This window comes from Sneathiella sp., assembly GCF_036960985.1.
Lineage (GTDB): Bacteria > Pseudomonadota > Alphaproteobacteria > Sneathiellales > Sneathiellaceae > Sneathiella.
Window position 1 is genome coordinate 1 of record NZ_JBALWD010000022.1, and the last position, 57671, is coordinate 57671.

Annotated in this window: 52 protein-coding genes (1 of these 52 running past the window's edge); 22 read left to right on the top strand and 30 right to left on the bottom strand. The window is 48.3% G+C overall.

All coding sequences use genetic code 11. From position 1 onward, the window contains the following. The 4 genes from V7723_RS12905 to V7723_RS12920 all read left to right on the top strand — a co-directional run. Positions 1–189: hypothetical protein (locus V7723_RS12905; protein WP_335684892.1), on the top strand; the 189-nt coding region annotated here is incomplete at its 5' end. Positions 190–289: 100 nt separating this feature from the next. Beyond that, positions 290–1108 (top strand): alpha/beta fold hydrolase, encoded by an 819-nt coding sequence (locus tag V7723_RS12910; protein ID WP_335684893.1) that lies wholly within the window; start codon positions 290–292, stop codon positions 1106–1108. 137 nt (positions 1109–1245) lie between these two features. Further along, positions 1246–1710: an acyl-CoA thioesterase gene (locus V7723_RS12915; RefSeq protein ID WP_335684894.1), complete on the top strand. Its 465-nt coding sequence runs from the start codon at positions 1246–1248 to the stop codon at positions 1708–1710. A 373-nt stretch (positions 1711–2083) separates the two neighbouring features. Next, positions 2084–2521: a helix-turn-helix domain-containing protein gene (locus V7723_RS12920; protein ID WP_335684895.1), complete on the top strand. Its 438-nt coding sequence runs from the start codon at positions 2084–2086 to the stop codon at positions 2519–2521. Positions 2522–2602: 81 nt separating this feature from the next. On the opposite strand, the gene V7723_RS12925 is transcribed toward V7723_RS12920, so the two are convergent. The 8 genes from V7723_RS12925 to V7723_RS12960 form a co-directional block, all read right to left on the bottom strand. Next, positions 2603–3433: a class I SAM-dependent methyltransferase gene (locus V7723_RS12925; protein WP_335684896.1), complete on the bottom strand. Its 831-nt coding sequence runs from the start codon at positions 3431–3433 to the stop codon at positions 2603–2605. Positions 3434–3525: 92 nt separating this feature from the next. Further along, the gene (locus V7723_RS12930) at positions 3526–4290 is read right to left on the bottom strand and encodes a nuclear transport factor 2 family protein (RefSeq protein WP_335684897.1); all 765 of its coding nucleotides are present in this window, start codon (positions 4288–4290) and stop codon (positions 3526–3528) included. A 37-nt stretch (positions 4291–4327) separates the two neighbouring features. Then, entirely contained in the window at positions 4328–5257 is a 930-nt protein-coding gene (locus V7723_RS12935; RefSeq protein WP_335684898.1) for an SMP-30/gluconolactonase/LRE family protein, read from the bottom strand. A 43-nt stretch (positions 5258–5300) separates the two neighbouring features. Beyond that, the gene (locus V7723_RS12940) at positions 5301–5708 is read right to left on the bottom strand and encodes a YybH family protein (RefSeq protein ID WP_335684899.1); all 408 of its coding nucleotides are present in this window, start codon (positions 5706–5708) and stop codon (positions 5301–5303) included. 144 nt (positions 5709–5852) lie between these two features. Continuing rightward, complete coding sequence (locus tag V7723_RS12945) at positions 5853–7940, bottom strand: ABC transporter ATP-binding protein (RefSeq protein ID WP_335684900.1); 2088 nt, start codon at positions 7938–7940, stop codon at positions 5853–5855. 10 nt (positions 7941–7950) lie between these two features. After that, a complete protein-coding gene (locus V7723_RS12950) occupies positions 7951–8835 on the bottom strand; it encodes an ABC transporter permease (protein ID WP_335684901.1) in 885 nt (294 codons plus the stop codon). Between the two features lie 10 nt (positions 8836–8845). Further along, positions 8846–9778 carry an ABC transporter permease gene (locus V7723_RS12955; RefSeq protein WP_335684902.1) on the bottom strand — a complete coding sequence of 311 codons (933 nt, stop codon included), beginning with the start codon at positions 9776–9778 and terminating at the stop codon, positions 8846–8848. A gap of 81 nt (positions 9779–9859) precedes the next feature. Beyond that, the gene (locus tag V7723_RS12960; RefSeq protein WP_335684903.1) at positions 9860–11536 is read right to left on the bottom strand and encodes an ABC transporter substrate-binding protein; all 1677 of its coding nucleotides are present in this window, start codon (positions 11534–11536) and stop codon (positions 9860–9862) included. A 399-nt stretch (positions 11537–11935) separates the two neighbouring features. On the opposite strand from V7723_RS12960, the gene V7723_RS12965 reads away from it, so the two are divergent. Genes V7723_RS12965 through V7723_RS12975 form a run of 3 tightly spaced genes read left to right on the top strand, consistent with a single transcriptional unit; the run spans position 11936 to position 14427 of the window. Further along, entirely contained in the window at positions 11936–13081 is a 1146-nt protein-coding gene (locus tag V7723_RS12965) for an acyl-CoA dehydrogenase family protein (RefSeq protein WP_335684904.1), read from the top strand. A gap of 36 nt (positions 13082–13117) precedes the next feature. Beyond that, positions 13118–13810, top strand: a complete 693-nt coding sequence (locus V7723_RS12970; RefSeq protein WP_335684905.1) for an RluA family pseudouridine synthase — start codon at positions 13118–13120, stop codon at positions 13808–13810. A gap of 20 nt (positions 13811–13830) precedes the next feature. Further along, complete coding sequence (locus V7723_RS12975) at positions 13831–14427, top strand: HD domain-containing protein (RefSeq protein WP_335684906.1); 597 nt, start codon at positions 13831–13833, stop codon at positions 14425–14427. On the opposite strand, the gene V7723_RS12980 is transcribed toward V7723_RS12975, so the two are convergent. Next, entirely contained in the window at positions 14428–15906 is a 1479-nt protein-coding gene (locus V7723_RS12980; protein ID WP_335684907.1) for a M81 family metallopeptidase, read from the bottom strand. A gap of 120 nt (positions 15907–16026) precedes the next feature. On the opposite strand from V7723_RS12980, the gene V7723_RS12985 reads away from it, so the two are divergent. From V7723_RS12985 to V7723_RS12995, 3 genes are all read left to right on the top strand, one after another. Next, on the top strand, positions 16027–16407 hold the full coding sequence (locus V7723_RS12985) for a DUF427 domain-containing protein (RefSeq protein WP_335684908.1): 381 nt from the start codon (positions 16027–16029) through the stop codon (positions 16405–16407). Between the two features lie 137 nt (positions 16408–16544). After that, positions 16545–17570, top strand: a complete 1026-nt coding sequence (locus V7723_RS12990) for a TAXI family TRAP transporter solute-binding subunit (RefSeq protein WP_335684909.1) — start codon at positions 16545–16547, stop codon at positions 17568–17570. A gap of 49 nt (positions 17571–17619) precedes the next feature. Beyond that, positions 17620–19194 (top strand): alkaline phosphatase family protein, encoded by a 1575-nt coding sequence (locus V7723_RS12995; RefSeq protein WP_335684910.1) that lies wholly within the window; start codon positions 17620–17622, stop codon positions 19192–19194. 3 nt (positions 19195–19197) lie between these two features. Here V7723_RS12995 and V7723_RS13000 read toward each other — a convergent pair whose 3' ends face one another. From V7723_RS13000 to pobA, 4 genes are all read right to left on the bottom strand, one after another. Next, positions 19198–21387, bottom strand: a complete 2190-nt coding sequence (locus tag V7723_RS13000) for a reductive dehalogenase domain-containing protein (protein ID WP_335684911.1) — start codon at positions 21385–21387, stop codon at positions 19198–19200. 13 nt (positions 21388–21400) lie between these two features. Then, positions 21401–23182 (bottom strand): TRAP transporter permease, encoded by a 1782-nt coding sequence (locus V7723_RS13005; RefSeq protein WP_335684912.1) that lies wholly within the window; start codon positions 23180–23182, stop codon positions 21401–21403. A gap of 2 nt (positions 23183–23184) precedes the next feature. Further along, positions 23185–24141, bottom strand: a complete 957-nt coding sequence (locus V7723_RS13010) for a TAXI family TRAP transporter solute-binding subunit (RefSeq protein WP_335684913.1) — start codon at positions 24139–24141, stop codon at positions 23185–23187. 71 nt (positions 24142–24212) lie between these two features. After that, positions 24213–25403: a 4-hydroxybenzoate 3-monooxygenase gene (gene pobA / locus V7723_RS13015; protein WP_335684914.1), complete on the bottom strand. Its 1191-nt coding sequence runs from the start codon at positions 25401–25403 to the stop codon at positions 24213–24215. A gap of 197 nt (positions 25404–25600) precedes the next feature. Between pobA and V7723_RS13020 the strand changes: the two genes are divergently transcribed. After that, a complete protein-coding gene (locus V7723_RS13020; protein WP_335684915.1) occupies positions 25601–26512 on the top strand; it encodes a BadF/BadG/BcrA/BcrD ATPase family protein in 912 nt (303 codons plus the stop codon). Between the two features lie 2 nt (positions 26513–26514). Further along, a complete protein-coding gene (gene nagA, locus V7723_RS13025) occupies positions 26515–27648 on the top strand; it encodes an N-acetylglucosamine-6-phosphate deacetylase (RefSeq protein ID WP_335684916.1) in 1134 nt (377 codons plus the stop codon). A gap of 47 nt (positions 27649–27695) precedes the next feature. On the opposite strand, the gene V7723_RS13030 is transcribed toward nagA, so the two are convergent. Continuing rightward, positions 27696–28727, bottom strand: a complete 1032-nt coding sequence (locus V7723_RS13030; protein WP_335684917.1) for an alpha/beta fold hydrolase — start codon at positions 28725–28727, stop codon at positions 27696–27698. 176 nt (positions 28728–28903) lie between these two features. Here V7723_RS13030 and V7723_RS13035 point away from each other — a divergent pair, with 176 nt between their 5' ends. From V7723_RS13035 to V7723_RS13055, 5 genes are all read left to right on the top strand, one after another. After that, positions 28904–29167, top strand: coding sequence for a hypothetical protein (locus V7723_RS13035; RefSeq protein ID WP_335684918.1), 264 nt, complete (start codon positions 28904–28906; stop codon positions 29165–29167). A 158-nt stretch (positions 29168–29325) separates the two neighbouring features. Continuing rightward, positions 29326–30357, top strand: a complete 1032-nt coding sequence (locus V7723_RS13040; protein ID WP_335684919.1) for an ABC transporter substrate-binding protein — start codon at positions 29326–29328, stop codon at positions 30355–30357. Between the two features lie 8 nt (positions 30358–30365). Beyond that, positions 30366–31133, top strand: a complete 768-nt coding sequence (locus tag V7723_RS13045) for an ABC transporter ATP-binding protein (RefSeq protein WP_335684920.1) — start codon at positions 30366–30368, stop codon at positions 31131–31133. Then, entirely contained in the window at positions 31126–31959 is an 834-nt protein-coding gene (locus V7723_RS13050) for an ABC transporter permease (protein ID WP_335684921.1), read from the top strand. The genes V7723_RS13045 and V7723_RS13050 overlap by 8 nt, the downstream gene beginning before the upstream one ends. Positions 31960–32104: 145 nt before the next feature. Continuing rightward, on the top strand, positions 32105–32815 hold the full coding sequence (locus V7723_RS13055; protein ID WP_335684922.1) for a GntR family transcriptional regulator: 711 nt from the start codon (positions 32105–32107) through the stop codon (positions 32813–32815). Positions 32816–32832: 17 nt separating this feature from the next. On the opposite strand, the gene V7723_RS13060 is transcribed toward V7723_RS13055, so the two are convergent. From V7723_RS13060 to V7723_RS13085, 6 genes are all read right to left on the bottom strand, one after another. Further along, the gene (locus tag V7723_RS13060) at positions 32833–34566 is read right to left on the bottom strand and encodes a PAS domain-containing sensor histidine kinase (RefSeq protein ID WP_335684923.1); all 1734 of its coding nucleotides are present in this window, start codon (positions 34564–34566) and stop codon (positions 32833–32835) included. 338 nt (positions 34567–34904) lie between these two features. Continuing rightward, the gene (locus V7723_RS13065; protein ID WP_335684924.1) at positions 34905–36125 is read right to left on the bottom strand and encodes a bifunctional alpha/beta hydrolase/OsmC family protein; all 1221 of its coding nucleotides are present in this window, start codon (positions 36123–36125) and stop codon (positions 34905–34907) included. 105 nt (positions 36126–36230) lie between these two features. Further along, positions 36231–37781 (bottom strand): class I adenylate-forming enzyme family protein, encoded by a 1551-nt coding sequence (locus tag V7723_RS13070; RefSeq protein ID WP_335684925.1) that lies wholly within the window; start codon positions 37779–37781, stop codon positions 36231–36233. A 24-nt stretch (positions 37782–37805) separates the two neighbouring features. Then, on the bottom strand, positions 37806–39062 hold the full coding sequence (locus tag V7723_RS13075; RefSeq protein ID WP_335684926.1) for a thiolase family protein: 1257 nt from the start codon (positions 39060–39062) through the stop codon (positions 37806–37808). A 34-nt stretch (positions 39063–39096) separates the two neighbouring features. After that, positions 39097–40317: a cytochrome P450 gene (locus V7723_RS13080; RefSeq protein ID WP_335684927.1), complete on the bottom strand. Its 1221-nt coding sequence runs from the start codon at positions 40315–40317 to the stop codon at positions 39097–39099. Between the two features lie 141 nt (positions 40318–40458). Next, the gene (locus V7723_RS13085; protein WP_335684928.1) at positions 40459–41130 is read right to left on the bottom strand and encodes a hypothetical protein; all 672 of its coding nucleotides are present in this window, start codon (positions 41128–41130) and stop codon (positions 40459–40461) included. A gap of 517 nt (positions 41131–41647) precedes the next feature. Here V7723_RS13085 and V7723_RS13090 point away from each other — a divergent pair. After that, entirely contained in the window at positions 41648–42031 is a 384-nt protein-coding gene (locus V7723_RS13090) for an SH3 domain-containing protein (protein ID WP_335684929.1), read from the top strand. Positions 42032–42039: 8 nt separating this feature from the next. On the opposite strand, the gene V7723_RS13095 is transcribed toward V7723_RS13090, so the two are convergent. From V7723_RS13095 to V7723_RS13105, 3 genes are all read right to left on the bottom strand, one after another. Beyond that, positions 42040–42480: a YqaA family protein gene (locus V7723_RS13095; protein WP_335684930.1), complete on the bottom strand. Its 441-nt coding sequence runs from the start codon at positions 42478–42480 to the stop codon at positions 42040–42042. A 79-nt stretch (positions 42481–42559) separates the two neighbouring features. Further along, positions 42560–43258, bottom strand: coding sequence for a glutathione S-transferase C-terminal domain-containing protein (locus tag V7723_RS13100; RefSeq protein ID WP_335684931.1), 699 nt, complete (start codon positions 43256–43258; stop codon positions 42560–42562). Between the two features lie 16 nt (positions 43259–43274). Further along, positions 43275–43880, bottom strand: coding sequence for a 2-hydroxychromene-2-carboxylate isomerase (locus V7723_RS13105; RefSeq protein ID WP_335684932.1), 606 nt, complete (start codon positions 43878–43880; stop codon positions 43275–43277). A gap of 126 nt (positions 43881–44006) precedes the next feature. Here V7723_RS13105 and V7723_RS13110 point away from each other — a divergent pair, with 126 nt between their 5' ends. Next, entirely contained in the window at positions 44007–44999 is a 993-nt protein-coding gene (locus V7723_RS13110) for an aldo/keto reductase (RefSeq protein ID WP_335684933.1), read from the top strand. On the opposite strand, the gene V7723_RS13115 is transcribed toward V7723_RS13110, so the two are convergent. Then, the gene (locus tag V7723_RS13115; protein ID WP_335684934.1) at positions 44996–45985 is read right to left on the bottom strand and encodes an endonuclease/exonuclease/phosphatase family protein; all 990 of its coding nucleotides are present in this window, start codon (positions 45983–45985) and stop codon (positions 44996–44998) included. The two genes, V7723_RS13110 and V7723_RS13115, sit on opposite strands and share 4 nt — an antisense overlap. Positions 45986–46182: 197 nt before the next feature. Here V7723_RS13115 and V7723_RS13120 point away from each other — a divergent pair, with 197 nt between their 5' ends. Next, positions 46183–47904, top strand: a complete 1722-nt coding sequence (locus tag V7723_RS13120; RefSeq protein WP_335684935.1) for a chloride channel protein — start codon at positions 46183–46185, stop codon at positions 47902–47904. A gap of 6 nt (positions 47905–47910) precedes the next feature. On the opposite strand, the gene V7723_RS13125 is transcribed toward V7723_RS13120, so the two are convergent. The 3 genes from V7723_RS13125 to V7723_RS13135 are packed head-to-tail and all read right to left on the bottom strand — an operon-like array spanning position 47911 to position 52481. Beyond that, on the bottom strand, positions 47911–49488 hold the full coding sequence (locus V7723_RS13125; protein ID WP_335684936.1) for an FMN-binding glutamate synthase family protein: 1578 nt from the start codon (positions 49486–49488) through the stop codon (positions 47911–47913). A 46-nt stretch (positions 49489–49534) separates the two neighbouring features. Next, positions 49535–50782, bottom strand: coding sequence for a hypothetical protein (locus tag V7723_RS13130; RefSeq protein ID WP_335684937.1), 1248 nt, complete (start codon positions 50780–50782; stop codon positions 49535–49537). A gap of 37 nt (positions 50783–50819) precedes the next feature. After that, positions 50820–52481 carry an NAD-dependent malic enzyme gene (locus tag V7723_RS13135; RefSeq protein WP_335684951.1) on the bottom strand — a complete coding sequence of 554 codons (1662 nt, stop codon included), beginning with the start codon at positions 52479–52481 and terminating at the stop codon, positions 50820–50822. 193 nt (positions 52482–52674) lie between these two features. On the opposite strand from V7723_RS13135, the gene V7723_RS13140 reads away from it, so the two are divergent. Both V7723_RS13140 and V7723_RS13145 read left to right on the top strand, forming a co-directional pair. Further along, positions 52675–53493 (top strand): class II glutamine amidotransferase, encoded by an 819-nt coding sequence (locus V7723_RS13140; RefSeq protein WP_335684938.1) that lies wholly within the window; start codon positions 52675–52677, stop codon positions 53491–53493. Between the two features lie 13 nt (positions 53494–53506). After that, complete coding sequence (locus tag V7723_RS13145) at positions 53507–55108, top strand: APC family permease (RefSeq protein ID WP_335684939.1); 1602 nt, start codon at positions 53507–53509, stop codon at positions 55106–55108. A 16-nt stretch (positions 55109–55124) separates the two neighbouring features. Here the strand turns inward: V7723_RS13145 and V7723_RS13150 are convergent, their stop codons facing one another. From V7723_RS13150 to V7723_RS13160, 3 genes are all read right to left on the bottom strand, one after another. After that, entirely contained in the window at positions 55125–55889 is a 765-nt protein-coding gene (locus tag V7723_RS13150; RefSeq protein ID WP_335684940.1) for a VOC family protein, read from the bottom strand. A gap of 13 nt (positions 55890–55902) precedes the next feature. After that, a complete protein-coding gene (locus V7723_RS13155; protein WP_335684941.1) occupies positions 55903–56619 on the bottom strand; it encodes a 4'-phosphopantetheinyl transferase family protein in 717 nt (238 codons plus the stop codon). A 162-nt stretch (positions 56620–56781) separates the two neighbouring features. Next, positions 56782–57671 carry the 3' portion of a DMT family transporter gene (locus V7723_RS13160; RefSeq protein ID WP_335684942.1) on the bottom strand. The gene runs 31 nt beyond the window's last position, so 890 of the gene's 921 nt are visible here — the last part of the coding sequence; its start codon lies off the right edge, out of view; its stop codon occupies positions 56782–56784.

Below are 57671 nucleotides of genomic sequence, written 5' to 3' on the forward strand. Positions count from 1 at the left end.
CCAACATTGTTCAGTTCGAAAGGGCTCGGGGTGCCGTATTTTGAGGGCCCTGCAAAAAGCCTCCCTAGAGTAGATGAAGTGTTCTTCGAGGTAATGTATGAAACTGATTTTGAAGCAGCTGGCTCCAGCAAAGAATTTATCGAGGAAGTTGTAAGGAAAATGTTCTTAAAGCTTAACGATAAAGCATAAAAAAATTGTTTTTCACGGAGGGTTTCCCTGATGGTTGATGCAACCGTCTTGATCCCCCGCCGGTTTCGGGGCATCTTGGGTAAAACCGGAGGATGTCGCCATGAAAAGCCTTTACTTGCAAGAATGGGATGCGTTTATTCGATATTTCGAGACGCAGAAGGACGGCCGGGCCGACGGTCCGACGATCGTTTATCTTCCGGCCATAAGCTTTTCTGTCTCGGCGTCTTTTTTCGGGGTGGTCACCCATCCGGACATGCCCCCTCACCGCGCGATCCTTGTTGATTATCTGGGCTCCGGTTTCAGCGATCATCCGCGGGATTTCGATTATTCCATTGCCAACCATGCCCGCTGTGTCGCGGCTATTTTGGACGAGGCCAAGTGCCGCGATGCCACCGTTGTCGGACATAGCATGGGGGGAACGGTCGCCCTCGAACTCGCGCTGACCCGCCCGGATCTGGTCGGTAATTTGATTATTGGCGAGGGCAATGTCACCTCCGGCGGGGGTGGATTGGTGAGCCAGATCGTCGCCTCTGACGAGAACGAATTTATCAGCCGGGAGTACCCGAAAATGCAAGCTGATCTGTTCGAGAAGGCGAAGAATGGTGAGATGATTGGGTTGCGCCGTAACACGGTGTGGAAGCATGCAAGCCCCACCGGGCTCTATCGAAACGCCCGCGCCCTTGCCGCGGTGGAAGATAGCTTGCTGGAGCGGTTTTTCGCGCTGTCTATCCCGCGCACTTTTATCTATGGCGAGCGAAGCGTGCCCTCATCCGCCGATGAGGTCGGCGCGGATACACCACTCCCCGCGGATCTTCAGGCCCATGGGGTCAACACAGAAATTGTCGCGAAGGCCGGGCATGGCCAGATGTTCGATAATCCGGGCGGGTTCGTCGAGATCCTTGCGAAAGTCGCGTTCTGATGCGGGATGATTGGTCTTTTTCTATTGGTTAAAGCGCGTAAAACCCGCTATATTGAGGGCGATGACCCCGGCGTTTTCCAGGGTTTGTCCGCCCGCGGCCCTTCTAGTAAACAAGTTTATTTTCAATAGGTTATATGATGAGTGATGAAGTTGATTTAACGAACAAGGCCAGTTTCCGGCACTGGACACCCGTCACGGTTCGTTTCTCCGATCAAGACCCGTTACAGCATGTCAATAATGTCGCCTATGCGGCGTATGTTGAGGCGGCGCGCACCATGTTTCTGGGCGGATTGTTAAACCCCGATGAGAAAGCCGGGATGGATTTTATTCTTGCCCGTGTGGTGATTGATTTCGTCAAGGAAACCTATTATCCCAATATCGTTGATGTTGGGACACGGGTCAGCAAACTGGGCACGAAATCCATAACTACGGGATATGGATGTTTTGTCGGGGAGGACTGCGTGGCGACATCTGAAAGCGTCAATGTGTTCTTTTCAACGATCGAACGTAAAACGGTGGCCATTCCCGCATCCGTGCGCGCAAGTCTGGAAGCAGACCCCATGCAGGAACATAACAAAAGCGGCTATGCCCGAAACCATTAGCACCGCTTTCCCGGCACTCTCGGCACGTTGAGGAATTTGTCTGCTACCCGTGAAGGTCGAGACCTTTGATGTTGTGCACACGGGCCTTAAATCCGCCCATTACGGTTATTTGTGGTTTTTGTATTTCTAATTCCCGGTCAGGGAAATATGAAATGCGGACCGGTGTATGTCCTGCTATTGCGCGGGCATAATCTAGTCACATACATCAACGCTTAACCCTCTAAAGATTGACAGGGAAAGATTAGAGATATAAAAACTAACCCTCATCAGTTAACTACAATCAATATGCAGGCCAATTCAACGCGTCCCGGTGATGTAAATTCCCTGGCGCCGGATGTCGGCTTTTATGTGCCGGAATTCTGGAGAATTTGCTTTGCCTAATCTTGACGTTATAAAAAAGACGACCCCAATCCACACACCTGAGAATAACATTTCAGACCCGACCATGGGCGGACGGATTACTATGGCCCGCACGGCGCGAGGGTTTTCGCAGGCGCAGTTGGCAACCCGTCTGGGTGTCATGGCCAAAACCCTCAAAAACTGGGAAACCGACCGTTCCGAACCCCGCGGAAACAAGTTTGTCACCATTGCCGGATTGCTGGGGGTTCCCGTCATGTGGCTGATGACTGGAGAGGATTCCGCGTCGGACTCCATTGCCGGAAACCCTGTTGAAACCCTTAACCTGGCGACCAAAATGGACAAATTATTGTCGTTGCATCAGCAAAGCTCCGCTTTGATACTGGAGCTGCAAGGGGAAGTCAGTCGCTTGCAGGATGACATCGATATGGGCGAAATGGAACAGGCCATATAAACCACATCCCTGACCTTCAGGAAGCTCTCCAAGCCGCCTACGAGAAATACACCACTTAGGTCACAGGATTACCCATTATACCTACCCCAATGATTTTCGGGCCAAGAAGGTGGTGCCTTGAAAGGACAAGGTTGCGGGCGGGGGGCCGAATTCTTCTGCGAGGGCGATTTCGGCGGCGGCAATAAGCTCATCAATGCCAATGGTCGCCCGTTGCTCGACTTCAACAAGGGTCGGGTTTCCAGTAATAAAGCCGCGGGCCGGGGCGCTATAATCGGTCATCTCAGAGGCGTCATATATCTTTGTGATATCGATTGAGGTATAGCCCGCCTCGATGAACAGCTGTCGTCCCTGCTCCGCCGTGACAGACCCGAACGGCGCTTCGAGAAAGTGCGGCGGATCGGTCTTGAAAAACTGCTTGATTACGCCGTCAACAACACCAACAGCCTTGTTATGGGCAAAGCCGTCCCAGACATTGAGAAACAACACGCCGCCGGGCTTCAGGACGCGGGTCATTTCGCGCATGCTTTGCGCCTTGTCGGGAAAGAACATGATACCGAACGGGCAGACGGCGGCCGCGAAACTGGCATCGTCAAACGGCAGGTCGAGGGCGTCGGCCTGTGAATAGGTGACGCCCGGAAGGTCCCCATTAACCCGCGCCGCATGATCGAGCATGGCCGTATTCAGATCGGTGGCAATGAGTTCGGATCCGGGATCGAGCGCATTTGCCAGATGCCGGGTCGAGATGCCGGTACCGCAGGCCACCTCCAGTACTTTTGCCGGACCATCAAGGGCGGCGCTGACCTGACGCGCCATATCGGCCCCTGAAAATTCAAACAACAAAGGCCCAAGATACGTATCGTAATTTTCTGGAATGGAGCCGGTAAAGGCCGCGTTTACTGTTGTCTCCGTCATCATGTTCCCCGATACGCGCTACATATTTTTCTATATTAGCAAAATAGGCGAAACAGTCCAAGCTTCGTACTATATTTTTGCGGCGCTACGGTTCAGAATTTGCCATTGTCGTTTTTCCACTCATTGACCGGCGCGATCTTTTCGGTCGTATCCCAATGCTCGACAAGTTTGCCGTTCGCCAGACGAAACAGATCATAAAACGCCGACGGACGGCCAGCGTTGCGCCCTTCACTGACACAGAGCACAAAATTCCCCTCCGCCAGCACCCGATGAATTCGGTGATAATCAAGGCGCCGGCCCCCGTCATGCTCGGCCTGCAGGGCGGATCGCAAAAGCGCTGCGCCATCGCCTTGCCGCGGGTTATGATCGGTAAAGCTGTCATCGGTCATAAAGTCGGTCAAACGATTGATCTGCCCGTCGATAAGCACCGTTTCAACGAAATCTAGAACCAAGGCGCGATTGACTTCCGTCAGATCGAGATCGGTGGCCTCCGTCGGTCCGTCGACCATGCTATGGCCAAAGGGATTGGGGCCCAGACGCTCCTGTATATTATCCCAATGCTCAACTGCTCGGCTGCCGTCAAAGCGGAAGATTTCAAAGCCGATTTTTCGGCTGGCAAAATCATATTCCGTATGGGCGAAGACGAAATCACCATCCTCGAACGCCCGCACTATATTCACCCGCGGCGAGGTTTTCGAGAGCCGCCTGAACAACGCAACCAGTCCTTCACTGCCCTCCTGTGTTTGCGGATTGTGCTGGATATATCTCGCCTCATCGACCACGGCGATGGGTTCGGGATCGCCGGTTTCGATGCTTTTCAGCAAGGCCCGGATTTGATCTTTCTTCGATGGTGTCATGGTGTCCCTTTTCGCAAACTACGCTAGTCCAGTCTTGTTATGCCCGGGTTCCGGCAAACGGTATTGCCCCCGACGACGCCAGAAGCACCGTATAAACACTGGTGGAGGCGGTGATAAACATCCGGTTGCCCTTGGCCCCGCCAAAGCAGAGATTGGAAACTTCCTCGGGCACAAATATCTTACCGATCAGGGTGCCGTCCGGATGATAACAATGAATGCCATCGCGGGCACTGGTCCAGATGCGGCCCTGATTATCCAGCCGGAAGCCGTCAAAGAACCCGTTTTCACATTCAGCAAAAACCGCTCCGCCCGACAGGGTTCTGCCGGCGCCAACATCGAAGACGCGGATATGATGTTCACCGCTGGGATAGCGCCCCCCGCCGGAATCAGCGATATATAGTTGGCTCTCATCAAGGGAGAAGGCCAGTCCGTTGGGACAGACGAAGTCATCGGCAACACGAATACAGCGGCCATCCACTTCGAGGCGATAGACATGCTCGCCGTCCTGCTCCGCATCTGCTTCAAAGCCTTCATAATCGGTTTCGATGCCATAGGCCGGGTCGGTGAACCAAATGCTGCCATCTGACTTGACCACAACATCATTGGGGCTGTTAAAGCGCTTGCCCTGATACTCGCTGATCAGGGTGGTAACGGATCCGTCATGTTCGCGCCGGGTGACAGTCCGGCTGCCTTGTTCGCACGCGACGATCCGCCCTTCCAGATCCAGCGTGGTGCCATTGACATACCGCCCGAGGCCGCTTTGAAATTCACCCACGGCGCCGGTGACCTCATCCCACCGCAGACGGCGATCATTGGGAATATCGCTCCAGAGCAAACACCGATAAGCGGCGGAATAAACCGGCCCTTCCGTCCAGCGACCGCCGGTCCAGAGCTGTTCGATCGGTTCATCAAGCTTGATGCTGCGCGCAAACCGCTCATCGCGAATTTCATATCTGTCTGTGATCATGTGGGCGTCCTGTTATCGAAAAGAGTGTTACACAGACCGGGTTTTAAGTTCCCAGATACGGCAGAAGGTCCGTATGCAGACTAATCAGTTTCCAGCCATCCGTTTGTTTCCGGAATATTTTCGTCGCCCGGATGGAGACTTCAACCTTTTCACCGTTGAGGACGTTCTCGCCGATTTCAACGCTATGGGTGAAAGCGTGACCATTGCCCACTGTGATCCGTGAATGAGTGGTGCGTAATGTCCCGCCCAGCATCAAATCGGCTTGTGCACGCCAGTCCGCCAGTACCTGATCCCAGCCTTCCAGATATTTGCCGTCGGGACTCATGTAGATCACATCGTCGTCATGGGACCAGACTTGCTTCATCAGAGTCAAATCCCCTTTGAACATGTCATTGGTCGCCTCATAGAAATTGTCGTTGGCGGTTTGAACAGCTTGATCATCATTGCTCATGGCTCTAGTCCCTTTAGCTTCACGGCGCGTGCGAAAATGCTTTGTTCCGTCAAGATTAGGCCGTAATGCGCGAATAACCAATTGCTTAATTGTAAAAAAAACGGCGCCCCGAAGAGCGCCGTTTTCTGTCGAAATCAAAACCGTCTAGCTGGCTTTTTCGTCCTTGTCATGAATGACGATGACCGGTTCCATGGCCGCGAACACATCGGCGTCCAGATGACAGCCAATCATATGGCCATTGCCCATATCAATGATCGGCGGTTCTTCGGTCTCACAGATGCTGCCAATCTTGCGCGGGCAGCGGGTCTGGAACGGACAGCCAGGTGGCGGGTTGACCGCCGACGGGATGTCGCCTTTCAGAATTATCTGCTTTTGCTCGACCGAGGTATCAGCGATGGGAACCGCGGACAGCAACGCTTCGGTATAGGGATGATACGGCGGCGAGAAGACCTCGTCCGTCGTGCCCTGCTCGACGATATGCCCCAGATACATGACCACCACCCGATCAGACAGGTAGCGCACAACACTGAGGTCATGGCTGATAAACAGCAAGGTGGAGCGCAGATCATTCTGGATTTCCGTGAGCAGCCCGGTCACCGCGGCCTGCACCGACACATCAAGCGCCGAGACCGGTTCATCGGCGACCACCACGGCCGGATTTCCGGCGAAGGCGCGGGCAATCCCGATCCGTTGTTTCTGGCCACCAGACAGCTGACGCGGTCGGCGATGGGCAAAATCACGCGGAAGCTTGACCAGATCGAGCAGGTCATTGACTTTCTCGCGTACTTTCTCCGGATCCTTTTCCACATCAAACTTACGGATTACGCGGGCAATCTGGCTGCCGACGGAATGCGACGGGTTCAAGGTGTCAAACGGATTCTGGAAAACCATTTGCAGATGCCCGACGGTGCGGGCCTTACGTTTTTGCACCGGCAGGTTCGCAAGATCCTCACCATTGAGGACCACCGAGCCTTCCGTTGCCTCTTCCAGTCCCATCAAAACCTTGGCGAAGGTCGACTTGCCGCAACCGCTTTCGCCAACGATCGCAACGGTCTCCGCCTCTCGGGCGTTGAAGTTGATATTCTCGTTGGCTTTCACGGTTTTTGGCGGTGTCCGCTTGATCATCGACATGATTGAATTATCAGCAATCTCGTAATACTTCTTCATGTTCTTGACTTCGAGGACCACTTTGCCCGACTTCACGGTTTTCACCGTGACGGCTTCATGATCGCCTTCAGCCCAGTCGATATCCTCGAAACGGGCGCAACGAACTGTATGCCCGTCCTCGCCCTCCACTTGGCGCATGGAGACTTTTTCTCCATTGCAGGGGCCATCTCGGAAAAACGCACAACGGGGACCGAAGAAACAACCCTGCGGACGTTGATGCGGGAGTGGTAACTGTCCCGGGATCGGCACCAGTGGGCGCTCATTCTTATCCGCACCCGGCAACGGGATCGACGCAAACAAGCCCGTCGTATAGGGATGCTGCATTTTGTCGAACACTTCCTTGACCGTGCCATCTTCCACAGCTTCACCAGAATACATCACCGTCACCCGATCACAGGTGTCGAGGATCAGTCCCAGGTTATGGGAGATATAGATCATGGACGTGCCAAACTCGGCGGAGATTTCCTTCACTAGTTCGACAATGCCCCGTTCCACTGTCACATCGAGGGCGGTCGTTGGCTCATCCAGCAACAAAAGATCCGGTTTCGAGAGCAAGGCCATGGCAATGACCACGCGCTGTTGCTGACCACCAGAGATCTGATGCGGATAACTTTCCATGATCCGCGGTGGATCAGGAAGTTTAACCGCTTCGAGCAGATCCTGCGCCCGTTTCAGCGCCTCCTTCCGGCTCACGTCTTCGTGGAACAGTGGCACTTCCGCCAACTGATCACCGATTTTCATGGACGGATTGAGCGAGGCCATAGGCTCCTGATAGATCATGGCGATCTTGGAGCCCCGTAGGCTGCGGAGCTCTTCTTCCGACATGGTCCGCATATCACGGCCATGGTAGAAGATTTCGCCGCTCTTGATATAGCCGTTGGAGCCGAGATATTGCATGATGGCGAGAGCCACTGTGGATTTACCACAGCCGCTTTCGCCCACAATACCGACGCCTTGGCCGGGCATAACCTTCAAGTTAAAATCAATTACCGCCGGGATTTCACCACCCCGCGTATCGTAAGAGATACAGAGGTTGCGGCATTCCAGAATGGGTGTCTGTTCCATCACTACTCTCCTAATCTCTCATTGATATTTCACGCAGGCCGTCGGCCAGCAGGTTAAAGCCCAGCACCAGCGACGAAATTGCTATCGCCGGAACAAGTGCCATATGACCGGCGAAACTGCCCAGCGGCTGGGTTTCCGCAATCATCTTACCCCAATCGGGATCCGGTGGCGGCAATCCAAGGCCAAGATAGCCGAGCATGGCGATGGTGATGGTCGTGTAGCCAAGTCGCAGGCAGGCATCCACAATCAACGGCCCCCTGGCATTGGGCAGTAATTCCACGAGCATGATATACATGGCACTTTCGCCGCGCGTCTGCGCCGCAAAAATATAGTCCCGCGTTCGAAGATCGAGCACCAATCCGCGGACAATACGCATAATCCCCGGCGCCGAGGCAAAGGTCACCGCCAGAACGATGTTAAAGCCGGTGGCACCCAGATAGGTGATGATGATGATGTACAGAACAATCACCGGGAAGGACAACAGGACGTTGGAGATAAAGGAAATCGCCTCATCCCACCAGCCGCCGAGATATCCGGCAACGACGCCCATGAACATGCCAACGATATAGGCAACGGCGGTTGCCATTGTTGCCCAGACCAGCACCTGCTGTGCACCGAAGATCACCCGCGACAGGATATCCCGTCCCTTGTGATCGGTGCCGAGCCAATAGAGCCCGTCATTTTTAGCCGACCCGTCGAGCGGAAACTTGAACGGCTCCAGCGGGGTGTTTGGATCGTAAAGGGGAAGAATTGGCGCCAGAATGGCCAAAATTACCCAGAACATAATCAGCGACAAGCCGAAAATGGCGATAGGGCTCTCCTTCAACAAACCAATAGATTTGGCAATTTTGCTTAAGATGGATGGCGCGGCTACAGTATTGTTAGTATCAGTCATGTCATCCCCCTTAAGTAAATCGGATCCGCGGATTGAGCAGCGTATAGCCGATATCCGAGATGAATTGAGAGAACACGGCGACAAACACCGCAACGAGTGTACAGGCTTCAATGACATAGATGTCACCGAACAAAGCCCCGTCCAGCAATAGCTTGCCAAACCCTTTATAGGCAAAGAAGACTTCGACCACGATCACGCCGGAGAGCAGCCAGTTGAGCTGCAGGATGATCACGGTGAACGGCGCGATTAACGCATTACGAAGGGCATGGCGCAAAATCACCCGTCGGTAGGGGATGCCTTTCAGCACCGCTGTTCGGATATAATGCGACGTCATCACTTCCGCCATGGAGGCCCGGGTCATCCGCGCCGTATAGCCAAAGCCATACATGACCAGCACCAGCACCGGCAGGAAGATTTCCGCCCAACTAAAGCCGTTGGTCATAGCCGACGTGCCGGGGAGCCAACCTAGAGAAAACACAAATACGGCAGTAAATAAGGTTGCTGAGGCAAATTCCGGCACGGACGTTGTCAGGATCGATCCGACCGAGACAACTCGGTCTTGTATCGATCCCTCTTTCATACCGGCTATCACTCCGAGGGTCAGCGATAACGGTATCATGACGAGCATATAAAGTCCGGCGAGAATGCCGGTGTTAGCCAGTCGGGGCCAAAGTATCTCCGACACAGGGACCTTGAATTGGATGGATTCACCAAAATCACCGACCATGGCATTGCCAACCCAGGTGAAATATCGCTCGACAAACGGCTCATTATATCCGTTTTTATCCAGCCATACTTCGCGCTGTTCCGTATTGGAATACGGCCCCAGGACCTTACCGGCAACCGCCAGCTTGTCGGTTTCAAAAATTGAAAAAAGTGTAAATGAGACTACGGCCATAATCAGAGCCATAGAAATTAATCGACGGAATGCCAATATCAGCATGGATAGATCCCCCCCGGGGCAAAGTTAAAGAGCACGAAAAAAAACAAGGGCGAATAAATCGCCCTTGTTTTCGTTTAGTCCTTAACTATCGATCCAGACTTTATAGAACTGATGGTACTGGGTCGGATGGGCTGCCAGTCCCTGTATATTCTTATTGGCCAGGAAGAATTTCGGCGTCCATAGTGGTTGCACCATAATGGCGTCCTGTTGCAGAATTTCTTCCACAGCCTTCATGGCTGCTTTACGCTCCTCCGCATCCACAAGGGATTCGGCTTTATCCAGAGCTGCTTCAAACTCCTTATTGTCATAAGCAGTCTCGTTCCATGGAACACCCGCACGATAGGCCAAGCTCAGAACCATTGTGCCAAGCGGCCGATGGGTCCAGGCGGTAAAGCCAAACGGTGCCGTTTGCCATGTTTCCCAATATTTGGAAGCTGGCATCAAGTTCAATTCCAGATTGATGCCGGCAGCCGCTACCTGTTCTTTCAGGATTTCACAACATTGCTGCTGCCACGGACCATTGGTGTTGCCAAGATCAATGGTGATTGTAAGACCATCCGTATATCCGGCCTCTGCCAACAAAAGTTTGGCTTTCGTAATATCTGGCTCAATGCGGTTCAACGCATAATATTCCGGATGAATAGGGGAGACATGGTGATGTTCACCAACATCGCCGCGACCACCAAACACCAACTCATTATACTTGTTACTGTCGCAGCACAGCATAATTGCCTGACGAACTTTAATGTCATCAAATGGCTTCTTATCTGTACGGAACCGCATCACACCGGTTTGGGCTGTACGGGCGCTCCATATTGTCATGCCGGGGATGGATTCTGCCATACCCAAGGAGGCAATATCAAACTCGTAGTTCATGTCAACCTGGCCAGAGGCAACAGCGGCCAGCTGTGCGGCAGATGCAGCACCGTGATCGTAGTAATCAATTCCGTCAAGGTAGACTTCACCGCCCCAATAAGGCTGGTCAACCCGACGCAGGATGGCTTTTTCACCCACGGCGAAATCTTTCAAGGTGAACGGTCCCGTGCCATTTGGCTCTTTGGTCAGGTCGCCTTTAAAGCCGCGATGAACGATCATTGTCGGATAGTTGTAGAGATTTTCCGGTATGGAAAGAACCGGTGAATTGAGATTGAAGCGCACAGTGTGGCTATCAACTTTTTCAACGGCGCCCGGTGTCATGGACTTCTTGGCCGCCTCGCCTTCACCAACTGTTGTTACCATGGAGGCAAAAAGACCGATATTGGACGAACCAACCTCAGGGTCAAACCAACGCGTAACGTTGAAAACAACGTCATCGGCGTTAAATTCATCACCATTATGCCATTTTACGCCTTTGCGCAGATTAAATGTCCAGGTTTTCAGGTCATCTGATGCTGTCCAGCTTTCCGCAAGATACGGACGGGTCACATTGTCCGGACCTGTAATTGTCATGAACTCACAGATCTGACGAGCAACATTGGATTTTTCAACCCATGAATAGGTTGCTGGATCTGCCATTTCCTGAACCACCATGGAACATTTCAAAATACCCCCGGCTTTTGGAGTCGCGGCAGCGGCTTCGATCGTTGGGTCGATCATACCCACGACGCTATACGCAGCAGCGGCAGAAAGACCGAGTAAGGTTGATGTGCGCAGAAATTCGCGACGGTCCATTTTACCGTTGCGGAACTGTTCCGTTACATCTTTAATTTTTGGATGCACGCGGCCTAGCGCCTCATGATCCATTTTCGTGACTGTCATCTAGATTTCTCCCTGTTTAAAGAACCTGCATAATTATTATATAAATTACGTGAGCCAATATTTTGGCTTCTTCTCCCGAACGTAGTCTCACATTTAACCTAGGGCCATTTTGTTCATATTGCGACATTTTTTATTCTCTAGTTAGCAAAAGCCCCTGAATACATTCTTATTATAAAACACTAATGTCGCATTTAGCATGATGAGACCGGGTTGCGAGCATTCTAACATATCTGAAACTCGCAAGAATCGAATTTTCCTTAAGTTGGTTTCAGATTTTATTGACGCATTACGTCATTACAATTCAATAGTACATTTTCACATTCTGGTTTGAATTTACATTCAATCATAAATGAATTATAGTTTAATTGCTCCCTAGAATAATAAAAACAAGATGGAAATATGATAGAACGCAGCCTTTTCTCAGAAGAACATAATCTTTTCCGTGCGTCAGCTCGCCGCTTTGTAGAAGAACGCATTGCCCCCTTTCACGCAGAATGGGAAAAAGCCGGGCAAGTCAGCCGTGAGATCTGGGCAGAGGCCGGCGAAGGCGGCTTTCTTTGCTGTTCTGTTCCGGAAGAATATGGCGGTGTGGGCGCCGACTTCACTTTTGGCGCAATATTTACCGAAGAGTTGGCCCGCGTAGGTTCAACGGGACCCGCCTTCCATCTTCATTCCGAAATTGTTGCCCCCTACATCACAGCTTACGGCACGGAAGAGCAGAAACGAAAATGGCTTCCCGGTCTGGTCAATGGCTCGGTGATCACTGCGGTGGCGATGTCGGAGCCTGGCGCCGGGTCAGATTTACAGAATATCCGCACAACAGCAATCGCCGATGGCGATGACTATGTCATCAATGGCCAAAAGGTCTTTATCAGCAACGGTCAATTGGCAGATCTCGTGGTTCTTGCTTGTAAAACGGATCCCGCCGCCGGCGGAAAAGGCGTTTCACTTGTGCTGGTCGAAGGAGATCGCGCCGGATTCACTCGCGGCCGAAATCTGGATAAAATCGGTTATAAGGCGCAGGATACTTCTGAGCTATTTTTTAATGATGTTCGGGTGCCAAAAAGCAATTTGCTTGGCGTCGAAGGTCGGGGCTTTAAACAACTTATGCAGCAACTACCTCAGGAGCGATTAGTGATCGCTGTGCGGTCGGCCACCATTGTCGAGACCGCCCTTGATTGGACCTTGGACTATACCAAGCAGCGCAAGGCCTTTGGTAAATCCATTTCCGACTTCCAGAACACCCAGTTCAAACTGGCGGAAGTCAAAAGCCAGGCCGTTATGCTGCGGGTCTATGTGGACAAATGTATAGAACTGCATTTAAAGGGCGACCTCACGGCCGTCGATGCCGCCATGGCCAAGATGCAATCAACAGAAATGATGTGTCAGGTGTTGGATGACTGCCTGCAATTATTCGGCGGCTATGGCTATATGTGGGAATATCCCATCGCCCGTGCCTGGGCCGACAATAGGATGGCGCGCATTGCCGGCGGCACCAGCGAAATCATGAAACAAATTATCAGTCGCGATATCCTGCAAGATTAAGGCGGCATCAGGCAGAGTTTTCTGGTATGAGGGGCAATGTTTATCTATCGCCCCCCTTCCGATCCAATAACGAACCTGTACCAGGATGCAGATCTGACTGTCATCGACAAGCCCAGCGGTTTGTTATCCGGACCTGGACGCGGAGACGATAAACAGGACTGTGCTCTCGCCCGGTGTCAGCAAGAAAAACCAGAAACCCTGTTGGTCCATCGGCTGGACATGGATACGTCCGGTATTTTGGTGTTGGCACATAATGCGCTCTGTCATCGACAGCTAAGTCAGAAGTTTCAAAACCGAACAGTACGCAAGACCTACATCGCCTGGGTCGAGGGCATCGTTGGCGCGGATGACGGTGAGATTAATCTTCCCCTGATAGCTGATTGGCCCAATCGACCCCGGCAAAAAATTGACCCCAAAGCGGGCAAACCGTCCCTCACCCGCTGGCAAGTTCTGGATCGGCGTGATACCGCAACATTGCTGAGGCTTACACCCGAAACCGGTCGCACCCATCAGTTGCGAGTCCATTGCGAGGCCATAGAACATCCCATACTCGGGGATCGGCTCTATGGCACCGCAGATAGCTTTGCCCGGGCACCGCGTCTACAGTTACACGCAGAGATGCTGGCCTTTACCCATCCGACGACGGCGGAACCGCTCAATTTTCTGTCGCCAGGCGACTTGACGGGACCGACAGGCCACGACACACTCGCCCCATTATCCGCACACTAAAGACAGCCGGGAGCCTTATCATGAAGACAGTTTCCTTTACCCAGATGAAAGACGGTACACGTGACGACTATCAGTTGCTGCGTGAATTTGAAACGGAGCATTTCGAAGGAACCGCCGGGCGACTGCTGCGGGAACTCGCGGCGCAAGGCGATGAAACCATCCCCGGCTACAAAATTTCCCGTCTTGAACACGCCTTGCAATCCGCAACCCGCGCCTATGAAGATGGCGCAGGCGTTGATTGGGTTGTGGCAACCTTACTGCATGATATCGGCGACGGCCTTGCCCCGCAAAACCATGACCGATTTGCGGCGGAGGTTCTCCGCCCGTTTATCCGCGATGAAATTACCTGGGCTGTCGAGCACCACGGCGCCTTTCAGATGGTTTATTACGCCCATCATTATGATTGGAATCCCAACGAACGAGAGAAATATAAGGATTGCCCTTACTATCAGACGTCCGTTGATTTCTGCGAAAAATGGGACCAGAACTCCTTCGACCCGGAGTATGCGAGCAAGCCCCTGAGCTTTTTCGCCGGCATGGTCGATGAGGTTTTCGCCCGGCCGGCCTATGATGAAGATGTTTTATGTATGGGTGAGGTTCGCGGCTTGCGCCCCTAGTTACCAGGGACGCTCTTCATTGGTTGCCCACGGATCCTCATCCACAGGCCAGACCGGACGTGCGACGTTGTCATAAGGCATGACACTGAAGTCCCAGGCGAGCGTGCCCGGGGCCGCCACATAAATAATCTCTCCCGCGACCGGTTCATACGCTGCATAGAAATGCTGCATGGATTTGACCACCAGAATTTTCTTGGAGGCATAATCAATGCCGAGGGCGGTGAAAGTAGTCGGATTAAAATTCTGACAGCGAGCCGTATGGATAATAATTTCCGCCCCCTCCACATCCAGACAAACCGCATCACCAAGATTGCGTTTGGACTCGCCCAGCCCATCAACCACGCAATTGCGGACGATTTTTTTCACAGTCGCTTTCACATCCAAAGGATCTCCAGATTCCGCGCTGATCTTACCTCCGATCCGCAAGTTGATTTCCGTTCCTTCTCCGGCACTGATGGCAATGCCAACAGCGATCGGGTCCCAGATTGAGCCAACAGCAAAATTTCGTTCACCTTTATCCAGAAGTTCCTTGACGATAAAGGTAGAATCTCCGACGGCGCCGCCGCCCGGGTTATCGGCCATATCCGCCAACACCATGGGTTTGCCGGAATGGTTCAAGGATTTTCCCACTGCCGTATCCAAATCATCGAAAACAGGTGTCACGACGTCTCGCAGCGCCCAGAATTCCCGACCCAGATCTTCCGCAACTTTTCGGCCAAGATCCGCATCTGCGTCAGTGACAACCATCAAACGCGTGCCTTCTTCCGGAATATCTCCCCAGGGAAATCCATGAGCCAGTGAAACGGATAGAACCCCCTCTCGTCCCTCCATCTCCTGCATTTTCTTGACATAACTAATCATGGGCTCGCGTGTTGTATGGTAGACACCGATCATCCGGCAATCGAACATAGTGATAATTGGAGTCACTTTCTCATCCAGCGTTGCCTCCATGATGTTCCACAATTCTTCTGCTCGCGGCGCGGCATCAATATGCGGATATTCCTTATAGATAACCACGGCTGTCACATCGTCAATAAACTGGCGACTTAAATGGCAATGCAAATCCAGCTCTACAGCGATGGGAACATCGGGCCCGACTAATTCCCGCACGCCATGAACTAAATCGCCTTCGCAATCATCATACCCATGGGCTACCATGGCGCCATGCAAGGACAACATGACCCCGTGAACGGGGAGTGCCGCTTTCAAATCTGTCAGGATTTCATCGCGGAACGTCTCGAATGTCTTTTGAACTGTAATTCCAGAAGGAGTGGCAAACGTGCATAGACTTTCCGCAACTTCCCATCTTCGGGCTTTCGCATGATCTCGCCAAATCACCAAAGGAACGCCAATCATATGGATATCGTCAGGATGATCCCCATTGCGGACCAGATAACATTCTTCGAAAGCAGCGGTGTCTGTAGGCAACGGGGCAAATGTGTGGGTTTCAGTTCCAAGGGCGGCGGTAAATAGTTTCATGTGAAGGTTCTTCTTATTTTTTATCGACAGTTGATTTGCAGCTTAAAATCTACTCTTGTAATATGAATAGCACAGGCCATACTGATTTCAAGAGAATTGCCGTAACAGGAGGGAAGACTAATGGATCTTAACAGCACCACCAACGCAGCCCCAGGGTTTGCCAAAACCCCCGATTATGTCATTACTTTTGAAAACGCAGATCAGGAACTCGTTGCGACTTTGCAAGGACAGGTTATTGCAAGAAGCAAACGCGCCGTCATTTTAAAAGAATCCAACCATACGCCCGTGGTCTACTTTCCACTAAATGACGTCAAGCTCGACACTGTTTCACAAACCGAAAAGGAAACTTTTTGTCCGTTCAAAGGAACCGCCAGCTACTTGAGTTTTGGCGACGAAAAGAACATTGCATGGTCCTATGAGGATCCCTTTGAAGAAATGCTGGAAATCAAAAAATACATCGCCTTTTACACCGATCGCCTGGATGCGCCTATCTTGGCGTAACCCGTTATGTGGAAATTGGTCTTTATGTATTTGGATATCCACAAAAAATAGAATTTTTGGCCCCAATTTCGGCACATTTCCATGCCAACTTAAATTTGGATACCTATGGCTATCCCCGCGCACTAAGGGAGAACAAAATGAAAAGTTGGGCAAATTTAGTAACTTGTACCGCCCTCGCCGTCTTTTTGGCTGCAATTGGACCAGTAACGGCAGCTGAAAATACGTATAGAATGTCCGTGCTGGCGCCCGGGACTCCCTCAAATTCGGTCATGTCAAGCTTTGCTGATATTACCAATCAATATGTCCCTGATACCCTGATCGACGTCACTTCAGGAGGTGTCGCAACACGCCATGCGTTGGATGCCGCACGGGGCACGACAGATTTTTTCTTGTCCTCAGCAACCATTCATCATTTCATGCGGGAAAGCATGAACATGTATCAGAACGTAGATGATGCTTCACTGCTCGCAGAAAACTTGCGCAGCGTGTTAAATTTTCCCATCGGGGTCTATAGCATCTTTGCCTATCTCGATTCCGGCATTCGCTCCATGAAGGACATCAAGGGGAAGAAAGTATTTGCAGGACCGCCTTCTGGCGGTTCTAAAGCAATTGCAACCGCATTAGTAGAAGGCATGTCGGGGCTCACGGCCAACGAGGATTTTGAGATTGTTGATTTAAACTGGGGAGAAGCCGCGGAAGCGTTCGAAAAGCGAGAATTTGATATTTATGTCCGCTTGAACAACACACCGGACCCAATTATCAATTCCATCGCTCGAAATGACCAAATTAGATTCTTCGGCCTTCAGGACGCAGATTACAAGGCACAAAGAATAGTCGAGCAACTGCGCTTGCCCGGACGAACCTTGGAAGCAATTGATACCAGCGTCTACGGAAAGAATGTTCTTAATAAGGATCCGGTGCAATCAATCGGATCCTGGGCCGGGATTGCCACCCATAAAGATGTCCCCAAGGATCATGTTTATGCGATGACCAAGGCATTCTGGGAAAACATGGGGAAATCCGAAGCAATGGCGCCCTGGATAAAATTAATTCGCATTGATACGGCTCTGGTGGAAATGAATATGCCTCTGCATCCCGGGGCGCGGCAATATTATGAAGAGCGCGGGTTGATCATTCCGGGAAATCTTGTGGCAACTAACTGATAAATCTGCGATCCTTCTGTTTAACAGCTGCTTTCAGTAGGATGACAATATGGGTAAACCGCGAAATATCCTCTTCATTATGTGTGACCAATTGCGGGCCGATTATCTCGGATGCACTGGACATCCAAGCATAAAAACACCCCATATTGACGCTCTGGCCGGAAAAGGCGTTATCTTTGATCGCGCCTTTTGCCAGGCACCGGTTTGCGGGCCTTCTCGCATGTCATTTTATACAGGCCGCTATATGCACTCTCATGGATCGACTTACAACGGCGTTCCGTTGAATGTCGGTGAGCAGACCCTGGGGGATTATATGCGCAACCTGGGCGTCTCCACGGGGCTAATTGGAAAAACCCATATGACGGCGGATCGACAAGGTATGAAGCGGTTAGGTGTCGATCCACAAAGTGACGACGGTATTCTCGCCAGCCAATGTGGCTTTGAGCCCTGGGAGCGCGATGACGGCCTGCATCCGGATTCCGGCACTGATCCAAATTTGCCGTATAATCAATATCTTCGCGCGCAAGGCTACGACGGTGACAACCCGTGGCACAGTTTCGCCAATTCCGGTATTGATGAGGACGGCAATGTCGCCAGCGGATGGCTTCTTCGCAATGCTCATCTTCCAGCCCGTGTCGATAAAGCGCATTCCGAAACCGCTTATATGACAGATCTGGCGATGGCCAAAATTTCTGGACTGGGGGATACGCCTTGGTGCCTGCATTTGAGCTATATCAAGCCTCATTGGCCGTATATCGTTCCGGCGCCGTATCATAATATGTATAACAGCAACGACATTCTTCCCGCGAACAGAACCGAGGCTGAAAAACTAGCACCGCACCCGGTGATTGGTGCTTTCATGGGGCATGAAGAAAGTCAGAATTTTTCTGATGAAGCCAAACGACAGCATGTTATTCCCACTTATATGGGATTGATAAGTGAAATCGATGACCATATCGGACGCCTTGTAGCCTTTCTTAAGCAACAAGGGAGACTGGACGATACACTGATCGTGCTTACCAGCGATCATGGGGATTATCTGGGGGATCACTGGCTTGGTGAGAAGGAAATGTTTCATGAGGAAAGTCTGGCCATTCCGATGATCCTTTACACACCGGATGAACAAGCCGCTGCCACCCGTGGCCAGCACATCACGTCAATGGTTGAAGCCATTGATCTTATTCCAACATTTATCGAGGCACTTGGTGGGGAAGATCAATCTCATGTTCTTGAAGGTCGTTCCCTTGCCCCGCTTCTAAATAACACTGAATTAACTGATTGGCGGGACGCCGTATTTAGCGAGGCCGATTATGCTTGGCGCGGGGCACGATTGGCTCTTGATCTCGCGCCCGATCAAACACGCGCGTATATGGTACGCACGGATCGTTGGAAATTCATATCTCATGATCACTTCAGACCGCAACTATTTGATTTAAAAGAAGACCCTCATGAACTTTCCGATCTCGGAGAAAATACGTCATATCAGGAAACTAGGCGAGAAATGTCAGAACTTCTCACTAAATGGCTACGGGAGCGCCGCAACCGGACAACGATTACCCATGAGGAAATCGAAAATAGAACGGATAACGCCAAAGAGCGCGGGATTTATTTTGGTGTCTGGTAACGGTTATTTATAAGGGCTTTCCTTTGCCTGACTAACACCTGTATTTCCTCCCGTGGGCTTTGTCGCTTGGTAATGCCGAGGGGGTTCACCGCCTGCCTGATGCCGCAACTCCGCTTCCGAAGGACGTTCCAAAGACTGACCGGCCGTTACGGCCGCCTTGCGGTCCACGGGTTTTGGATCTTTCTGATCGGGAGCCGGCATTGTGTTGGCCGGATAGTAGGCCATTTTTTGTTTAGCCGCATCAACAGTCCGCGCGGGATCAATGTCCCGTTGGTTCGTTCCCTTTGGAGGGTCAACAGATATTCCATCAATGATTTCATGGTCAAACCACCATTTCTTAACAGGGTTTCTCATGCCATTTTCGAGCTTATCATCGAGCCAGGTTGCAATTGGAACCATCAATGGTTTAAGCGCCATGGCGTTAATGCCCATCCAACTGGCAACCCGGGTCAGATAAGCCCCATCTGCATCCACCACTTTATTTATCGGACAGGTCTTCATACAGCGGCCACAAGCAGAGCCTTTCGGATTGGTCACCCGATATCGTGTGCACCGTTCCACATCGGGTTTCCAGATTTCGTAGCCGTTAAACATCACCTTATCGCCAAATGGAATGGCATCGCACGGGCATTCCCGAGCACATTTCATGCAGCTTCCGCAGAATGACTGCAGGCCAAAATCGATAGGTTTATCGGCGATCAGCGGCAAATCCGTTGTCAATACGACGGATTTAAAACGCGGACCGACGAATGGGTTAAGAACGAGTTCCCCAATCCGGCTCAACTCACCCAAACCTGCCCATAAAATTAGTGGAATTTGAAGAACCTCACTGTCCGCATTAGTTTGCGCCCGAGATGCTACACCTTTTTCCCTCAGCATTTGCCCCATCAAACCAGCTATTTCGGCACCACGTAAATAGCCGCGCATGGATTGCGCCCCGGACATCCAGTCGTCACCACTCGCCCCTTCCATGGTCTCATAACCTTGGTCAATCAGCATGACCACAGCGTATTTGTGGTTTGGAATGATTTCGCTGCCATCCGCTCGATGCGAATACCAGGCATAATTCGGAACTTCGCAGATACCCGTTAAATCAGCGCCCAGATAATAAGACAACGACTTGATGGCTTTCGTATTATCAGCCGGGTTCTTAAGATCTACCGCAATATCGGGTGCAACTGGACCGTCCTGTTGCGGCACAAGCGCTTTTATAAGGTCGAGCAAACTTACGGAAAGAGGTGTTTTGAAGGCGAAACGTCCCCTTTCTTTCTGGGCCTTTGCCCCCAAATCACCGAACAGGGCGCGCTGAAAAAATTCGGCGCGTTTTGGAACCCGCGGCACTTCATCATCGAGAATAAGGGTCGTTGGGCGATCGATGCGCTTAACGGTTTCCATGGGATACCGGCTCAAATGACTGGCCCGTTTGGTGCGTCGTCGTCTTTCTCGGCCCGACTGCGCGCCATTTTGACCCCACCAGTAATGCAAACCGCTGGCTCTCAAAGCTTCGGCATGTAGCGGCGCGTCGACGGCAGCTTCAAATTCCATACTGATCGCCGCCAACGAAAACTCTCGTCCAATAAAGGGGGCGGAAATCACGTCACCGGTTCGGACGGTCAACCCCGCGAGAACACTCAACTTTTCGATATCAATTTCTGGATCTCCAGCCACATGAACCTGCGCGTCAAACCCCATATTTCGGACATGCCCCGCAACACTTGTCGCAATTTCGGTAATTCGCAAATGATGCAAGGCAATCGCAGATTTACCAATCCAGGAAAAGGCCAAATTTGTCTGCTCTGGCAAGCGCGCATGCTCGAGCAAAATCACAAGGGCATGGGAATGCCCCGAATTTGTTTTATGATTTAACCATGCCGTTTCAGGTATTTCACAAATACCAGCCATACTGGCATCCAGAAAATAGGCGGCGCCTTTCAAGTCTACAGCTCGTGGCCCCAGATCATTCGGCAACGGGGCCATTTGTGGGGCAGATGTTCCCTCCTTGAAGTGACTGAAAAGATTTTGATAGTCGTTCGCGGCGGCGCCAATACCAGTTTGTTCGCCCGCGGGACCGGACATAACACTGGGTGGTCGTTTTGCTTCTTGCCCAAAAACCGTACTATCCCGCCTCAGAGTTTCCAGAGGAAACGGTCCGAAATGGAAGGGACGATTTTTTGAGCGCGGAAACAAAAACATGTAAATCTCTTTGCTAGAATACGACGCCGAAGGTGAATAATACTACTCCGCCAAAGGCCACGAGGGCAAGCCTCGGTAAAAAGGCAAAAGGCGCAATCATGCCGAACGATATCGCCGAAAGACCAATGGCTATTTTCAAGAATGCTGTCAGCGCACCGACGGGATTATCTGCAAGCTCTATGAGAGACGGATTGGCGATCATTGCCAACGGAACAAGATAGAGCCCTACGCCAAGTAGCATCGCAAATAGAGCCACTTTCAACCAATTCTCCTGCACCATTCCGGCAGCAATAAATACAGCCCCGCATACCGGTGGTGTTATGGTTGAGAGCAACGCAAACCAGAAGACGAACAAATGAGTGAGAAGTGGATCAAGGCCCTGCGCCTGTAGAGCCGGACCGGCGACAGAAACACAAATGACATAGGCCGCCGTTGTCGGAACCTCCATGCCCAGAATCAAACATGCGAGGGCCGTTAAAAGAAGCGCCGGCCAAAGCTGATCCCCTGAACCGCTTAAAATAAGCGATGTGATTTTTATTCCCAGCCCGGTCTGGCCAAGGACACTGATGACCAAACTCGCGCAAAGAATAATCGATGCGATCAGTGAAATTTGCTTTCCCGCCGTGATACAGACCGTTTCCAATCGCCCGATGGTGCGCTTGACCGACACCGTAAGCCGTCCATCAAATAGCAAAAGTATTGCGGCGGCCAAAATGGCGACACAGGCAGCATATTGCGGGGTGTAATCGCCAATAAACATCCGTTCGAGAAGAACAAAGAACGGTACGGCAAAAAAAGCCGATGTAATGATGACATTTTTGGTAGAGGGCTGCTCTTCAACTGGAACACCCTTTAATTCATATCGCCGCGCAAAAGCGTTGATCCCGACCCAGACTGCGATAAAATACAGGATTGCAGGCAAGATAGCCGCGGCCATAATTCCCGTATAGGGCACGCCTGTCAGCTCTACCATGACAAACGCCCCGGCTCCCATCAATGGCGGCATGATCTGGCCGCCTGATGATGCGACGGCTTCAACAGCACCGGCCAATCGCTTCGGATATCCAAGACGTGTCATCGCTGGCAAAGTAATTGCCCCTGTGGATGCCACATTAGCCGATGCCGATCCCGAAATGGATCCGAATAACGCGGAAGACAACACCGAAACTTTCGCAGCGCCGCCCTTTAATCTTCCCGCAGCGGCCGTCGCCACATTCATAAAGCCTTGACCCGCCTCACCCGCATTCAGAACGGCCCCCATAATAACAAAGACCGCTACGATTCCGACGGATACAGCCGTCAGTTTCCCCCAGAGCCCACCTTCTGCAATGGTCATCGTACCAAGGAAACTCTGAATAGGCAGGCCGGGATGACCAAATTCGCCCGGTAAATGCTGACCTAACAAACCATAACAAAGCGCCAATAGCGCGACCAACGGTAGCGGCCAGCTGATCGAACGGCGCGCCATTTCCAGAACAAGTAAAATCAGAAATACCGACAGGATCAGCTGAAAATTACCTTCCAGTGATCCATACTGGTCTCCCAACATGGTTTCATTGGCAGCGATCCAGAAACATCCCAGAATTCCAAGTGTACTAAGAACGAACCCAACAAGCTTCTGCGCAGTGGTTTTTGCCATAAAGACAAAAGCCCAGGGCAATGCCAAAGCCATGTGCAACGGCCTCGACACCAGACTGGGGACAAGACCACTAAAGACCAGTCCGATGTGAAAGAGAATGGACAGGCCGCCTAACGCGCTCCAAAGCACTCGTCGTTGCGGCGACCCGTCAATCATGGTTAGCGAAGGGCGGCTGGAACTTCAATCCCTGCTTCATCATAATATTTGAGCGCACCGGGATGAAGTTTTCCGTAAACGTTTGCCAACATGGCGCCGGAAACCGCATTCCACCATGGATGGTTCGCACCCATTTCCGCTTTTTGCGACCAGTAGGTTTTTGTAAGCGCATACGCAGTCGCATCATCCATCTGCGTTGTCGTATACGCAACAACTGGTAGCGACGTGGTTTCTGTTGCAGCGTCAACGCCCTGATATGTTCCCGCTGGGATCATCAACTTCGTCCGCTTAGTCTGCTTCACCTGCTCATCTGTCAGACTGATCAGAGTAATCGGTGTTGTTGCAGCAGCCTCAATTACATTTGGCGCCGGATATGATCCAGCCGTAACAAATCCATCAATTTGCTTGTTTTTCAATGCAGCAACAGAGCTACCCAATTCAACATTGGCGATATTAACTTTACCTTCCAAGCCGAACAATTTGATATATTTTGCGCCTTCCTTCGCGCCAAAGGATCCTTTACCGATCAATAGTTTCTTACCGGCCAGATCTTCAAATGTCTTAACATCGCTGTCCGCCCGCATGACAAAATGCATGGTCAATGACGGAATCGGAAACAAGGCACGGATTTCATCATATTTCGGATTGGTCTTGCCTTCGAACATGGCCTTGCCCTTTTGGGCAAGTTTTACCAAAACAGGTGGGGTCGTGAATACGTAGTTCCCGGTCCGCGCAGCGACTTCTTTAACATTCTGAACAGAGCCCTGACTCTCTTCAACCGTTAAAATGATATCGCCGTTGGATCCTTTTTTCATGGCTTCTGCGATCTGCACAGCCATTTGATAATAGGAAGACGTCGATTTTGCCGATTTATACGTCACCCGAGTTTCTGCTGACGCAAAGTTGCTTGTTATGAGCGCTGCCGCGAGGACTGCGCCACCCAATAAACCGATTTTCATGTGATACTCCCTAATAAAGAATTTTTGCCATAGTTTCTTGTTGTTATTCGTCTGTCAAGGTTAGGAGGCAATCATTCCACATCCTCATACGGTAGACCAACATATTGTTGAGCCAACACGCGACGCCCCGCTTCTTCCTTCAGGAAAAAACTAAGCTCGGAACTTCTGATCCTTCCTTCAATCTCACTCTCATCGAACGAGTGCAACATGCTGGTCATCCACCACGAGAACCGCACACCATGCCAAACACGCCGCAAGCAAATTTCAGAGTATTTCGGAATAAGGTCGATCCGGTTTTCCTTATAAACCTTCGTCAAAATCCGATACAACGTACTGACGTCACTTGCCGCCAGATTAAGTCCTTTTGCACCAGTGGGCGGGACGATATGGACCGCATCACCAACAAGGAACATCTTGCCATATTGCATGGGTTCCGCAACGAAACTTCTTAGCGGTGCAATACTCTTTTCAAGCGCTGGACCAGTGACAAGTCGTTCTGCAGATTCTGCTGGCAGGCGTCGTTTGAGTTCTTCCCAGAAACGGTCATCAGACCAATTTTCCACTTTCTCATCGACGGGAACTTCCAGGTAATACCGACTACGGGTCTCAGAGCGTTTGCTGCACAGCGCAAATCCTCTCTCATGCTTTATGTAAATCAGCTCAAAATTCACCGGAGGCGTATCCGAGAGCAGGCCCAGCCATCCGAAAGGATAAATTTTTTCGTATTCTTTTAGCACGCCATCTGGGATAGACGGCCGACAGATCCCATGAAAGCCATCACATCCGGCTATATAGTCGCATTCCAGACTATATAGCTGTCCATCAACAGAATATGTCACGAAGGGATTGTCAGTTTTAATGTCCTGCGGCTGAACATCAATCGTTTCATATACGGTTTTTTGCCCAGATGCATCGCGAGCGTTCATCAGATCATGGGTAATTTCTGTTTGCCCATATACCGTAACGACTTTCCCGTCCGTAAGCCCGCTTAAATCAATTGAATGGACCTCGCCGTAAGACGCAATCTCAACCGCATGATGGATCTCCCCCTCTGCTTTCATACGATCAGCAACGCCGGCTTCCTCCATAAGATCCGAGAAGCCTTGTTCTACGACACCCGCACGAATTCGACCCAGAACATATTCTGCGCTGACCCGTTCCAAAACGACGTTGTCTATGCCCTGTTTGTGCAACAGCTGGCCGAGTAAAAGCCCAGAAGGACCTGCCCCAATAATCGCGACCTGAGTTTTTTGCCGTATCAAGTTGATGTTTCTCCCGCGAAAACAGTTGAGTGTAACTTATCTCCCTTCCAGCGATTTCGATATTCCATTTTTTGACGAAGGAGATTAGAAAATGCTTTAAATTGGTGCATTAGCAGAAATATTCGTTTTTAAATTGTTATCAGTATTGTAACACAGTTTGACGTAGAAACAGCAGTTACCCAGTGGGAATAAAACTTTTGACGCAGACGACCAATCATAAGCCGACTTATCTTGCCGCAGATTGCGGTGGCACCCATTGCCGTGTTCGGCTCTATGACTTGAACGGCGACAAGTTGTCCGAAGGCACCGCGGGCCCAGCCAACGCGTCCCTCGGGCTGGATGTTATGCTGTCGGCTGTTATTGATGCGTCCAAAGACGCCCTCACACAATTAACAGGCCCGAGCACCCGCTTGTCTTCCCTAAAGGCCGGCTTAGCCATAGCAGGGCTTGTTAATGATGACCTTCGCACTGATTTTTGCCAGATGGAACATCCCTTTGCCTCACTTTCTGCCGAAACAGATGCCTTCGTCGCGCGGTTGGGTGCATTTGGCACAAAAGATGGCGCGTTATTGATCACCGGAACCGGTTCTTGCGGGTTCGGCGTCGTAGATGCAAAAAGTTTCTATGTTGGTGGCTGGGGGTTTTCAATTTCGGATCAAGGCAGCGGCGCACGACTGGGCCATTTAGCGGTCCGCCGGGCAGTTCAGGCTTTCGATGCAATCCAACCCTCCTCTCCGTTATGCAAAGAGATATTAAATGCGTTGGGAGGAACAGCCGCTTCCGCTCATCATTGGGCGATGTCAGCCCGCCCTGCTGATTACGGAAAATTTGCCGCCATTGTCTTCGCCCATGCGGACCAAGGGGATCCAGTCGCCGAGGAGTTATTGGTCCAAATTGCGACGGAAATCGACGAGTTGGTTTGCGCAATGCTAAACAAGGGTTCAATGAAAATATGCCATATGGGTGGATTATCGACTGCAATCCGGTCCCGATTAGCTGCGGAGAGTGTCCGACATCTAGTTGAACCTGAGGGAGATACTTGTGACGGCGCCTTACAATTGATCAGAGAAAACCTTGGGCTGATTAATTCTCACGTTCAGGGTAAATAGTTATGCTTGCACTATCCAACGGACATATTTATGCCGGTGATACCTGGCTGAAAAACCACTCCGTTGTCATAAAAAATGGAAAAATTGACAGAATTTGTCGATCCGAAGATGTTCCGGCTTCCTGCCTTATTGAAGATTTGGGTGAGCACCACCTGGTGCCTGGATTTGTAGATATCCAGGTTAATGGCGGTGGCGGTGTAATGTTAAACAACACCCCTGATAAGTCCTCTATTGAAATTGTCGCCGCAGCGCATCGAAAATTTGGCACGACTGCTCTTACCCCGACCTTCATCACTGACGCGCCATCTAAGATGAAGGATATGGCCGCGGCGTTGGAAATTGCGCTGAAAGAAAACAGCCCCGGTATTAAAGGGATTCATTTCGAAGGCCCTTTTCTCAACATTGAGCGTAAAGGGATCCATGAGGAAAGTTTCATCCGGCCAATGGATGACGGTTTCCTGCAGTTGATAGCTAGCTTTGATCTTGGGCAGGTCATTGTGACGTTGGCGCCGGAAAAAGTGCCCTCAGATTACATCCGAGCTCTCGTAGATATGGGCGTACGAGTTTGTGCCGGCCACACAAGCGCTACCTTTGAACAAATACAAAAGGCCATGAATGCGGGCCTAACTGGATTTACCCATCTTCATAATGCGATGCCCGCAATGCAAAGCCGCGAACCCGGTGTGATTGGTGCTGCATTGGCGAGCCAGGACAGCTATTGCGGTGTTATAGCAGATGGCCATCATGTCCATCGGGCAACACTAAGTGCAACGCTTGCGGCCAAAGGACCGGATAGAATTATGCTCGTCACGGATGCCATGGCACCCGTTGGTACAGATGATACGCAATTCACCCTTGGAGATCAGCTTATCGATGTTCGTGAGGGCAAATGCACCACGACTGAAGGTGTATTGGCGGGTTCTGCCCTTGATATGGCGACAGCTGTTCGTAATGTCGCAGAACTGCCGGGGCAAAATCTATTATCTGCCGTCAAAATGGCATCGACAACTCCAGCGACATATTTGGGACTAAGTGATAGAATTGGTCAAATTCGATCTGGCTTTGATGCTGATTTGGTCTTGCTGGATAGAGATCTCAAGGTGACTAAAACATGGATAGCAGGCGAAATAATTTAAAAGTCCATCTTTGCTAAAGATAACACCCGGACCTATTGTCATTAAAATCAGACTGGCCAGATATTTGGCACTGCTGTCACCAGCCATTTTGTCAATGCTGCATTGACTTCCCTCGGCTTCTCTTGTGCCATCCAGTGCCCTGATTTTATATTCTTCATTGTCAGATTTCGGCAATAAGTTTGCATCGGTTCAGCCAACCTCGAATCTACGCATTCGCATGTATAATCATATTCTCCCAACAGAAACAAAGACGGCAAATCGATATATCCGTCGTTCAGTGCTTCGCCCGCATATTCTGCGTTCGCCTCATGGTTCATGTAATAGGAATCAGGGCCAAAAAAGCCGTTCCGCGACAATGCCGCTGCGTAGATACTTAAATCTTCTTCACTCACAACGTCACCATCCCTTGGCACGTCCGGTGCTTCGCCCAATTCCCCGAACCACCCGCCATTTTTTCTGACCATTGAGGTATGTGATGGTACCTTCGAGCCACCTGGTTTACCTTTGCGAAAGAGCGCTTTGACGGTGTTCAATGGATTCGCGTCGAAAGCAGCACATGCCTCATCAAAATTTTCTTCGTAGAAACGCATATATTCCCACTGACCCGCTGGAAATTGTTCGATGGGATAGGTTTCCCTATCAACGAGGGGAAGAAATGCGTCCAAACCACGTTCCAGGGTGTAATAGGGAACGCAAAGGTTCGCTACCGCGTAGCACCGATCTGGATGATGGCTGGCTATATTCCATACTGTTGGGCTGCCCCAATCATGTCCAACCCAAATGGCCTTTTCCTGATCTAAAGAATCCAACAATTCGATCATATCCGCAACGACCTCACGCTGCGCATAATTGCAATGCTCCGCATAGACGCTTGAACGCCCATACCCCCGCATATCTGGTGCAATAGCATGAAATCCAAGGCTGCCCATCGCCCGCAATTGGTGCCGCCAGCTGAGCGATAGTTCAGGCCATCCATGAACAAAGATTATAAGAGGACCGTCTTTAGGTCCGGCTGAAAGGTAAGATGTCGTGTGCCGCTCGCTTCGTATCGCATGTTCAGTAATCGTCGCTATTTTCATCGATCTTCCTCAGCCAGCATTTACTAAATTTTTTTACTGCAAAACTATAACCCACTCCCGGGTTAATTGGGAGAAGGCCAATTAGATTCATAAAAATTGAGCTTAATTAAATTTTAAGTTGTCTCATCTAAAAATACATATAACCACGATAATTGATTTTGAAAGAATTCAAGCAAATGGACACGAAAGCCGAGAACATTATTGATTTCCCTACGGATCTTCGCAAAAACGTAAGATCTGTCGTCGATAATATCACAAATGCTTCCGCAAATCTGACACGCAGTGCGAAGATACTGCAATTGAGGGCTGATCAAACGATCATCGCGACGACGCCACCAGCTCCTGTTCAAGCTGCATTGGCAAAAGCGCAGGAATTAACTCAAAACGCCAAAACTCTCAGCGAACAAATTAACTTGCTCCGCTCCAACCTGCTGAAGTAAATACTACGTGTTATTTTACTTTATCATGGATCATTAAGACCAATTTTCCATGGTAATTTATTGACTCCCCAACAATGATCCACGTACAAATCCTCTAGAACAATATGGCACAGGCGTCCCGACGCCTAAAATAAGCCGATTTACAGGAGGATCTCTTTATGTTTTCGATAACCAGGCGGGCTGTTACTAAAATTGCACTCAGCAGCTTCGTTGCTTTGACTGCTGCTTCATTCGCAATTCCTGCGTTTGCCGCTGACAAAATTACTGTTGGGGCGTTGCGGTTCACGTCACATTCTCCGAGCTTCGTGGCTTTCGAGCGTGGGTATTTTAAGGATCAAGGCCTGGAGGTCGAATTCAAGTTTTTCCAAGCCGCGCAGCCTATGGCTGTCGCCATCGCGTCCGGGGATGTAGATTATGGCGTCACGGCCATATCCGGCGCATTGATAAACTTGGCGAATAAGGGAGCTATCAAAATCATTGGCGGCGCATTACAAGAAGAACCCGGCATTGACGGTCAAATCATTCTAGTTTCAAAGCAAGCTTATGATGACGGCGTCACATCTCCCGCCATGTTGAAAGGTCGGAGTTTTGGTATTACACAAGCCGGTTCGTCCTTTCATTATATGGCACATAAGATCGCACAGAAAGAAGGCTTTGAAGGATCGGATATCAAAACCATTCCGCTACAAAAAGTGGGTGCAATCATCGGTGCTCTTAAATCGGGCCAAGTCGACAGCTGGTCTATTGTCCCCCATATCGCCAAAGCATTATCCAAAGGGCCAGCCGTTGAGCAAATTGGAATGATTTCCGACTATATTCCAGACTATCAAGTAACGACTGTTTTCACGTCCACAGAAAATGCGGAAACCAAACAAGATTTGACAAAGCGTTTCTTGAAGGCTTTTTCCATGGGTGCCGCGGACTTCAATGCTGCTTTGGTTGACAAGACCGCCGGAGATCAAGCCGCTGAAGATATGGTGGTTCTTATTCACAAATATGTCTATGCCAGCAAACCCTATGAAAAAGCAGCCCCGTCCATCCGAAATGGCGCCATGCGCATTAATAAAGATGCGGCACTTAATATCACCAACGTCAAAGATCAGTTGGCCTGGTTTCAATCCGAAGGGTTGGTTTCAGAAGACATCACGATCGAAATTCTCGTGAATACAGATTATGTCGATACTTTCTAGATTCTGATATGGACCTCAGTCTTCGCCATATTTCACATCGATATGACGATGTTGAGGTCCTTAATGATATTAATCTTGATATCAAGCAGGGCGAAATTGTTTGTATAATTGGTCCTTCAGGCTGCGGAAAATCGACCTTATTGCGATTTATCGGCGGTCTGGAACGGCCCACTACGGGAAACGTTATCCAGGTCGGGACGGCTCCGTCGGATTCTCTAAATCCCCTCACCTATATCTTTCAGGATTTTGCGCTTTTACCGTGGCGCACTGTTGAGGGCAACATATCTCTCGCTCTCGAAGATCATTCGCTGTCCGCGAAGGATAAAGAGAATATCATCGCCGATGTACTTGCCCGGACAAAACTTACGGAATTTCGAAAAGCCCTTCCTAAGCAGCTATCTGGCGGCATGAAGCAACGCGTTGCAATCGCGAGAGCACTTAGTGTACGTCCCGCCGTTCTGTTGATGGATGAGCCATTGTCCGCTCTTGATAGCCAGACCCGCGAACTGTTAATGGACGATCTGATCGATTTATGGTCCAAAGATCCATATACAGCTTGTTATGTTACCCACAATTTAGCCGAGGCCGTGCGGTTAGGTCACAAAATTGTCGTGCTATCCAGGCGGCCTGGTAAAATTAGAGAAATTGTCGCGATAGACATACCTCTCGCTGAGCGCACGCGACTATCTCCGGAGCTGGAGAAAATTCAAAGTCAGTTATGGGAAATGATGCGTGAAGAAGCGCTTGCCGCCGACATGGAATTAATCGATGTCTGAAAAACCTCCTGTTGATGAAAAAAACATGCTTTCGCAATTTTCGGAAAAAACCGTGCCTTTTCGTGGCGGAGGGTTTCTGCCGACGCCTAAAAGAATAATCGGCCCGCTCGTTTTTGTCGGGCTCATTCTTTTTTGGGAGTACGGATCGCAAAATGGCATCATCAGCCCCCTTGTTCTTCCGGCCCCATCGGAAGCCTGGAGCGCCTTTATGGATCTTGTCAATTCAGGGTTACTTTGGCAGCACCTCGCCGCGTCGCTACAGCGTCTGGTCATTGGCTGGTCAACAGGAACTTTCCTAGGCATTTTTGTCGGCACGTTGATCGGGCTTTTTTCCGTTGCTCGCTCAGGCCTATCTCCTCTTGTCTCCGCTATATTTCCGATACCAAAAATAGCTCTTTTACCGCTGTTCATTATCTGGTTCGGCATTGGCGAAGGTTCCAAGGTTGCGACTATTATGTTCGGTACTTTTTTCCCTACTGTCATTGCGACATATGGCGGCATCGACAATGTAGATCGGAATCTAATCCGAATGGGTCAATCCTTCGGATTAAGCCGATTTTCTATTATTCGAAAGATTATATTACCGGGAGCTCTCCCGGCGATTTTATCAGGTGCACGAATTTCAGCAGCAATTGCGATCATCTTGCTAGTCGCGGCCGAAATGATTGCTGCTGAATACGGTATTGGCGCCTACATCCTTCTTGCAGGAAGTTTGATGGCGACAGATCAACTTATTGCAGGAGTCGCAATGCTATCAATTTTGGGGTTGATCATTGCCTGGTTAATTGGAATGGCGGAAAAGTATTTTCTCAAATGGCGAACCTAAGCACAAATTCTGTCTTCTTGAATTTGAACGCAACCAAACCGCAACAACGTTATATATTTAAAAAACAGCTGAAAACTTGAAGTTTTACGTCTTGTTTTATCTCAATTAACCATTTGGTAATATTACCAAGGTCAATATGCTGTTTATGACAGCAGCACTTCAATATCGCGCCCGACCCTCATTGATGGTCAAAAGGCAATCTCTCACTGACAAGGCATATTCTGCCATCAAAGCTGAGATCATTGCGGGGCATATTTCGCCCAACAACTTTATAGATCTTCCGCAAATCGAAGACCAGTTAGGGATGAGCCGCACACCTATTCGCGAGGCAATGCTGCGTCTTCAAACCGAGAAAATAGTTGAAATCGTGCCAAAGCAAGGTATTCGAATTTTACCCTTTTCAGTCAAAGAGCTGGAGGAATTTCATCAAATAATATCCTCGCTTGAGCTTCAAGCAGTTGGCAATATCTGTAGGCGTAAATTAACCCGAACGGATATCATGCCCATCCTTTATGCGCTTTCCTCTATGGAAAACGCCGTAAAAACACAAGATGCGGTAGGTTGGGCCGATGCCAACGAGACATTCCATCGGGGCTTATTCATTCTAAATGGAAACTCGAAGCTCATGGAAACTGGTTTAGGGTATCGAGATGTCATTCAAAGAGCTTTGACACTTGCTTTTAGTCATATTTCCACTGCCGATAGGGAGCGTTCTTTACGGAACCATAATCACCTAAAAGAAGTCATTTTGGCTGCGGACGAACTGGCTGCCAGAAATATCTTCCTCGAACATTGTGATTGGATTGGCAAACAGCTGCAAACAGTACTTGCCCAACGTGAAATCACGTCTCTTTAGAACCTAACGGTTATCGTTCATACTTTGTGCAATGGGATCTTGACGACAAAATCGGTACCAACACCTTTGTAGGAACTACAGGTAATTTCACCGCCAAGTTTTCGGACCGACTGACGAACAGAATACAGCCCAATCCCCTGCCCTCTACTCATATTTGCGGCATCCTGCATCCGCACTCCAGGCTCGAATATTTTTGGGATGTCCTTTGCCTTGATCCCAATTCCAGTGTCTTCAATTTTTACACTCAGCAAGTTATCCTGTACGGAAGTGCTTACTTTAATGGCTCCGTCATTAGGCGTATATTTGACCGCATTACTAATCAAGTTTGCCAAGATACGTTCCATCTGCGCCGGAAAGTCTATTTCCTTTCTGAGCGGAACCTTATTCACCCAGTTCAGCGTTAAATTTTTCTCGGCAACGACCCGCTCAAACATCCGAAGAGAATCCTTCACGGTTTTCTCAAATTTCTCGATGGTGAGATCTTGCAATTCCAAAACCGATTTGCTGTCCGCCAACGGACCAGAGAGCGGTAAATAGTCAGCTAGATTTTCCTTCAAAGCTTCGGCCATAGCAAGCGCAGACCCGGCATATTCATCTTGCTTATCTTGTCCCAACGGGACGTCTTTAATTTGTTCAACAAATTGCCGGATCAAATCGATGAAATTTTGGACATCCCGACGGATCGCCTGTCCACCGTCTATAGTCACCTTCGTAAGTTTTTGTTCGGCTTCAAGGAGAATTCTTTCCCGCATTTTAATTTCAGACCGTTGATCAAATAATGCGACAATCCGCATGGTCCCATCTTTATTGGTTGTCAGATCTACTTGCACCGGGATTTGTTTACCGTCTTGCAGTTCCAGAACTGTTGCTATTCCTTTGACCGTATTGGATCTTGCGGAAGTACCAGGTTCCAGGTCAGATACCGGCAAGTCAATTATTTGGGAAATTGCTGCGCCAATAAGATTTCTAGGCTGAGTGTCCAATAGAGACGCTGCTGCAATATTGCAATGTCGTATACGCCCATCTATATCCGCGATCAAAAATGGTACCGTAGAATTGTCCAAAAAGCTTTCCAGTAATGATTTAGTTTCCGATTGCCTCTCGACCGCACGACGTTTCAGATAGTCAAATCGCAACCCCATGACGACCGCGACCGACAATAAAAGCCCTATGGCAAATAACGTCGTGTACAGAGAAACAAGATTAGCCTGATCTTTCTCTAGCGCCGCAACAACGATACTTCGTATTTCGGCCTGCTCCTGATCATGCATCTCAAGCAAGGCTAGCAAAGCTTTAAAAGCCGCCGTGTCGTCAATAGCCAAAGCAGCATCGATTTCATTGACTGATTTCCCTTCTTCACGCAATTGGTCGACTTTATTGATATTCACAAAGTAGTTTCTAAGCGTTGCTTCTATCGTGGTGATCTGCTGTTCAGCCGCTACGCCGAACCGATCTTGCAACAATTTCAGTTCTTCGCGTGCTGCTTCGAAATGACCAAAAAACTGTTCTTTGTTTTCATCATCGCCGCGAATTAAATAATCTTTAAAGTTGTGGATAAGTCCTTGAAATCCAATAATCGTAATTAGACGTTCCGTGTGATTTTCGGTTTCTTTAAACTGGTGATCCGTCTCACTCCATTGTGTGGGGGCGTTGAGGGAATACACTTGATATGTCCAGAAGAAAAGCAGCGCAAACAAGGCAGCAAGAAATGCGAGTATAACACCAAAGTTTTTTTGAAAATTCTCCGTCACAAAAATCGTTCCCTACTGCGAATATCAATACTAATACACTGAATACACCGGTCCCGTTGATAGTCTCGTCGGAAAGTCTTAACATATTGTTAATTTTATATTATTTACGAAAATGATTTTTGAAAAGGGTAAAGTATGTGACTAATTTGATCCGTTTTGGAGTAATTCTGCACATTCTCTATAATAGATACACAATGAGGGCGAAACTGTGACCGGAATGCAGAAACTACAAGATTTCTACATGTAATACGCGCAGGCAGGTGGAATTAATAATCGCAATTTAACGCTATTATGCCATTCGCTTTATGGACGGATAAAACGGCATTTTTCGGCATATATTAGATTAGAACCGACTTTATAACGACTTCGGAATGAAGCGTTTTATGAACTGGGCACAAGTCCGCTATTTCTAGCAATCGCGCCCGCTGTTCCTCAGACAATTCTCCTTTAAGTTCAATTTCACGCTCAATTGTATCAATTTTTCCTGAACTCGTTTCGCATTGCTCACAATCATCCGCATGTATTTTTTGATGGCGTAATTTGACAGCCACATGCTCAAGCGGCCATTTTTTTCTTTTAGCATACATACGAATAGTCATGGAAGTGCAGGCACCAAGGCCTGACACCAGTAAATCATAAGGCGTTGGCCCCCTATTAGAACCACCGACAGAGAATGGCTCATCTGCGATGAGCGGGTGACCACTACTGTCAATTTGTTGCACAAATTTCCCCGGAGTTTCTTCCGTAACAACTGTGCTGTTTTCGTCAGATTTCAACTTGGTTACTATATTTACAGGTTGTAGAGCTTCGATATATCGCTCGGCCCAGCTGCCAATAACATCGGCAACATAAATTGCGTCACTGCGTTTACTGAGCAAATGGTCGGCACCGTCTAAGGAGATGAAGCTTTTTGGATGTTTCGCTGATGTAAATATATTGGCCGCATTATTTACACCCACTGTTTGATCCAATGGCGCATGAAAAATTAGTAAGGGTTTATGAAGGTTTTTCAAACGTTCAACCTGCTCCTGGCCGTGAAGATCATCGATAAACTGTTTTTTTACCCTGAAAGGACGACCACCGATTGTCACGGCAGCCTCTCCTTTTTCTTCAATCTCAGTTTGGCTGTCCATGAAATGATGCCCAACATGCGCCGGATCAAACGGGGCACCAATCGTTACCACGGCTTCAGCACTCTTTACCTGTGCTGCTGCTGCAAGAATAGCAGCCCCACCTAAGCTATGCCCAATTAAAATGCTGGGGGCCTGATATTCTGCTTCCAGAAATTCCGCAGCTTTCAATAGATCAGTAATATTTGACGAAAAATTCGTATTCTCAAATTCCCCATCGCTTTGCCCCAGGCCCGTAAAATCAAACCTAAGCGTTGCTACACCGAGGTCCGTCAAGGCGGCGGCAACGCGAGACGCAGCGAAAATATCCTTTGAGCAGGTAAAGCAATGGGCAAAAAGAGCAAATGTCTTCGGCGTTCCGATCGGTAAATCCAGCCTGGCGGCCAACATACCGTCAGATCCCTGAAACGTAATTTTTTCTGATCGCATTCGTCGCTCCACTTCCCGTAAATAAACACCTTTGCTTGAAGGTAGTGGTTGCTGGCTTTTAGAACAATGGAAAAGAAAGCTTGATAACGGGGTAGTGATCGCTGTCTATTTGACCCAATAAGGATTACGAAGCTCTCGTTTAAGTACTTTTCCAAGTGCATTCCGTGGAAATTCATCCATAAATTCCGCACCAATTATCCGCTGCGTCTTTGCCAGTCTTTCATTTGACCATTGAACGATCGGTCCTGTCTCCGTTACATTTTCGCCTGCAATAATGAGCGCGTAGGGACTTTCGCCCCATTTTTCATGCGGAACACCAATGACGGTCACATCCGACACATCAGGATGTTCGCCGATGATTGCTTCAATATCCGCCGGGAAAACATTGAATCCGCCGGAAATAATCATGTCCTTTTTACGATCGAGAATATAGAGATAACCATCCCGATCCATTTTTCCGACGTCGCCAGATCTCAAAAAACTTCTACCTGAACTATCTGTAACTATCATCTCTTGAGTCAGATCATCTCGTTTGTAATAGCATTTCATCATTCCGGCACCATAGCCGCAGATCTCGCCAACGTTTCCTCGCTCAAGTTCATTTCCGTCATCATCGAAGATTTTAACATCGAACCCTAATACTGGAATGCCAACAGAATCTGGCTTGTCTGCATGCATATGTGGTTTACTCATGGAAGCAAATCCTTCTGAATAACCATATAAGGCGTATAAATTCGGCGTGAGACGCTGCAAGACCTCTTCTTTTGTATCAGGTCGCAGGGGCGATCCTGCACATAATACGGCCTCTAAGTGCTTCAAATCAAATGAATCAAAATCTTGATAACCCAATGTTACGATGAATTGCGTCGGGACCATAAACGTATGCGTAACCTGTTCACGCTCAGCCGTTTTTAAAAATGCCACCGGACTGAACTCTGGGAGAACGACGAGTGTACCACCTGTGAACAGGATAGGAAGCACCATCAGCCAAGTTCCGTTTGAGTAGAGCGCTGTCGTTGTCATGGCTCGAGATGAAGAAGAAAAACCCATTTCAATGGCATTGCTAAAGGACCAATGCTGGCGCGCGCGATGCGTTTGCACGATACCTTTTGGAAGTCCGGTTGTGCCCGAACTGTAAATAATGTTGAAATCATCATCGAGCCGAAAATCAATTTTTGGCGCGACATCTGATGCACCGGCAATGAACGATGGGAAATCCGTCCAGCCAGGAGCCCTAAAGTCAGCTGCAATAAAATTTGATTCCGGGATATTTTTGAGCTCTTTATATACTTGCCCGATCCGTTCGCGATATGCGGCGGCGGCAATCAACATAGTGGCATCACAATCATTTATGAGGGTCGACATTTGCTCAGCTGTCAATAATCCGCTCAACGGCACAACGCAGGCGCCAGCCCGAACAACGCCAAAAATAATCTCCAAGGCTTCTACCGTGTTACTCATCAATACAGCAACTTTGTCCCCGCGACCTATACCCCGAGAGACCAAAGCATTAGCAACGCGACTCATGTTTCCGTCAAAATCACCCCATGTGCGTCGCTCATCCCCGCAAATAACGGCTTCTTTATTCGGATTGAACTTGGCATGGATTGCCCAAAGTTCGGGCAAAAAGACCTGTGCGTCGTCAAGACTGCTCATATAAACTTCCTCGAAAAGATCCGCTTATTGATGTGCTTCCAAAATAATGACGGAACAGGCAGCTTCATCGAAGCCCATCACGCCCCCACCATTTTCTGCAAGAGCAAATTTCGGATTATCGGCTTGTCTTGCCCCGGCTTCTCCTCGCAATTGCTGAGTCAGCTCGTCAATCATGGATAATCCAGTTGCACCGACGGGGTGTCCTTTGGACACAAGTCCACCGGATAAATTAATGGGTCTAGAGCCGCCAAGCGAAGTTGCCCCACTTTCGACATAGGCGCCGCCTTGCCCTTCTTCGCAAAAACCCAACATTTCACATTGATAGATTTCGCAAAAGGATGTCGCGTCATGTACTTCAGCAATATCAATATCATTAGGCGTGAGACCCGCTTGTTTATAGGCTTTTTGGGCTGCCACAGAACTTAATCCCGGTTCATCTAAATCCCGGTATTTTCCGCCGGAGAGAACACTCGCCCGAATTTTGATTGCTCGCGCCTGCACTTCGGCCGGAAGTTTCTCCAGATATTCAGCAGAACAAATCAACGCAGCGGCAGCACCGTCGCCAATCGGCGCGCACATGGACCGCGTCAAAGGAAAACTAATCGGGCGGTCTTCCATTACCTTGTCAATACTGACCTCAAATCGATACTGAGCTTTGGGGTTCAGGCTGCCATGGTAATGGTTCTTGGAGGACGCTGCCGCAATTTGCCGCTGCGTCGTCCCATATTTTTTCATATGATACGCTGCCTGCATGGCATAGGTATCCATAAAAACCGTTCCTTCCCCATTCTCTGGATCGAACGATTTTCCAGCAAGCTCGCCAGCTTCCTTGTAATAGATTTTCCATTCATTTGCATCAAGCTGGTCAATACCTCCATCAAAAATTTCCTGTATTTTATCTGGATTATTAGGAATAAATGTTTTCTCCACACCAATCGCCAGCGATAATTCCGATTGACCAGAGAGAATATCTTTCCATGCCCCATGAAAAGCTAAAGACGCCGTAGCGCAAGCACCCTCAACATTTATTATCGGAACACGTTCGGGAAACAAACCCTCGTTGACCAAGGGTGTAAAAGACACTTGCCCTCGAATACAAGCCTGGCCAAACGTTCCCATGCCGCAATTACCGAAATAGGCCTGTTCTATATCACCGGAAACTTGAACTCCAACATCATCGAGGACGCCCAAATAAGCGTCTCGGGTAAGATCTTTAAATGACTTATCCGGCATCTTTTCAAAAGGCGTACTAAACGTTCCGATTATGTATGCATCACGCATTCTTCCATACTCCTTTTCATTACATCAAACAGGATCAGCTCAGTTTTGTTGGTAGGTTGTGCAGGCCCCGCATACTCAAACTATCAATCCAGTCAAGAGGAACAGTATCCAAGCATGTGTAATTCGGAAAACGTTCCAGGAATTGGTTAATCGCAATTTTGCCTTCAAGACGAGCTAGCGAAGCTCCCAGACAAAAATGTGTGCCATATCCAAATGTAAGATGGCGATTTTTTTTACGGGTCAGATCTAGAACATCTGGATCGGAAAACTGGTCACCGTCTCGATTTGCGGAATTACTCATAGCAAATACCCGATCTCCAACTTTTAGCGTTTTTTCGCTAATTTCATGTTCTTTTACGACTATCCGGGCTAGCGCGTTACTAGGTCCATCATAACGCAAAAATTCTTCAACCGCGCTATCGATTATATCAGAATTTTCAATCAAGCGCTGTTTTTGGTCCGGAAATTTGTGCAACATATAAAAGGCGCCACTCACCATATTGGTAGTTGTTTCATGGCCAGCGAATAGTATTAACATACATGAAGCAATGAGTTCATCTTCACTAAGGCCCTCCCCGTCTTCCTGAGCCGTAATCATTTTACTGAGAATATCCTCTCCCAAATTTCGGCGGCGGTCTTGAATGACATCTCTGAAATAAGCAGCCATCGCTTCAGAACCCGACCGGGCTCTTTCATATTTGTCGGGAACCCCTTGGGCCGACCCAATAAACACCATCATGTCATCCGACCAGTATTTTATCTTCGGCAGCATTTCATGGGGCACACCGAGAATATCCATTATAACTAGGGCCGGCAACGGTGTTGCAAACTCCGTCACGAGGTCAACACTATCGGACGGATCTAATCTATCGAGCAATTGGCGAACAATGTATTCAATATTCGGAGCTAATTCCGCAATTGCACGCGGCGTGAATGCCGTGTTCATTATTTTCCGCAAATGCGTGTGCCGAGGCGGATCCCTGAATACCATCCAAAGGTTCAGGTAGCGGATAACTTCTTGCAAAACACTCCGCTGCTTCTCCGGCAAGTTTGCGTAAAAAGGCGTTATCCGATCCGGCGACAGATCTTTGCTCATATGTGCCCGCTTAACATCATCATACCGTGTCAGCACCCAGCTTTTTAAACGCGGATGCCAATGGACAGGGTCTTCCTTCCGCAAATGAGCGTAAACCGGAAAGGGGTTTGCCAACGTCGATTTGTTTCGGGTGTCATAAATGGGGGGATTCGCAAGCATATTCTCCCTCTTCTTATGGATATTCTATTAATGTAACGATCGTTCAATATATCTATTTTGATTTAACATTCAACCCAAGACAAAATAAAAGCCCGGTATTTCACCAGGCTCGGTCGAGACGATTTTTGAAGGGTCGTTTATTCAACTCTCATTGGATATGAACATTTGATCAGCCATTTGATCGATCATTTTACCAAAATCGAGATCCGAGAATGATACTTCGGATGTTACAATAATATTATTACCAAATAGATTGGCGTCTTCCACGGAATCCAACTGTTTAATCGATGGTTCGTCAAAATAGAGATTTTCGTCCGTTATGCGATTTTCTGACAGCCCCATTGCATCAAAAAGGGTATCCAAATTAACGGTCCCTTCTACCGGGCTAGCTAGGAACGGTTTTAGTTCTGCAACGAAAACCGATATAGATTCCGATGTATCGGATGATGATCCGAATGCCTCTGAATCAAAATATTCTTCGTCCATAGATTGATCATGAGCCAGGGAACCGACGAGATTTTCTTCGTCCTCTATGTAAAGAAGTTCTCCCTCTTCACTTTCAATCGCCTGACCCAATTGGGCATCGGCGCCGAGTTCACCAACGTCAGAAACGGCTGTCTCGACTATTTCATCTCCCTCAACACCAAGCAAAAAACCCGCTTGCCAGTCAGCCACGGCATTGCCATCCTCGTTGGAGGCACCTTTTAAAGCCGACGGAAATATTTGATTTTGGGAAGTTATTACATCCCCATTTGCACCAAACGTGATATCAGCATCCTCGGTTGTTATAGATGAATTAATGAACGTATTCATTCGAAACAAAATTCCCAATAAGAAATAAGGTTATAAAACCATCAATAAAAATGCGCTTACGTAATCTTTCAATAATAAAATAATAAGCCAATTTGGTATCCCTCGCATACCTCAAACAAGGGAGCGACAAACAAAAAATATTTCTTATTTTTATATTTTAAAACAATAGCTTAATAAATTTTTTAAAAAACATAATTAAGAAAATATGAAGAATTTTTGGGCTCTTTTATCCTCTAAACGGGTGACATAAGAGATTATTAGATACAATTGAAAATTGGCAATATTAAGTCGTGAAGCTATTGCAGCCGAAGTATTTCCTTTAAAAAATTGTGCGGAGATTTTGAATATCCAGATCAAATATAAATCCACTTGGTTAGATTTAACGAACATTTGATCTTTATTGTCTCCATTTAAAAATCGTTTTTTAAGAACTTTTGTTGATCATCGCCGATAGTCCATTTAGATTACTTATCTGACGAGGTGTGCTGTGAGTATTATAAAAAGAGTAAGTGCAACGATGAATTCTACAACTGACCCTAAAACGCTATTGAAAGTTGCTCTGACAACGGCCGTGATTAGTGTCGGCGCAACGGCTTTCGCTTTACCCGCTTACGCAGGTTCTGATGAGCCAGAGTATTTTCAGGTGAATATGAAACCGGGCGGTAGTTTAAACATTCGCGAAGACCCAACACTGAAAAGTACAAAAATTGGAACTCTTCCTGCTACAGCGGAAGGTATTGCAAACCTTGGCTGTCATATTGGTATGCCATACTTGGAATGGAAAAAATCGACAACTGCTATTCGTAAGGTTGAGACCCGTCGCAAATGGTGTAACATCACTTACAATGGCATGACCGGTTGGACTGTTGGCGAATATCTTGAAGAAGACGTCGCAGACTAATTTATACTCTAGCCTACCCAAATTAGTGCGGCTTGCAAGATCAGCAGGTATCGCACTAATTTTCCGATAGTTACCAATAACGCAAATGTTCCGATCGGTACCCTCAGGCCGCCAGCCACTATGGTCAACGGATCACCGATAATCGGAACCCAGGCGAATAGAAGGGACCATTTTCCGTATTTGTTAAACCAGTTCGTTGCCTGTACGTAACGACGCGGAGAGATAGGAAACCATTTTCGACCGACATATTGTGACAAAAATCGACCGATGATCCAATTTACCATTGAGCCAAGAACATTTCCCGTTACGGCCACCACCAACAAAATCCAGATATTACCTTTTTCCGTAGCTATGTAAGCAGCCAATAAGGCTTCCGACGAACCTGGAAGCAGGGTTGCGGACAAAAAGGCGCTGAGGAACAATGTTCCATACACAGATATCAAGGACATCTTGGAAAGAGCAGCATTTCAAAGTCTACATTATGGTCCATTGACCGATCATTCATTATATCTGCAAGCCTTAAAAATGCTAATCTTTCACCGGGACACGTTGTGCTGTCAGGTTTTTGCGTGTTTCTTCGCTCCAGTTACCCGTCGGTTTTCCAAACTCACGCCCCACCATATATCCACGGCGTAATGCCGGGCGTTCCTTCAACTTATCATACCAGCGACGAATATTCGGAAACTGCCCCAAATCGATCTCTTGACGTTTATACGTAATAATCCAAGGCCAACAGGCCATATCTGCGATGGAATACTGATCGCAAATAAAATCACGACCTTCCAACCGCTTATTCAGAACGTCAAACAATCTCAAAACTTCCGTAGAATAGCGTTCCATGGCATAAGGAATTCGCTCGGGAGCATAAAACTTGAAATGGCCATTCTGGCCGAGCATGGGTCCTAACCCTCCCATTTGCCACATTATCCATTCCAACACTTCGCTTCTACCTCGAACATCGCTGGGCAGGTATTTTCCTGTTTTTTCCGCCAGATATATCAAGATTGCCCCTGTTTCAAATACAGATATCGGCTCTCCACCATCTGCCGGATTGAGATCCACAATGGCTGGCATACGGTTGTTGGGGCTGATGGCGAGGAAGCTTTTTTCAAACTGTTCACCTTTGCCGATATCTACGGGAATAACATTATAATCTAAGCCCATTTCTTCAAGGGCAATGGATATCTTCCAGCCGTTAGGCGTCGGCCAATAATAAGCATCTATCATTTTCTACTTTCGTTCTTTACGACCTTAGAAGTTTGGCTTCGATAAGAGGAAACCTATCATTTCCAAAGTACATGTCCTGATCATCCAAATACATTGTTGGCGATCCAAAGCCACCTCGAAAAATCAATTCATCCGTCGTATCTTTAAGTTTATCTTTGTAGGCCTGCTCATTGATTTTGTTAAAGAAATCTTCACTGTCCAAACCAACTTCCAAAACAATCTCTTTCAACACATCAACTTGTGAAATATCCGTTAAATCGGTCCAATACCGTTTGAAAACAGCTCGGGAATAATCCACAAGACAGTTTTTTTCTAGGGCCACGAAGGCTCCTCTCATTGCCTTGGCACTATTAACAGGAAATACTGGGGGTTTCCCAATTTCAATGCCGACAAACTGTGCCCAATCCTGCAAATCTTTTTTGGAATAACGCATTTTTGGCACAACCGGATTTTCACGATTATTATACACAGATGGATTGACTGAGTTGAAAACGCCCCCCACCAGGAAAGGTCGGTATATTATTTCCAAATCCGGATGTTGGGTCGCCAGAATTTGTAAAGATTCAAATCCCAAGTAAGTCCAGGGACTGGAACAATCGAAGAAAAATTCAAGCTTACGCATAAAGAGCCTCTTTTTATTTATTTAATATTGCGCCAATATGTCCGCATAGTAGCACTATCCAACGAATAAGAAAGATCTCTAACCTTACATTTGTCATGACAAATTCAACTAATGGGAAAAGCAACAATGAATAAACGCCCGCTCGGAAAAAATGGCCCTTTAGTAAGCTCCGTCGGTTTAGGTTGCTGGAGCTTTGCCGGATCATATGGCCCTACAAATGAAACGGAAAGCCACGCAACTTTGGCCAAAGCGTTGGATCTTGGCGTAGATTTTCTAGACACTGCCAATGTCTATGGCGGCGGTGTATCCGAACAAGTTATCGGTTCATTCATAAAGAATAATTCAAACAAATTCAAAATAGCCACTAAAGGCGGAATCCAACGAGCTCCAGGATCTACAGAACGTGTTTTTAATAACAGTTCTAGTTATTTGCGCGAATGTTTAGAGAAATCACTGGAGAATTTGAAACTTGAATATGTCGACCTTTATTATATACATCGCCGGGACACAAACCTTCCCATAGAAGACGTTATGGAAACCCTTGTTGCGTTTAAAGATGAAGGTAAAATTGGCGGCATCGGTTTTTCTGAAATTGCACCTTCTTCTTTACGTAGAGCTCAAGCCGTCCATCCGGTCGCCGCTGTTCAAAGTGAATATTCATTGTGGACCCGCGGACCCGAATTGGGAATGGTGCAGACTTGTGAAGAATTAAGCGTCACATTTGTTCCCTTCTCCCCAGTTGGTCGCGGTATTTTCAGTCAAATAGCTCCGGATCCTGATACATTTACTAAAATCGATTTTAGAAAAAACAATCCTCGCTTTCTAGAACCAAATTTTTCATACAATCTTGAGGCCGTCGATAAGTTTCGGTCGTTCGCCGCGGATAAAGGGCTGTCGCCCGCGACGCTCGCTTTAGCCTGGATACTCAATCGACATGGCACGCATATCCCCATTCCGGGCACACGCTCTGCAGACCATTTATCGGAATGTGCAGCAGCCGGTTCAGTTATTCTAACAGAAGATGATTTAATCGAAATTGAAAGGCTCTTGCCGGTCGGTTTTGCCCATGGCGACCGCTACTCTGAAGCGCAGCTAGGTGGTGCTGAGCGTTACTGCTAACAATTAAACTCCGCCCACAACGGATAGTGATCGGACAACCGGTGTTGTAATGTCGATTTCGTAAAATTTGTTTCCGTATAAACGAAGGGGACGAAATCAAACCCACCTGCGGAGACAAATTCCAGATTTAAAGCTCGTTTTCCGCCAGTTTCAAACCAAGCAATTTGATCATAGTATTTCTTCAAATCTGGATCATTATCGATGGCAAAAATAGATCTCTTGACCGCATGTAAATCATCTGGGACAGTCAACCCTGTACTGGTAAAGGCCTGCCAGAGCGCGTCTCCATGCCGATCAATATTAAAATCTCCCAATACAATCAGATTTTGGCCAAAGGCGTTGGCTTGACCGGCCCATTCAAACAGCCATTGGGCAATCCCTTCTAATTCAGGTATCCGACCGGCCGACGAAGATCCGTAATCCACATGCAAACTGGTCAAGATAAATGTCTCCACCCCGGCCCGAAAACTAACGGCGTACGGTGTTCTTGCAAATTGTCTTTGCAATGCCCCCGCCCCAATAATGCCGTCTTCCGCTTCGGGTATAACCAATTCGCCCGCCAGTCCGGAAAGGCGGACACGACGCGTATCAAAAATATACCCCATTCGCTCACTATTTCCAGAGTCGCCACGCGTTACATCCGTAATCAGAAAATTCCAATCATCGCCAAGTGTTTTCATCATTGTTCGCAGCGCACGAAGATCACCTTTAATCTCCTGTATAGCGATGACATCAAACCGAGAGATAATTTCGGTGATGGCCCAAAGGGCTCGATAGTCTCGTTTTGGGCTGTCACTTCCCGACGATATCCATTTTCTAGTCAGCGAGGAAAAGGCCTTAATATTCCATGTCCCTATTAACAGATTACGACTAACATCGCGCTTTGGTGGAATTTCAAGATCAAGTGCGTGCCTGAGGGTATTCATTTCCGAATTAACTGGAACAGGAACATTGACAGCCCGCCAGGACGGTAACGGATCAGACATGGATTACATCTCCCACACTAGAAACAAGACCTGCAAGACTAGTCCGTTTTTGGTCATTTACAACAAAAATACAATTTATTGGAGGACTGACCCAATTTTGAATGCGAGTCTAAAAGCTTTGTCATCAGCCCTAATGCCGTGTATTTTGATTGTCGTTTATCCATTAGTCGTACAGTCTTGAGTTGGGGCCTTCGTAAATGCCAGAAATAGAAAATCGCGGAATTATCTTGCTCTGCCTTCTATCTGCGATGGTTGGAGTCGTTGGTGGATTTGGCGCCTGGATCTTCCGGCTGCTTATAGGATTCTTCCATAACCTTTTGTTTCTGGGCGAATTTAATTTGCATTACGATGCAAATATTCATACGGCCACCGATGTTTGGGGCGCCTGGATTATCGCGGTTCCCATGATCGGTGCCGTCGGCGTCGCCTGGCTGGTTAAAACTTTTGCACCGGAGGCAAAAGGCCATGGCGTACCTGAAGTCATGGATGCCATTCACTATAATGACGGCAAAATCAGACCAATTGTTGTCGTCGTAAAATCGCTTGCTTCAGCTTTGTCCATCGGCAGTGGTGGTGCCATCGGCCGTGAAGGACCCATCATTCAAATTGGTGCAACATTTGGCTCTGTTCTCGGCACCTGGGTGGCAATGCCAACACGACAGCGCGTGATATTGATGGCTGCAGGCGCGGGCGCGGGCATCGCTGCGACGTTCAACGCGCCGCTCGGCGGTGTTTTGTTTGCTGTTGAACTGCTATTGGTTGCCATTACGGCACAGAGTATTCTTCTTGTGTCTATCGCGACCATCGTCGCGACCTATATAGGCCGCCTTTTGTTGGGTGCCAATCCAAGCTTTGAAGTCCCCGCCCTACAGACCCCGGACTTCGGCGTTGAACCGGCTTGGGGCCTTATTCTCTTTATACCTTTTGGATTGATATGCGGCTTAGCAGGAACTCTCTTTATCCGCACCATATATTGGGCCGAGGATAAATTCGATGCCATGCCAGGCAACTATTATACCCGCCATCTACTTGGTATGGCCTGTGTCGGTGTAATGATCTATTTACTACAACGCTATGCAGGGCAATTTTATGTACAGGGCGTTGGTTACGCGACTATTCTGGATGTCTTAATAGGCGCACTTTCGGATCCCTGGTTCCTACTCCTTCTGTTCGCTTTAAAACTAATTGCTACCTGCCTGACATTGGGATCAGGAGCTTCTGGCGGTGTTTTTTCTCCTTCACTTTTTATGGGCGCAACGTTAGGAGCGGCATTTGGCAATATTGTCTTGATGTTTATTCCGGATCTTGGAATTGGTATCCCGGTTTTCGCCATCGCTGGCATGGCCGCAATGATCGGCTGTACGACTGGTGCTATCTTTACCGCCGTTGTGATGCTCTGCGAAATGACAGGCGACTATCACATGATGTTGCCGACGATGCTCTGCACGGCCACAGCGTATGCTGTAAGGCGCCACCTGTCCCCCGCAAGCATCTATACGTTAAAACTCAACCGACGTGGTCATACGGTTCCCGAAGGGTTGAACGCAGCTATTTTATCGGCTCGGCGCGTTAAAGATGTCATGACCTCCAACTTGACCATTCTTGAACAAGGGTCGGGTCGTCCTGAAACGCCCGGAATTGTGGTTTGGACTAAGGACGGAAAAGTCACCTCAGCAGAGAGACGGTTTATTGACGTTGATAGGCCACAAGAAGGACTAACGGTCGGCGAAAAATCGCACTACCTGTTTGTTTCGCCTGAATTGAGCGTCATCGAAGCCCTTCAAATCCTCGCTGAAAATGACGCAGACACAGCCTTGGTATCAGAAACGCCGGACGATAAGATCGGCACGAGCATTATAGGTGTCGTAACAGCAACTGAACTTGCCAGCACCATGAAAGCCGCTGCCAAGCTTCAATAGACCAAATCAAAAAGACTCTGATTTTGCATGATTCCAGGGCAACAAGTAACTTTCAGGAACGTCACTAGATAGCAATTGCCCGTCTTCGAGATAATCGTAAATCTGATCGAAGGCCAGTTCCGTTTCATTGGCAACACGCTGGAAAATATGATGAGGGGTCAGGTGATCCGGATCTTCTACTCCGCAAGCGCCAACCAAATCTAAAAAACTTTCAACAGTTGCCTCATGGTAGTTCGCCACTTTCACCTGACGAATTTCCACATCTACCGCTTGTGATCTTGCTGTGTCCTGCGTTGCAATACCGGTTGGGCATGTATTCGTATTACAGCGAAGGGCCTGGATACAACCAAGTGCAAACATCATTGGGCGGGCAACATTACAAAGATCTGCCCCCAATGCGATCTTTTCCATCATATCAAAACCGGTGACGATTTTACCGCTAGCTATTACTTTTATCTTGTCACGCAAGCCCACGCCGACAAGGCAGTTATGAACAAATGAAAGTCCTTCATTGATAGGAACTCCGAGCCGATTGGAAAACTCGAGCGGCGCCGCACCAGTACCTCCCTCAGCTCCGTCAACTGTAATAAAGTCCGGAATAATGCCGGTTTTGATCATGGCCTTACAAATGCCCATGAATTCGCTGCGCCGTCCTATGCAAAGTTTGAAACCAACAGGTTTTCCATCTGTCATCTCACGTAGCTGAGCGACAAAACCTATCAACCCTTCCGGTGTGGAGAAAGCAGAATGAGCGGGTGGAGACAAGACATCCTTCCCCATCGGGACACCCCGAATTATCGCAATTTCTTCATCGACTTTCGCCGCAGGCAGAACGCCCCCATGGGCCGGTTTGGCTCCCTGAGAGAGCTTGATTTCTATCATTTTAACAACGTCGCGATTGGCGTTTTCCTTGAACTTTTCCGCATCGAAATTCCCATCCGACGTTCGACATCCGAAATATCCCGTTCCTATCTGCCAGATGATATCGCCGCCACCGGCCAGATGATAAGGGCTAAGCCCTCCCTCGCCCGTATTATGAGCAAAACCGCCGCGTTTCGCACCGGCATTCAAGGCATGGATGGCATTTGGACTCAGCGCGCCAAAACTCATGGCCGAAATATTCAATCTTGACGCTGAATAGGGTTGTTTGCATTCAGGCCCGCCGACCGTAACCCGGGATTCTGTCCGGGTTACTACTTTTGGCGCCAGAGAATGACTAGCTCGTTGATAGCCGACGCCGTACAAATCCCATTGTGTGCCGAAAGGCTGGGTATCCAGTCCTTTATTTGCCCGAGAATAAACAAGATTTCGTTGTTGGCGATTATAGGGCCGACCGCTTTCATTGGTTTCAATAAAATATTGCTGAATTTCCGGACTGATAAACTCCATTGCATACCGCATATGCCCAATAACCGGATAATTCCTGAGCACGTTATGTGTGGAATAATGCATATCGTACAAACCAACCAGGATGTAGGGAATCAGGACGACCAAGAGCCAGGTCGTAGAAGGCCAGATAAACTGGCCCAAGACGATAATCACGAGTCCAATGATCGAGATCGCATAGAAAATGGTCTTTGCCATATTTGCCTACTTTCTACAATATTACGCTAAAATTGAAATTTCTGCCCTAGTCGAAGATCTGACCGTGATCGTATTGTTCGTCCTGTCCGGCAGCTTCTGTCAAAGCGGCGACATTATCCTTGGTGAAAAAACCGTCAAACCCGTGACACCGTTCAACATATTCCGTTATGAGAATGGTATTTTTCGAATGCTTCGAGAAAATCTGCTTAAGATTGGGCTCATCCGTGCATTCTCCAACCACATCGGCAAGGAATGGAATACCCCGCTCCTTCATGGCATCTACTACAAAATCAACATTTTTCTGGCCAGACAAATGATCGCCATCTTTAACTTCAATGGCGACATGATGCATTCGACGGCCATAGTTGCGGACAAAAGTTTCCGTTGGCATGGGAAGATTTGCAAAAGAATTAACGAAAGACGGGGTGTTATTGGCTGTAAATACCTTCGCTGGAGACTGTTTATCATCAGTGACATCGCCGCATCGATTGACGTTGGTCGACGAATTCATTTCGTAAATATTATAGGCGCCCCAGAAATAGTACGGCACTTGCGACAGAAACTCCAAAATCGCATCCTCGCGGTCCGGCGCCAGAATTCGTGTCGCCATATGATCGACACCCAGCAGCAACGGCGCAATACCAGAGGCTTTACCAAAGGCATCGGCTTCGTCGAGCAGTGCCATTTCGGTTGTGGATAAAACTATTCTTTCACCCAGGCCAAGACTATCAGGATCCGAAAAATCGCACCCACTATAGCCGACACGATTACCCGTAAAATCAGATGGCATTGAGAATAAAAAATTATTTGTGGCGTAAAAAGGGTTTTCTATCTCTCCCGAATATTCAAATCGAACAGCCTGACTTTCCAGAGCCTTACACGTCAAAGCTAAGTCATTACATTGATAAATCTCGCCCACATATCGAGTGTGCGGCGTGGCACGCGACAACGGGTACATCTTATTCAGGCGAGAAATATATTCATCAAAGTCAGCGCTCAGCGGCTCCATCACCAGCATTGCCGGGTAGTCGTCACTACTGCGAAGAATATGATATTTATGTGTCGCCCCCAGATAACTTGCCAAATATCGATAAGGCGTCATCAAATACATTTCCAGCATGGTATCTATGCTTTTACCAGGCTCGACTTGAGTGACAATTGCCTTCATGGTACCAACAAGATCCTCAATACCGCTAGTCTTGCGGCGCTCGTAAATCTTTTGCCGAAATTCGTCAAAAAACTCTGAATTTTTCTTATCACCACGGGGCGCATATGCCAACACATCAATGCTCATAAAATGTTCCTATTCAATATGACACTATTAAAGTCATTCAATCGTAAGACGGTTCCCAGTATTTTTCCTCTATGAGTTTATCAAGCTCCTCTTCGGTGGTAGAAGGCGCGACACCCTCTTTCTGCGCTTGAAGGGCAACTGCCCGGGCAACCGACTTACTGACAGCACGGATATCAGATACCGGAGGCAATAAAGGCTCATGATGATCGTTGAGAGCAGGTGATAATTCCCCTAAAGCTCGAGCGGATGCCATAAACATGCCATCAGTGACCCGTGTCGCCCCACAAGCAAGCACTCCCAGACCAACCCCAGGGAAAATATAGGTATTGTTGCTTTGCGCAATGTAATGAGTTTCCCCGTTGTAATTAACAGCGTCGAACGGGCTCCCCGTAGCGACGAGGGCTTTACCATCGGTCCAGTTAATTAAATCTTCCGGGATTGCTTCAGCGCGCGACGTAGGATTAGAAAGCGGAAATATAATAGGTTTTTCCGTATGCCTGGCCATTTCTCGAACTATGTCTTCTGTAAACAGGCCTCCTTGACCTGAGACACCTATCAAAATGCTGGGTCTTGCCTGCTTCATGACATCTAATAGGCTGACAGAGCCGTCTTCAGCACTTGACCAATCGGCAATATCTGGCCGGTGATGGGCTAATTTCTGCTGAAAAGACATCAGTCCGTCCATTTCATCATGCAAAAGGCCATAACGATCTACCATAAAGATCCGTTTACGTGCGTCCGCATCACTCAATCCCTCATCAACCATAATCCGGATCAATTGTTCGGCGATTCCGGCACCGGCGGAGCCAGCACCGAGAAAAGAAATTACATGCTCTTTCAAAGGCTTATCCATTATTTTGCAAGCAGCCAGTAAAGTTCCAGCTGCCACCGCCGCTGTTCCCTGGATGTCATCATTATATGTGCAAAGCTGGTCACGGTATTTCGCGAGCAGGGGTTCTGCATGTGGTTGTGCAAAATCTTCGAACTGCAACAAAACATTTGGCCATTTACGCTTAACAGCCTGTACGAACTGGTCGACAAACTCAAAGTAATCGTCGCCTGTAATTCGCTCATGCCGCCAGCCAATATAAAGTGGATCTTCCAGCCGCTCTTTGTTATTGGTTCCTGCATCCAAAATGATCGGTAATGTCACCCGTGGATCAACACCGCCGGCGGCTGTATAAAGTGACAATTTGCCAATAGGTATCCCCATACCTCCGGCGCCCTGGTCTCCGAGTCCAAGAATTCGTTCTCCGTCAGTGACAACAATTGCTTCAACTTCATCATTGATCGCATTGTCCAGAATTAGATCAATTTGCTCCCGATGCGGATACGAAATAAAAAGTCCACGTGGGTGTCGATAAATTTCACTGAATTTCTGACAAGCCTCACCCACAACGGGTGTATAAATCAACGGCATCATTTCTTGAACATGCAAAACAACAAGATTATAAAACAGGATCTCGTTGGTATCCTGAAGAGATCTCAAATAGATATGTTTTTCAAGGTCCGCATCTTTGGCTTTCATGGCGTCATAAGCCCGCACAGTTTGCTGTTCTAGTGTTTCCACATGTGGTGGAAGTAACCCCAAAAGCCCATACTTGACGCGCTCTACGTCCGTAAACGCCGTCCCTTTATTCAGAGCTGGCTCGAACAACAAATCAATACCCGTTTTCGATTGGTCGTTTTCAATATGCATTTTCAAAAAAAATTACTCACGAATAGTGAGCCCGATCCGTCATAAGATAAATACCTGCACTCACTATAACCATCCTGATTTAATTTACGCAAGATTTCCTGCATACAATCACGAACCAGAAGTAGTTTACTTCCAAATCGGATAGCTTATGGTTATTGAGATTACATGAGCTTTTCCAACTGTGAGACTATCCATGTGTGAACTTTTTGCAGTGTCCAGTTTAAACCGAGTTGCCGTCGATTATTCCTTGCATGAATTTTCCCAACATGGCGGGTTGAGCCATTTGAACAAGTCCGGCTGGGGCATGAGTTTCCAGCAAGACTTGGATACATTACTGATCAAGGAGGCAATGCCTGCCTTTGATAGTGCATGGGTAAAATTTATTCATGACCAGCATCTCTCGAGCAATTGCATTATGGCCCATGTAAGGTACGCCACGAAAGGTGAGCCGATTTTCGAAAACACGCACCCTTTCAAACGTGAAGCCTTTGGCCGCGCACATGTTTTTGCTCATAACGGTTCGCTGAAGGCGTTCGAAGAAGCGCTTCCATTGCGCTCCACTGCATTTCTACCAATGGGTCAAACAGATTCAGAACATGCTTTTTGTTATCTTCTCAATGAACTTTCCGATGTTTGGGAAACTTCCCGGCCTTCCCTTAATCAACGCCTAAAGATACTTGCAAGCGTCGCGTTAAAAATGCGCGCAACTGGTAGCGCAAACTTTCTATACAGTGACGGGGATATCCTATTTGCCCATGCAGACAAGCGCAGATATGACAGCGAAGGAACTTTCGGTCCCAATCAGTCGCCGGCACTTCACTGGATTGCCAGGCGAGATTTTAAAGCCAGTGGAATAGATCTGAAATCCCCGAACGGTCAAAGCCAAAAAGCGGTTCTCATCGCCAGTGTTCCTCTAAGCAAGGACGATTGGCAAGGATTGCCGCGCGGAACAATTATTGCCATAAAGTCTGGGCGTATTATCGAACAAATTTCTATTGAAGAAGGCATGTAACGAGCACGAACATATGAAACTACAGCGATCCATTGGCCTCCTCGGTCTTACCTTTGTTGCGATCAGCGGGATGCTCGGCTCTGGCTGGCTATTTGCGCCGGAACTAGCAGCCCAACAGGCAGGTCCGGCCGCAATCATCTCTTGGGGTATTGGCGGTGCCGTAATGTTCTTAATTGCTATAACCTTTGCTGAAGTTAGTGCAATGTTGCCGGTTTCCGGTGGCCTCGCCCGTGTTCCCTACTTCAGTCACGGCAATGTCGTCAGTGCTGCCATGGGCTGGACAGCTTGGATTGGCTACACTTTAACCGCTTCTATCGAAGTTTCCGCCATGCTGCAATATCTCTCTACTTGGGCACCATTTATTCAGGAGCCCGGGACGAGCACCCTCACCCTACCCGGATCCCTGATTGCCGGCGTTTTGATGATCCTGATGGTTATCATCAATGCCTGGGGTGTTCATTTTTTTAGCAAGATTAATACAGGACTCACCTGGATCAAGATTGTTGCTCCAGTGATAATAATTTTGACCTTTTTGACGACAAAGTTCGAGATTTCTAATTTCACCATACAAGAATTTTCGCCTTACGGTATAACAGGTATTTTGGCGGGCGTTTCAACTGGCGGAGTAATATTTGCCTTCGTCGGTTTCCGCCATGCCATTGATTTGGCTGGGGAAACACGGAATCCCCATAAAACCATTCCGCTTGCTCTTTGTTTATCTATCCTACTTTGCATGCTGATTTACGCCGGTGCGCAAGTTGCCTTTATCGGTGCAATTGATCCTAGTGATATAAGCGCAGGGTGGCGTAATCTTCATATGGTCCATGACTACGGCCCTTTCGCGGCTCTGGGCACGGCCCTCGGCATCATCTGGATCATGAGCGTAATATATTCCGGCGCTATTATCGCTCCTTTCGGCGGCGGTCTTGTCGCCACCGGATCCAATGCGCGGCTGACGATGGCCATGGCTGAGAATAATCAATTTCCACGCATTTTCGCCGCGTTATCCCCGCGCGGTGTGCCGCTGAATGCCCTTCTGCTTAACTGGGCAATAGGTTTCGTTATGCTGTTCCTGATCAATTTCAAGGACATGGTAACTCTAAACGGTGCTGCGATAATCCTTTCTCTCGTCGCCGGACCAATTGCAGTCTATGCGCTTCGAAAACAGTTACCAGACCGCGCGCGATATTTTCAGATCCCCGCTGTAGGTCTACTAGCAGCAATCGCCTTTATCGCCGGCACCTTAACACTCTATTGGAGTGGCTGGACCGTCATTCAAGTACTAATGCCCTTGCTCGCTGTTGGTCTTCTGTTGTTTTTATTGATGCGGCTTGTTTCCAAAGACAAAAGAGCTTTGGACATCAAAGAAGCATTGTGGCTAATCCCATATCTTGTCGCGTTGTCCCTCCTGTCCTATTTGGGAAATTTTGGAAATGGGACAGGGATTATTCCCTTTGGGTACGACCTAGCACTCGGTTCTGTTATTGGCTTGGTTGCTTTTATTCTTGCCGGTCATAGTCGCTTGCCAGATCAAAAAACAGCAGCCTATGTCGTTGAGCTTGAAGGTATTCGTGACAAGACTTTGAACCCTTATGCTGAGTTTGAAGATGGTTAGAAGTATCGGTGAATTTTTATGTAAGCGCCGCTAAATCTGATAAATTTAGATCGATCGGGTTCGTGTTATTATCTCCGGAATATGAAAACCCTTGAAAACCGGATTCCTCTTCTGTCCTGAAATTCAAGTCAACCGGTTCATGAAAATACTGTAATTCCAACAACGTGTAGGGTCGTGCCCATAACCATTCCCGGTTCTCAACAGCTTTTAGATCCGAATGAGGAAGCTCGTCATCACTCCAGCAATAAAAATATAGTGTGAAACCCCGACTAGGCACCGGTTGAATAGACATCAAACGCATATCCAGCTGTTCCGTCAAAAAAGCATCACAACGGCTAATATCGGTCACCCTCAGCGTAATATGTGCAAGTGCTGCCTGCCCTCCTACCGGATGGCCGTCCCCAGCCTCCTGCTCATTCCCCTTAAAACCTTGTTGTAAAAGTTCGATCACATGCCCTTGCGGATCTTGTAGATGGGCCAAATAACCGATATCCATAAACTGAACGGGATCTGAAACGGCAATTCCCCGTTCTTTTAAAAACTCCACCGCTTTATCAAGATTGCGTAATGTGATTCCTGATTTCCAATAAAAATCTGTCGCAGCTGTCACATATGGAACGCAATCGCGATGAACAAACTGCAGTTGGCAATTGTTAGCTTGATACCCGAAAGACCGGCCCTCAGTCGCCTTAAAATCCGTCATACCAAGGCATCCGACATAGAAATCAGAAAGTCCCTCAAAACTATCCACCTGCAGACGGTATTGCGTGATTTTTTTCATAACATACTCCGTCTTACGAATATGGTCGGATCTGGATAATCGCGTCTTTATGTCGACACACCACGGCAGCTGACACATGTTGCCCCAAATCCAATGCCCGACCCCACCATGTTTCTGGTGCCTCTTTTGCTGTTGCAACAACAGCAGGCATAAATTTTTCCGGGACCGGCAAATCAAAGGAAATCTCCTCAATGGCCAACCCGAGGCCCCGCCCATCCGCTTTCATAACGGCTTCCTTCATGGTCCAAATATTGTAAAAGTTGGTGAATCCTTGTTTTTCCGGCAAATTGAGAAGCCAGTCATTTTCCCGCGCTGTAAAATAGCTCTGAGAAATTCCTTTCCAATCGGTCCGCGAATTGTGAAATTCAATATCTACGCCAATTTCCGTATCAAGGGTTACGGACGCGATTAATTGGCCCTTGGTATGTGACAAGTTAAACGCCAGACTACCTTGCGGGTGTTCCGACGACACCAAGGCTGGTTTGCCATGTGCCAGCGTCGAAAATTCCACAGCTTCTGCAGTACAATTAAGGTAATTTTTCAGAATGTCCCGCAGGATCCCTTGCTGTACAATATACTTATTGCGTAGTTCGTCTGTTGCAAACCTTTCAGCCCGGGCTCTTTCGCCGACTGCCAGCGAATAATCATATTTCGAAGCAGCCTTCGGATCCACCGAACTGGTCCAAATATGTATATCGCGTAAACCCTGAAAGGTGCCTGAAAATTCCATGCACCTTTTTATCATGATTAATCAGGAGACAATCTATTTTCTATTCGAAAAAACATTGCACTGATATGCGAATACATAGAAAAAATATTAACTATTTGATTTGTAACGGTATTTTACAAAATCCAAATCCAATGAAGAAGCGATGCAGCGCATAACTTAGCCTCAATCTGCGGCGTTACGTTTTCCAGTTAGGTAATGAATCACGCGACCGTCAATAAACAATAAACCGGCACCGATAATGAGGGCGCCTATAATTTCCTTTGCTTGAACGGTTTCACCCAAGAAAATATTTCCAAGCACCAAAGCTGTAACCGGTATCAGCAACGTAACCAACATCGCATTGCTGGCGCCGGCGCGAACCAGAATTCTAAAAAAGACAATATACGCTAAGGCGGTTCCAAATGCTGCAAGTGCCAGCAACGAGAACATTACTTCCACACTTGGCATCGGAAGCGTCCAGGGTTTGTCAATGACGCCAACAACAACGGCAATTATCAATGTCGAGCTTATCAGTTGGCATGTCGCTGATTTTAATGCCGGTACTCCTGTAAGAAATCTACGGCCCCAAAGCGCCGCAAACCCATAACTGAGGGCTCCGACCATACAGAGGATAATGCCGAGTGTCTGGCTGCCACTCAAAGGCCCATCAAAGCCTCGTAACACGGCAACACCCACCACACCTAGAAGCACGCCGATTACCCGGTTTACCGTCAAGCGTTCTTCTAAGAAAACCGCCATTACCAAAACCGTGAACAAAGGTGTCATGGCATTGATGATTGAAGAAAGGCCTACGGTGATCTGTGTCTGGCCGGCAAATATAAAGCCAAACGGCAGGACATTATTTAACAGCCCCATACCCATAAAGGGAAGCCATTCGGAAAAGGTTCTGGGCAGAGAATAGCCAAAATACCAAAACAACGGCAATAACAATACCGCAGCCAAAGAAACGCGAACCAGAACAACCGTCAGCGGAGGGAGCTCCTTGACTGCAACTCCTGCGAAGAAATACGTGCCTCCCCACAAAATTGAAAGAAGGATCAAGAGGCCCCAAT

Coding starts and splice junctions, on each gene's coding strand:
- V7723_RS12910 (WP_335684893.1), top strand. CDS start 290: ATGAAAAGCCTTTACTTGCAAGAATGGGATGCGTTTATTCGATATTTC.
- V7723_RS12915 (WP_335684894.1), top strand. CDS start 1,246: ATGAGTGATGAAGTTGATTTAACGAACAAGGCCAGTTTCCGGCACTGG.
- V7723_RS12925 (WP_335684896.1), bottom strand. CDS start 3,433: ATGACGGAGACAACAGTAAACGCGGCCTTTACCGGCTCCATTCCAGAA.
- V7723_RS12930 (WP_335684897.1), bottom strand. CDS start 4,290: ATGACACCATCGAAGAAAGATCAAATCCGGGCCTTGCTGAAAAGCATC.
- V7723_RS12935 (WP_335684898.1), bottom strand. CDS start 5,257: ATGATCACAGACAGATATGAAATTCGCGATGAGCGGTTTGCGCGCAGC.
- V7723_RS12940 (WP_335684899.1), bottom strand. CDS start 5,708: ATGAGCAATGATGATCAAGCTGTTCAAACCGCCAACGACAATTTCTAT.
- V7723_RS12945 (WP_335684900.1), bottom strand. CDS start 7,940: ATGGAACAGACACCCATTCTGGAATGCCGCAACCTCTGTATCTCTTAC.
- V7723_RS12950 (WP_335684901.1), bottom strand. CDS start 8,835: ATGACTGATACTAACAATACTGTAGCCGCGCCATCCATCTTAAGCAAA.
- V7723_RS12955 (WP_335684902.1), bottom strand. CDS start 9,778: ATGCTGATATTGGCATTCCGTCGATTAATTTCTATGGCTCTGATTATG.
- V7723_RS12960 (WP_335684903.1), bottom strand. CDS start 11,536: ATGACAGTCACGAAAATGGATCATGAGGCGCTAGGCCGCGTGCATCCA.
- V7723_RS12965 (WP_335684904.1), top strand. CDS start 11,936: ATGATAGAACGCAGCCTTTTCTCAGAAGAACATAATCTTTTCCGTGCG.
- V7723_RS12970 (WP_335684905.1), top strand. CDS start 13,118: ATGTTTATCTATCGCCCCCCTTCCGATCCAATAACGAACCTGTACCAG.
- V7723_RS12975 (WP_335684906.1), top strand. CDS start 13,831: ATGAAGACAGTTTCCTTTACCCAGATGAAAGACGGTACACGTGACGAC.
- V7723_RS12980 (WP_335684907.1), bottom strand. CDS start 15,906: ATGAAACTATTTACCGCCGCCCTTGGAACTGAAACCCACACATTTGCC.
- V7723_RS12985 (WP_335684908.1), top strand. CDS start 16,027: ATGGATCTTAACAGCACCACCAACGCAGCCCCAGGGTTTGCCAAAACC.
- V7723_RS12990 (WP_335684909.1), top strand. CDS start 16,545: ATGAAAAGTTGGGCAAATTTAGTAACTTGTACCGCCCTCGCCGTCTTT.
- V7723_RS12995 (WP_335684910.1), top strand. CDS start 17,620: ATGGGTAAACCGCGAAATATCCTCTTCATTATGTGTGACCAATTGCGG.
- V7723_RS13000 (WP_335684911.1), bottom strand. CDS start 21,387: ATGTTTTTGTTTCCGCGCTCAAAAAATCGTCCCTTCCATTTCGGACCG.
- V7723_RS13005 (WP_335684912.1), bottom strand. CDS start 23,182: ATGATTGACGGGTCGCCGCAACGACGAGTGCTTTGGAGCGCGTTAGGC.
- V7723_RS13010 (WP_335684913.1), bottom strand. CDS start 24,141: ATGAAAATCGGTTTATTGGGTGGCGCAGTCCTCGCGGCAGCGCTCATA.
- nagA (WP_335684916.1), top strand. CDS start 26,515: ATGCTTGCACTATCCAACGGACATATTTATGCCGGTGATACCTGGCTG.
- V7723_RS13030 (WP_335684917.1), bottom strand. CDS start 28,727: ATGAAAATAGCGACGATTACTGAACATGCGATACGAAGCGAGCGGCAC.
- V7723_RS13035 (WP_335684918.1), top strand. CDS start 28,904: ATGGACACGAAAGCCGAGAACATTATTGATTTCCCTACGGATCTTCGC.
- V7723_RS13040 (WP_335684919.1), top strand. CDS start 29,326: ATGTTTTCGATAACCAGGCGGGCTGTTACTAAAATTGCACTCAGCAGC.
- V7723_RS13045 (WP_335684920.1), top strand. CDS start 30,366: ATGGACCTCAGTCTTCGCCATATTTCACATCGATATGACGATGTTGAG.
- V7723_RS13050 (WP_335684921.1), top strand. CDS start 31,126: ATGTCTGAAAAACCTCCTGTTGATGAAAAAAACATGCTTTCGCAATTT.
- V7723_RS13055 (WP_335684922.1), top strand. CDS start 32,105: ATGACAGCAGCACTTCAATATCGCGCCCGACCCTCATTGATGGTCAAA.
- V7723_RS13065 (WP_335684924.1), bottom strand. CDS start 36,125: ATGCGATCAGAAAAAATTACGTTTCAGGGATCTGACGGTATGTTGGCC.
- V7723_RS13070 (WP_335684925.1), bottom strand. CDS start 37,781: ATGAGCAGTCTTGACGACGCACAGGTCTTTTTGCCCGAACTTTGGGCA.
- V7723_RS13075 (WP_335684926.1), bottom strand. CDS start 39,062: ATGCGTGATGCATACATAATCGGAACGTTTAGTACGCCTTTTGAAAAG.
- V7723_RS13080 (WP_335684927.1), bottom strand. CDS start 40,317: ATGCTTGCGAATCCCCCCATTTATGACACCCGAAACAAATCGACGTTG.
- V7723_RS13085 (WP_335684928.1), bottom strand. CDS start 41,130: ATGAATACGTTCATTAATTCATCTATAACAACCGAGGATGCTGATATC.
- V7723_RS13090 (WP_335684929.1), top strand. CDS start 41,648: ATGAATTCTACAACTGACCCTAAAACGCTATTGAAAGTTGCTCTGACA.
- V7723_RS13095 (WP_335684930.1), bottom strand. CDS start 42,480: ATGTCCTTGATATCTGTGTATGGAACATTGTTCCTCAGCGCCTTTTTG.
- V7723_RS13100 (WP_335684931.1), bottom strand. CDS start 43,258: ATGATAGATGCTTATTATTGGCCGACGCCTAACGGCTGGAAGATATCC.
- V7723_RS13105 (WP_335684932.1), bottom strand. CDS start 43,880: ATGCGTAAGCTTGAATTTTTCTTCGATTGTTCCAGTCCCTGGACTTAC.
- V7723_RS13110 (WP_335684933.1), top strand. CDS start 44,007: ATGAATAAACGCCCGCTCGGAAAAAATGGCCCTTTAGTAAGCTCCGTC.
- V7723_RS13115 (WP_335684934.1), bottom strand. CDS start 45,985: ATGTCTGATCCGTTACCGTCCTGGCGGGCTGTCAATGTTCCTGTTCCA.
- V7723_RS13120 (WP_335684935.1), top strand. CDS start 46,183: ATGCCAGAAATAGAAAATCGCGGAATTATCTTGCTCTGCCTTCTATCT.
- V7723_RS13125 (WP_335684936.1), bottom strand. CDS start 49,488: ATGGCAAAGACCATTTTCTATGCGATCTCGATCATTGGACTCGTGATT.
- V7723_RS13130 (WP_335684937.1), bottom strand. CDS start 50,782: ATGAGCATTGATGTGTTGGCATATGCGCCCCGTGGTGATAAGAAAAAT.
- V7723_RS13135 (WP_335684951.1), bottom strand. CDS start 52,481: ATGCATATTGAAAACGACCAATCGAAAACGGGTATTGATTTGTTGTTC.
- V7723_RS13140 (WP_335684938.1), top strand. CDS start 52,675: ATGTGTGAACTTTTTGCAGTGTCCAGTTTAAACCGAGTTGCCGTCGAT.
- V7723_RS13145 (WP_335684939.1), top strand. CDS start 53,507: ATGAAACTACAGCGATCCATTGGCCTCCTCGGTCTTACCTTTGTTGCG.
- V7723_RS13150 (WP_335684940.1), bottom strand. CDS start 55,889: ATGAAAAAAATCACGCAATACCGTCTGCAGGTGGATAGTTTTGAGGGA.
- V7723_RS13155 (WP_335684941.1), bottom strand. CDS start 56,619: ATGGAATTTTCAGGCACCTTTCAGGGTTTACGCGATATACATATTTGG.